General features: G+C 37.5%; 32 protein-coding genes, 21 tRNA genes and 2 rRNA genes (2 of these 55 running past the window's edge). 43 read left to right on the top strand and 12 right to left on the bottom strand.

Annotation, left to right across the window (positions count from 1 at the left end; translation table 11 throughout):
• The 28 genes from HUW50_RS03095 to HUW50_RS02960 all read left to right on the top strand — a co-directional run.
• Nucleotides 1–2487, top strand: a 23S ribosomal RNA gene (locus HUW50_RS03095) (it extends 445 nt beyond the left edge of the window).
• Between the two features lie 125 nt (nt 2488–2612).
• Nucleotides 2613–2728: ribosomal RNA gene (gene rrf, locus HUW50_RS03090) — 5S ribosomal RNA — on the top strand.
• Between the two features lie 29 nt (nt 2729–2757).
• A tRNA-Val gene (locus tag HUW50_RS03085) sits at nt 2758–2833 on the top strand.
• 15 nt (nt 2834–2848) lie between these two features.
• Nucleotides 2849–2924: transfer RNA gene (locus HUW50_RS03080), tRNA-Thr, on the top strand.
• Nucleotides 2925–3095: 171 nt separating this feature from the next.
• Nucleotides 3096–3171, top strand: a tRNA-Lys gene (locus HUW50_RS03075).
• Nucleotides 3172–3183: 12 nt separating this feature from the next.
• Nucleotides 3184–3266 (top strand) — tRNA-Leu (locus tag HUW50_RS03070).
• A 13-nt stretch (nt 3267–3279) separates the two neighbouring features.
• Nucleotides 3280–3351, top strand: a tRNA-Gly gene (locus HUW50_RS03065).
• Between the two features lie 10 nt (nt 3352–3361).
• Nucleotides 3362–3450: transfer RNA gene (locus HUW50_RS03060), tRNA-Leu, on the top strand.
• Nucleotides 3451–3460: 10 nt separating this feature from the next.
• A tRNA-Arg gene (locus tag HUW50_RS03055) sits at nt 3461–3537 on the top strand.
• 5 nt (nt 3538–3542) lie between these two features.
• A tRNA-Pro gene (locus tag HUW50_RS03050) sits at nt 3543–3619 on the top strand.
• A 16-nt stretch (nt 3620–3635) separates the two neighbouring features.
• Nucleotides 3636–3711, top strand: a tRNA-Ala gene (locus tag HUW50_RS03045).
• A 27-nt stretch (nt 3712–3738) separates the two neighbouring features.
• Nucleotides 3739–3815: transfer RNA gene (locus HUW50_RS03040), tRNA-Met, on the top strand.
• 4 nt (nt 3816–3819) lie between these two features.
• Nucleotides 3820–3896, top strand: a tRNA-Ile gene (locus HUW50_RS03035).
• Nucleotides 3897–3911: 15 nt separating this feature from the next.
• Nucleotides 3912–4004: transfer RNA gene (locus HUW50_RS03030), tRNA-Ser, on the top strand.
• Nucleotides 4005–4032: 28 nt separating this feature from the next.
• A tRNA-Met gene (locus HUW50_RS03025) sits at nt 4033–4109 on the top strand.
• 73 nt (nt 4110–4182) lie between these two features.
• Nucleotides 4183–4259 (top strand) — tRNA-Asp (locus tag HUW50_RS03020).
• 157 nt (nt 4260–4416) lie between these two features.
• Nucleotides 4417–4492 (top strand) — tRNA-Phe (locus HUW50_RS03015).
• Nucleotides 4493–4519: 27 nt separating this feature from the next.
• A tRNA-His gene (locus tag HUW50_RS03010) sits at nt 4520–4595 on the top strand.
• Between the two features lie 10 nt (nt 4596–4605).
• Nucleotides 4606–4679, top strand: a tRNA-Gly gene (locus tag HUW50_RS03005).
• 11 nt (nt 4680–4690) lie between these two features.
• Nucleotides 4691–4767 (top strand) — tRNA-Ile (locus HUW50_RS03000).
• Between the two features lie 14 nt (nt 4768–4781).
• Nucleotides 4782–4856 (top strand) — tRNA-Asn (locus HUW50_RS02995).
• 7 nt (nt 4857–4863) lie between these two features.
• Nucleotides 4864–4954: transfer RNA gene (locus HUW50_RS02990), tRNA-Ser, on the top strand.
• 19 nt (nt 4955–4973) lie between these two features.
• Nucleotides 4974–5045, top strand: a tRNA-Glu gene (locus HUW50_RS02985).
• Nucleotides 5046–5770: 725 nt separating this feature from the next.
• Nucleotides 5771–7732 carry a 1,4-alpha-glucan branching enzyme gene (gene glgB / locus HUW50_RS02980; protein WP_066326284.1) on the top strand — a complete coding sequence of 654 codons (1962 nt, stop codon included), beginning with the start codon at nt 5771–5773 and terminating at the stop codon, nt 7730–7732.
• Complete coding sequence (locus HUW50_RS02975) at nt 7689–8855, top strand: glucose-1-phosphate adenylyltransferase (protein ID WP_066326289.1); 1167 nt, start codon at nt 7689–7691, stop codon at nt 8853–8855. Before glgB ends, HUW50_RS02975 begins: the two co-directional genes overlap by 44 nt.
• A 193-nt stretch (nt 8856–9048) precedes the next feature.
• Nucleotides 9049–10065, top strand: coding sequence for a glucose-1-phosphate adenylyltransferase subunit GlgD (gene glgD / locus HUW50_RS02970; protein WP_311774050.1), 1017 nt, complete (start codon nt 9049–9051; stop codon nt 10063–10065).
• Nucleotides 10062–11522, top strand: a complete 1461-nt coding sequence (gene glgA / locus HUW50_RS02965; protein ID WP_066326292.1) for a glycogen synthase GlgA — start codon at nt 10062–10064, stop codon at nt 11520–11522. Before glgD ends, glgA begins: the two co-directional genes overlap by 4 nt.
• A complete protein-coding gene (locus tag HUW50_RS02960; protein WP_066326293.1) occupies nt 11497–13902 on the top strand; it encodes a glycogen/starch/alpha-glucan phosphorylase in 2406 nt (801 codons plus the stop codon). The genes glgA and HUW50_RS02960 overlap by 26 nt, the downstream gene beginning before the upstream one ends.
• Nucleotides 13903–14117: 215 nt before the next feature.
• Here the strand turns inward: HUW50_RS02960 and HUW50_RS02955 are convergent, their stop codons facing one another.
• From HUW50_RS02955 to HUW50_RS02940, 4 genes are all read right to left on the bottom strand, one after another.
• Nucleotides 14118–14909, bottom strand: a complete 792-nt coding sequence (locus tag HUW50_RS02955; protein ID WP_066326294.1) for a TIGR00266 family protein — start codon at nt 14907–14909, stop codon at nt 14118–14120.
• A 194-nt stretch (nt 14910–15103) separates the two neighbouring features.
• Entirely contained in the window at nt 15104–16075 is a 972-nt protein-coding gene (locus HUW50_RS02950) for a bile acid:sodium symporter family protein (RefSeq protein WP_066326300.1), read from the bottom strand.
• A 326-nt stretch (nt 16076–16401) separates the two neighbouring features.
• Entirely contained in the window at nt 16402–17157 is a 756-nt protein-coding gene (locus tag HUW50_RS02945) for a yteA family sporulation protein (protein WP_066326305.1), read from the bottom strand.
• Between the two features lie 118 nt (nt 17158–17275).
• Complete coding sequence (locus HUW50_RS02940) at nt 17276–18208, bottom strand: 1,4-dihydroxy-2-naphthoate polyprenyltransferase (protein ID WP_066326312.1); 933 nt, start codon at nt 18206–18208, stop codon at nt 17276–17278.
• A gap of 370 nt (nt 18209–18578) precedes the next feature.
• Between HUW50_RS02940 and HUW50_RS02935 the strand changes: the two genes are divergently transcribed.
• The 10 genes from HUW50_RS02935 to HUW50_RS02890 all read left to right on the top strand — a co-directional run bounded on the left by HUW50_RS02935 (nt 18579) and on the right by HUW50_RS02890 (nt 30740).
• Nucleotides 18579–19991: an isochorismate synthase gene (locus HUW50_RS02935; protein ID WP_066326318.1), complete on the top strand. Its 1413-nt coding sequence runs from the start codon at nt 18579–18581 to the stop codon at nt 19989–19991.
• Complete coding sequence (menD, locus tag HUW50_RS02930; protein WP_066326323.1) at nt 19984–21732, top strand: 2-succinyl-5-enolpyruvyl-6-hydroxy-3-cyclohexene-1-carboxylic-acid synthase; 1749 nt, start codon at nt 19984–19986, stop codon at nt 21730–21732. Before HUW50_RS02935 ends, menD begins: the two co-directional genes overlap by 8 nt.
• Nucleotides 21729–22544 carry a 2-succinyl-6-hydroxy-2,4-cyclohexadiene-1-carboxylate synthase gene (gene menH, locus HUW50_RS02925; protein ID WP_311774042.1) on the top strand — a complete coding sequence of 272 codons (816 nt, stop codon included), beginning with the start codon at nt 21729–21731 and terminating at the stop codon, nt 22542–22544. Before menD ends, menH begins: the two co-directional genes overlap by 4 nt.
• 11 nt (nt 22545–22555) lie before the next feature.
• Nucleotides 22556–23374 carry a 1,4-dihydroxy-2-naphthoyl-CoA synthase gene (gene menB / locus HUW50_RS02920; RefSeq protein WP_066326327.1) on the top strand — a complete coding sequence of 273 codons (819 nt, stop codon included), beginning with the start codon at nt 22556–22558 and terminating at the stop codon, nt 23372–23374.
• A 401-nt stretch (nt 23375–23775) separates the two neighbouring features.
• Complete coding sequence (locus HUW50_RS02915; protein ID WP_066326332.1) at nt 23776–25251, top strand: o-succinylbenzoate--CoA ligase; 1476 nt, start codon at nt 23776–23778, stop codon at nt 25249–25251.
• A gap of 9 nt (nt 25252–25260) precedes the next feature.
• Nucleotides 25261–26379 carry an o-succinylbenzoate synthase gene (gene menC, locus HUW50_RS02910; RefSeq protein ID WP_066326337.1) on the top strand — a complete coding sequence of 373 codons (1119 nt, stop codon included), beginning with the start codon at nt 25261–25263 and terminating at the stop codon, nt 26377–26379.
• Between the two features lie 425 nt (nt 26380–26804).
• Nucleotides 26805–27728 carry a metal ABC transporter solute-binding protein, Zn/Mn family gene (locus tag HUW50_RS02905; RefSeq protein WP_066326343.1) on the top strand — a complete coding sequence of 308 codons (924 nt, stop codon included), beginning with the start codon at nt 26805–26807 and terminating at the stop codon, nt 27726–27728.
• A 37-nt stretch (nt 27729–27765) separates the two neighbouring features.
• Entirely contained in the window at nt 27766–28515 is a 750-nt protein-coding gene (locus HUW50_RS02900) for a metal ABC transporter ATP-binding protein (protein ID WP_066326350.1), read from the top strand.
• A 16-nt stretch (nt 28516–28531) separates the two neighbouring features.
• Nucleotides 28532–29848: a metal ABC transporter permease gene (locus HUW50_RS02895; protein WP_066326353.1), complete on the top strand. Its 1317-nt coding sequence runs from the start codon at nt 28532–28534 to the stop codon at nt 29846–29848.
• On the top strand, nt 29838–30740 hold the full coding sequence (locus HUW50_RS02890; protein ID WP_066326358.1) for a metal ABC transporter permease: 903 nt from the start codon (nt 29838–29840) through the stop codon (nt 30738–30740). Before HUW50_RS02895 ends, HUW50_RS02890 begins: the two co-directional genes overlap by 11 nt.
• 40 nt (nt 30741–30780) lie before the next feature.
• On the opposite strand, the gene HUW50_RS02885 is transcribed toward HUW50_RS02890, so the two are convergent.
• From HUW50_RS02885 to HUW50_RS02865, 5 genes are all read right to left on the bottom strand, one after another.
• A complete protein-coding gene (locus HUW50_RS02885; protein ID WP_066326359.1) occupies nt 30781–30969 on the bottom strand; it encodes a hypothetical protein in 189 nt (62 codons plus the stop codon).
• 138 nt (nt 30970–31107) lie between these two features.
• Entirely contained in the window at nt 31108–31266 is a 159-nt protein-coding gene (locus HUW50_RS02880) for a DUF1540 domain-containing protein (RefSeq protein WP_066326360.1), read from the bottom strand.
• Between the two features lie 120 nt (nt 31267–31386).
• Nucleotides 31387–32427: a cytochrome d ubiquinol oxidase subunit II gene (locus HUW50_RS02875; protein WP_066326361.1), complete on the bottom strand. Its 1041-nt coding sequence runs from the start codon at nt 32425–32427 to the stop codon at nt 31387–31389.
• A 24-nt stretch (nt 32428–32451) separates the two neighbouring features.
• Nucleotides 32452–33807: a cytochrome ubiquinol oxidase subunit I gene (locus HUW50_RS02870; RefSeq protein WP_066326362.1), complete on the bottom strand. Its 1356-nt coding sequence runs from the start codon at nt 33805–33807 to the stop codon at nt 32452–32454.
• Nucleotides 33808–33951: 144 nt separating this feature from the next.
• The gene (locus HUW50_RS02865; protein WP_066326363.1) at nt 33952–34953 is read right to left on the bottom strand and encodes a metal ABC transporter solute-binding protein, Zn/Mn family; all 1002 of its coding nucleotides are present in this window, start codon (nt 34951–34953) and stop codon (nt 33952–33954) included.
• Between the two features lie 282 nt (nt 34954–35235).
• Between HUW50_RS02865 and HUW50_RS02860 the strand changes: the two genes are divergently transcribed.
• Nucleotides 35236–35799 carry a beta-class carbonic anhydrase gene (locus HUW50_RS02860; RefSeq protein WP_066326364.1) on the top strand — a complete coding sequence of 188 codons (564 nt, stop codon included), beginning with the start codon at nt 35236–35238 and terminating at the stop codon, nt 35797–35799.
• Nucleotides 35800–35951: 152 nt separating this feature from the next.
• Here HUW50_RS02860 and yidD read toward each other — a convergent pair whose 3' ends face one another.
• Nucleotides 35952–36176, bottom strand: coding sequence for a membrane protein insertion efficiency factor YidD (gene yidD / locus HUW50_RS02855; RefSeq protein ID WP_066326365.1), 225 nt, complete (start codon nt 36174–36176; stop codon nt 35952–35954).
• 207 nt (nt 36177–36383) lie between these two features.
• On the opposite strand from yidD, the gene HUW50_RS02850 reads away from it, so the two are divergent.
• Entirely contained in the window at nt 36384–36857 is a 474-nt protein-coding gene (locus tag HUW50_RS02850; RefSeq protein WP_066326366.1) for an S-ribosylhomocysteine lyase, read from the top strand.
• 40 nt (nt 36858–36897) lie between these two features.
• Here HUW50_RS02850 and folE2 read toward each other — a convergent pair whose 3' ends face one another.
• Nucleotides 36898–37806: a GTP cyclohydrolase FolE2 gene (folE2, locus tag HUW50_RS02845; RefSeq protein WP_066326367.1), complete on the bottom strand. Its 909-nt coding sequence runs from the start codon at nt 37804–37806 to the stop codon at nt 36898–36900.
• 476 nt (nt 37807–38282) lie between these two features.
• On the opposite strand from folE2, the gene HUW50_RS02840 reads away from it, so the two are divergent.
• Entirely contained in the window at nt 38283–39281 is a 999-nt protein-coding gene (locus HUW50_RS02840; RefSeq protein ID WP_066326368.1) for a permease, read from the top strand.
• Nucleotides 39282–39296: 15 nt separating this feature from the next.
• Complete coding sequence (locus HUW50_RS02835; RefSeq protein WP_066326369.1) at nt 39297–40265, top strand: TIGR03943 family putative permease subunit; 969 nt, start codon at nt 39297–39299, stop codon at nt 40263–40265.
• 59 nt (nt 40266–40324) lie between these two features.
• Here HUW50_RS02835 and ytzI read toward each other — a convergent pair whose 3' ends face one another.
• Nucleotides 40325–40486, bottom strand: a complete 162-nt coding sequence (gene ytzI / locus HUW50_RS02830) for a YtzI protein (protein ID WP_083964450.1) — start codon at nt 40484–40486, stop codon at nt 40325–40327.
• A 168-nt stretch (nt 40487–40654) separates the two neighbouring features.
• Here ytzI and HUW50_RS02825 point away from each other — a divergent pair, with 168 nt between their 5' ends.
• On the top strand, nt 40655–40786 hold the beginning of the coding sequence (locus HUW50_RS02825) for a Dps family protein (protein ID WP_066326370.1). 309 nt of this gene lie beyond the right edge of the window; the window shows 132 of its 441 coding nt (coding positions 1–132); the start codon lies at nt 40655–40657; its stop codon lies off the right edge, out of view.

Raw genomic sequence — 40786 nt, 5'->3', positions numbered from 1 at the left:
GAAGCAGGGAGGACCATCTCCCAAGGCTAAATACTCCCTAGTGACCGATAGTGAACCAGTACCGTGAGGGAAAGGTGAAAAGCACCCCGGAAGGGGAGTGAAATAGATCCTGAAACCGTGTGCCTACAAGTAGTCAAAGCCCGTTAATGGGTAATGGCGTGCCTTTTGTAGAATGAACCGGCGAGTTACGATCCCGTGCAAGGTTAAGTTGATGAGACGGAGCCGCAGCGAAAGCGAGTCTTAAGTAGGGCGAAAGAGTACGTGGTCGTAGACCCGAAACCAGGTGATCTACCCATGTCCAGGGTGAAGTTCAGGTAACACTGAATGGAGGCCCGAACCCACGCACGTTGAAAAGTGCGGGGATGAGGTGTGGGTAGCGGAGAAATTCCAATCGAACCTGGAGATAGCTGGTTCTCTCCGAAATAGCTTTAGGGCTAGCCTTGAATTTAGAGTCTTGGAGGTAGAGCACTGATTGGACTAGGGGCCCCCAACGGGTTACCGAATTCAGTCAAACTCCGAATGCCAAAGACTTATATTCAGGAGTCAGACTGCGAGTGATAAGATCCGTAGTCAAGAGGGAAACAGCCCAGACCACCAGCTAAGGTCCCAAAGTATACGTTAAGTGGAAAAGGATGTGGAGTTGCTTAGACAACCAGGATGTTGGCTTAGAAGCAGCCACCATTTAAAGAGTGCGTAATAGCTCACTGGTCGAGTGACTCTGCGCCGAAAATGTACCGGGGCTAAACGTATCACCGAAGCTGTGGACTGTTCTTTTAGAACAGTGGTAGGAGAGCGTTCTAAGGGCTGTGAAGCTAGACCGTAAGGACTAGTGGAGCGCTTAGAAGTGAGAATGCCGGTATGAGTAGCGAAAGAGGGGTGAGAATCCCCTCCACCGAATGCCTAAGGTTTCCTGAGGAAGGCTCGTCCGCTCAGGGTAAGTCGGGACCTAAGCCGAGGCCGAAAGGCGTAGGCGATGGACAACAGGTTGAAATTCCTGTACCACCTCCTCACCATTTGAGCAATGGGGGGACGCAGAAGGATAGGGTAAGCGCGCTGTTGGATATGCGCGTCCAAGCAGTTAGGCTGACAACGAGGCAAATCCCGTTGTCACATAAGGCTGAGCTGTGATGGCGAGGGAACTATAGTACCGAAGTTCCTGATTCCACACTGCCAAGAAAAGCCTCTAGCGAGGTGAGAGGTGCCCGTACCGCAAACCGACACAGGTAGGCGAGGAGAGAATCCTAAGGTGAGCGAGAGAACTCTCGTTAAGGAACTCGGCAAAATGACCCCGTAACTTCGGGAGAAGGGGTGCTTTTTAGGGTGAATAGCCCGGAAAAGCCGCAGTGAATAGGCCCAGGCGACTGTTTAGCAAAAACACAGGTCTCTGCGAAGCCGCAAGGCGAAGTATAGGGGCTGACGCCTGCCCGGTGCTGGAAGGTTAAGGGGAGAGGTTAGCGTAAGCGAAGCTTTGAACCGAAGCCCCAGTAAACGGCGGCCGTAACTATAACGGTCCTAAGGTAGCGAAATTCCTTGTCGGGTAAGTTCCGACCCGCACGAAAGGCGTAACGATCTGGGCACTGTCTCAACGAGAGACTCGGTGAAATTATAGTACCTGTGAAGATGCAGGTTACCCGCGACAGGACGGAAAGACCCCGTGGAGCTTTACTGTAGCCTGATATTGAATTTTGGTACAGCTTGTACAGGATAGGTAGGAGCCTGAGAAGCCGGAGCGCTAGCTTCGGTGGAGGCGTCGGTGGGATACTACCCTGGCTGTATTGAAATTCTAACCCACAGCCCTTATCGGGCTGGGAGACAGTGTCAGGTGGGCAGTTTGACTGGGGCGGTCGCCTCCTAAAATGTAACGGAGGCGCCCAAAGGTTCCCTCAGAATGGTTGGAAATCATTCGTAGAGTGTAAAGGCACAAGGGAGCTTGACTGCGAGACCTACAAGTCGAGCAGGGACGAAAGTCGGGCTTAGTGATCCGGTGGTTCCGCATGGAAGGGCCATCGCTCAACGGATAAAAGCTACCCCGGGGATAACAGGCTTATCTCCCCCAAGAGTCCACATCGACGGGGAGGTTTGGCACCTCGATGTCGGCTCATCGCATCCTGGGGCTGTAGTCGGTCCCAAGGGTTGGGCTGTTCGCCCATTAAAGCGGTACGCGAGCTGGGTTCAGAACGTCGTGAGACAGTTCGGTCCCTATCCGTCGTGGGCGTAGGAAATTTGAGAGGAGCTGTCCTTAGTACGAGAGGACCGGGATGGACGCACCGCTGGTGTACCAGTTGTCTTGCCAAAGGCATAGCTGGGTAGCTATGTGCGGAAGGGATAAGTGCTGAAAGCATCTAAGCATGAAGCCCCCCTCAAGATGAGATTTCCCATAGCGTAAGCTAGTAAGATCCCTGAAAGATGATCAGGTTGATAGGTCTGAGGTGGAAGCACGGTGACGTGTGGAGCTGACAGATACTAATCGATCGAGGACTTAACCTAATAAAAGCGTTAAATGAAGTGAATTGAATTGTGTATCGTTATCTAGTTTTGAAGGAATATATTTTTTTTGTAAAAAACACTTGAAATATTCTTTCAAAATAGTATAATAATTCTTGTCGTAATTGTCTGGTGGCGATAGCGAAGAGGTCACACCCGTTCCCATGCCGAACACGGAAGTTAAGCTCTTCAGCGCCGATGGTAGTTGGGGGTTTCCCCCTGTGAGAGTAGGACGTTGCCAGGCTGTTTCAAGAATTATATTGATCTTACAACGGAGGATTAGCTCAGCTGGGAGAGCATCTGCCTTACAAGCAGAGGGTCGGCGGTTCGATCCCGTCATCCTCCACCATTATAAACTTATTGTGCCGGTGTAGCTCAACTGGTAGAGCAACTGACTTGTAATCAGTAGGTTGGGGGTTCAAGTCCTCTTGCCGGCACCACTTAATACTACTCATTGAAAAATGAGCCATTATCTCAGTTGGTAGAGCACGATCGAATAAGCATCGAAGCGATACATCAGCGCACATATTGAGCTGCTACTTGTTTAAGCTTTCTGAAATATGGGCGTCATTACAAGAGCAAAACAACATTATACTACTCATTGAAAAAATGAGCCATTAGCTCAGTTGGTAGAGCATCTGACTTTTAATCAGAGGGTCGAAGGTTCGAGTCCTTCATGGCTCACCATTTACACACCTTGCGGGTGTGGCGGAATTGGCAGACGCGCTAGACTTAGGATCTAGTGTCCTTGTGACGTGGGGGTTCAAGTCCCTTCACCCGCATCAATTAAATATTGCGGAAGTAGTTCAGTGGTAGAACACCACCTTGCCAAGGTGGGGGTCGCGGGTTCGAATCCCGTCTTCCGCTCTTAGTAAGTGCCGGGGTGGCGGAACTGGCAGACGCACAGGACTTAAAATCCTGCGGTAGGTGACTACCGTACCGGTTCGATTCCGGTCCTCGGCACCACTTACATTATGCGCCCGTAGCTCAATTGGATAGAGCGTTTGACTACGGATCAAAAGGTTAGGGGTTCGACTCCTCTCGGGCGCGCCATATATCGGGAAGTAGCTCAGCTTGGTAGAGCACTTGGTTTGGGACCAAGGGGTCGCAGGTTCGAATCCTGTCTTCCCGACCATACTAAAACTTTCTTTGGGGCCTTAGCTCAGCTGGGAGAGCGCCTGCTTTGCACGCAGGAGGTCAGCGGTTCGATCCCGCTAGGCTCCACCATTTAGTTAAATAATAAATTTCCATTTTGGCGGTGTAGCTCAGCTGGCTAGAGCGTACGGTTCATACCCGTGAGGTCGTGGGTTCGACTCCCTCCGCCGCTACCAATTTGGACCTTTAGCTCAGCTGGTTAGAGCAGACGGCTCATAACCGTCCGGTCGTAGGTTCGAGTCCTACAAGGTCCACCATTTTCCATCATACACGGAGGAATACCCAAGTCCGGCTGAAGGGATCGGTCTTGAAAACCGACAGGGGCGTCAAAACCCGCGGGGGTTCGAATCCCCCTTCCTCCTCCATATTTTTTAAATTTTATATTTCTATTATCGCGGGGTGGAGCAGTCTGGTAGCTCGTCGGGCTCATAACCCGAAGGTCGCAGGTTCAAATCCTGTCCCCGCAACCAATTTCAGTTGACGATACTACGTTGCTCTTACTTCTTAGCGAGGAAACATAGGAGTGCTTTAGTGCAACCAAATGGTCCGGTAGTTCAGTTGGTTAGAATGCCTGCCTGTCACGCAGGAGGTCGCGGGTTCGAGTCCCGTCCGGACCGCCATTTTTAAAAAATCCCTTGTCTCAAGGAAAAGGGTTTCAATAAGCGAGAAGGTCGAGGAAGCGACTGAGCGAACACCGGAGCGTATGTAAATACGTGAGGATGTGAGTGATGGAGCTGACGAAGAGATTCGAAGCTTAGTGGAAGCCGTAAACTATATGGCTCGGTAGCTCAGTTGGTAGAGCAATGGACTGAAAATCCATGTGTCGGCGGTTCGATTCCGTCCCGAGCCACCATTTTTAAGATTAGACTTAGCTCATGTGGCGATTGTGGCGAAGTGGTTAACGCACCTGATTGTGGTTCAGGCATTCGTGGGTTCGATTCCCATCAGTCGCCCCATTTATATCTTGCGGGTGTAGTTTAGTGGTAAAACCTCAGCCTTCCAAGCTGATGATGAGGGTTCGATTCCCTTCACCCGCTCCAAAATTTAAAATGGGCCTATAGCTCAGCTGGTTAGAGCGCACGCCTGATAAGCGTGAGGTCGATGGTTCGAGTCCATTTAGGCCCACCATTTCATATTTTTATTCCGCAGTAGCTCAGTGGTAGAGCTATCGGCTGTTAACCGATCGGTCGTAGGTTCGAGTCCTACCTGCGGAGCCATATATATGGGGAAGTACTCAAGTGGCTGAAGAGGCGCCCCTGCTAAGGGTGTAGGTCGCGCGAGCGGCGCGAGGGTTCAAATCCCTCCTTCTCCGCCAGTTTATAAATATAGTTTAAGGCCCGTTGGTCAAGCGGTTAAGACACCGCCCTTTCACGGCGGTAACACGGGTTCGAATCCCGTACGGGTCATCAACAAAAAAACACTGCAAATTCGCAGTGTTTTTTTTGTTGGGATTTTTTTAAAACCGCTCCAAAAAGATCTTATTCCAAGTAGAGTGTAAAAAACCTTTGCTTTGTATTTTCTATTCTATTAGGTAGTGGTTTAAGCTTGATCAAATTAGGGTATGAATAAAAGAAACAAGCTTAAATGTTGACTTATCATTTGATAAACTATTATATTCAATTGTAGGTGCTCTATAAAAATTAAATCTACTTTTCTATGTAAATAAAATAGGGTCTGAAACGGAAAATTCATCTACTTTTTCGTATGCAAAAATTTGAATGATACGCACTTTCTTGATTTGTTTATTTCAATCTTAAGATTAAGCTTGCTTCAAAGTAACCCATCTACAATTAATTCGAAATTCCTTCTTTTTTTTCTTCAAAGAACTTTCAACAAAAACCAACAAAAAGTCGAATAAAATATTTTTCTGATATAATGTTCGGTATCTCAGCTTGTCCACAATTCTACTAATTTGAACGCTTTTCTTACCTTAAATTAAATTATTCCGATTTCATCAAACATACTTCATACTACTAGTGTTTTAGAGTCTTTTTCGCCGATTTATTAAAATTCCCTTTATTTTTTTCTATATTTTAAAAGTATAACATTTAAATATTAATTTCATTTCAATGTAGGTTTATGTCGGAAAAAAGAAGCGTTTACATAAAAGGGATCTACGAGTAAGTATTGAATGTTTAGCATAGAGATAATAAGAGAAAGGGTGACCTATGTGACTCTCATTTGTCCAACAGACTATGATATTCATTTATTTCATGAAGGACAGTCATTTGAAAGCTATGGGTTTTTAGGAGCTCATATACAGGAGCAAGATGGATTAATTGGTACAAATTTCTGTGTATGGGCACCAAAAGCAAAAGGAGTTAATGTTGTTGGTGATTTTAATGGTTGGTTTGGTCAAAATCATCAAATGGAGAAGATCAATGAGGAGGGGATTTGGAACATATTTATTCCTCATTTAGTAGCTGGAGAGATATACAAGTATGAAATCATTACAGCTTCTGGAGAGACTTTATTGAAAGCAGATCCATATGCCTTCTTTTCAGAGGTAAGGCCGAACACTGCATCCATTGTTCATGATTTATCAGGGTATGTGTGGAACGATCAAAAGTGGAAGAGAAAAAAGCGACAGAGACCACCATATGATCGACCAATGTCTATTTATGAAGTGCATTTAGGAACTTGGAAAGTAAAAGATGATGAAGAGTTGTATAGCTACAAGGAATTAGCAGAAGAACTAATACCTTATGTATTAGATCATGGTTTTACCCATATTGAATTACTTCCTATTATTGAACATCCATATGACCGTTCTTGGGGATATCAAGGAACGGGTTATTTTTCTGCTACAAGTCGTTTTGGTAAACCACAAGATCTAATGGAATTTATTGATACATGCCATCAAGAAAATATCGGTGTCATTATTGATTGGGTTCCAGGTCATTTTTGTAAGGATGAACATGGGCTATATATGTTTGATGGTCAACCAACTTACGAATACAAAAATTATAATGATCGTGAAAATTTGGATTGGGGAACAGCGAACTTCGATTTAGGTAAACCTGAGGTTCAAAGCTTTTTGATTTCAAATGCGATCTTTTGGATTGAGCATTTCCATGTAGATGGTTTCCGTGTTGATGCGGTTGCAAATATGCTTTACTGGCCAAATTCTAATGAGCTAGTAGAGAACCCATTTGCAGCAAGCTTTTTAAGAAAACTGAATGAAGCTGTCTTTGCAAAAGATCCAGATATCTTAATGATTGCTGAAGATTCAACTGATTGGCCAATGGTAACTGCTCCTACCTCGTCAGGTGGTCTAGGCTTTAACTACAAATGGAATATGGGTTGGATGAATGACATTCTTACCTATATGGAGGCTTCTCCAGAACATAGGAATGAACTCCACCATAAAGTAACATTCTCCCTATTATATGCTTTTTCAGAAAACTTCATTTTACCGTTTTCTCATGATGAGGTTGTGCATGGGAAAAAATCACTGTTAAATAAAATGCCAGGTGATTATTGGCAGAAGTTTGCTCAATTAAGGCTGCTTTATGGATATATGATTGCACACCCTGGAAAGAAACTACTTTTTATGGGTGGTGAGTTTGGCCAGTTTGATGAATGGAAGGATTTAGAACAGCTTGATTGGTTTTTAGAAGATTATGAGATGCATAATAAAATGCGTGTCTTTTTTAAAGAATTGCAACAAGTCTATCAAAAGCAAAAGCCATTGTATGAATTAGATCATGCAGAAGAAGGTTTTGAATGGATAGATGTTAACAACAGGGATCAAAGTATTTTCTCTTTTATACGTAAAAGTCAAAAAGAAAATGATCTTTTAGTAGTAATTTGTAATTTTAAACCAATTGTTTATCACGACTACAAAGTTGGGGTTCCAATCGATACAGAATATGTAGAGATTTTAAATAGTGATGCAGGTGAATATGGTGGATCAGATCAACTGAATAAAAAGAATTTGAAGGCATTAGAGGGTGAATATCATGGCAGACCATATCACCTTTCGATGACGATCCCACCATATGGAGTTGTTATTTTACGAACAGTTAAAAAAAGAGGGGAGAATAAAAATGGGAAGAAAAAAGTGCGTCGCAATGTTATTAGCAGGGGGTAAGGGTAGCAGATTAAGCTCCCTTACAAAAAATCTAGCGAAACCTGCTGTTCCCTTTGGGGGCAAATATCGAATCATTGATTTTACATTAAGTAATTGTACGAATTCTAGTATAGATACAGTAGGGGTACTTACACAGTATCAACCTCTTGTCTTAAACTCATATATTGGTATAGGCAGTGTATGGGACTTAGATCGTAAAAATGGCGGCGTAACAGTTCTTCCTCCTTATACAGAATCTTCTGAGATGAAATGGTATAAAGGGACAGCAAGTGCAATCTATCAAAATATTAATTACATCAAGCAATATGATCCTGAATATGTACTAATCTTATCAGGAGATCATATTTACAAAATGGATTATTCGAAGATGCTAGATTACCATATTGAAAAAAATGCTGATGCATCTATTTCAGTTATTGAAGTGCCTTGGGATGAAGCAAGTCGTTTTGGCATTATGAATACAAATGAACAGATGCAAGTTGTCGAATTTGATGAAAAACCTGCTAAACCGAAAAATAATTTAGCTTCTATGGGTATCTATATTTTTAAATGGTCAATATTGAAAGAATATCTTGAAATGGATGAGAGAAATCCATATTCAAGTCATGACTTTGGAAAAGATATTATTCCTTTATTACTAGATGAAAAACGCAATGTTGTAGCATATCCGTTCCAGGGATATTGGAAGGATGTAGGTACGGTTAAAAGTCTTTGGGAAGCGAATATGGATCTTTTAAACGATGAATCAAAACTGAATTTATTTGATCGTGATTGGAAGATCTATACTGTTAATTCCAATCACCCTCCTCAGTTTATCTCTGATGATGCACAAGTAACAGATTCATTTGTAAATGATGGCTGTGTCATTTTGGGCAATGTGAATCATTCTGTATTATTTCAAGGTGTAACAGTTGGAAAGAATACGGTTATTAAAAATTCTGTCTTAATGCCAGATGCTGTAATTGGTGAAAATGTTTATATAGAGAATGCAATTATCCCTAGTGGAATTGAAATTCCAAATGGTACAGTTATTTGCCCTGATGCAAATTCAGAGGAAATTCTCCTTGTAACAGAAGAGATTATTGAAGAACTTAACACACTTGTAGATAGCAAAAATATTTAATATAGAATTATTTAGGATCAGAGTTTCGAAGTTATAAAATTACTAACATAGTATGGAACAAGGTTGGTTGGGGTATTAGCTTGTCTTACCAATAGGGATACTGGATAAAATCAATAGGATCCTAAATGTGTAAGCTTGTTTGCTTGCTCCGGCCTCTTTTCCTAAAAAGGGGAGAATGGAATTGAATCAGAAAATGCTTGGTGTTATTGATGCAACAGCCTATAAACCGGAAATTGAAGATTTAACGGTACATCGTTCATTAGCAGCGGTTCCTTTTGCTAGTCGTTATCGATTAATTGATTTTGTCCTTTCAAATATGGTTAATTCTGAAATTGAAAGTGTTGCGATTTTTCCTAAATACCAGTATCGTTCATTAATGGACCATATTGGCTCAGGAAAACAATGGGATCTAAACCGTAAAAAGGATGGATTATTCTTTTTTCCGTCTCCTCACTTGCATAACGAGTACGATGAGTTTGGATCATTCCGTCAGTTTTCAGATCATATCGATTACTTTTTAAGAAGCACACAAGAATATGCTGTTATTACAAATAGCTATACTGTTTGTAATATTGATTATAAAAAAGTATTGTCATATCATTTGGAAAATGGCTGCGACATTACAGAAGTAAGAAAAGATGACAAGTCATTGCAAATGTATATCATGTCTACAAAGCTTCTTATAAATCTTATTGATGATAAAGAACAGACTGGTTCTAAGACTTTAGCAGATGTGATAATTGAAAATCGAAATAATTTAACAATCTGTCATTATGAATATAAAGGCTATGCTGCAGTTATCGATTCGATTAGTAGTTATTATAAGCATAGTATGGATATGCTTAACCCAACGGTCTGGAATGAAATTTTCTTGAATAACCGTCCAATTTTAACAAAGGCAAAAGATGAGCCTCCTACGAAATATGGAAAAACTGCTCTAGTTAAAAATTCATTAATTGCAAATGGTTGTAAAATCGAGGGGCATGTAGAAAATAGTATCATTTTTAGAGGGGTCCATATTGGAAAAGATACAGTCATTAAAAATAGTGTAATTATGCAAAAGTCACAAATTGGAGATGACTGTTTATTAGACAATGTAATCGCGGATAAAGATGTCAAGGTAGAAAAAGCGGCTGTAATTAAAGGGGCTGCATTATTACCATATATATTAAGAAAAAGAACGATTCAAGGAGCGTTGATGAACTCGTGAAAGTCTTATTTGCAGTTTCAGAATGTGTACCATTTGTGAAATCAGGTGGGTTAGCCGATGTAGCAGGTGCCTTACCAAAGGAATTAAAGAAACTTGGAATGGATGTTCGTGTTATTCTGCCTAAATATAGTTTAATAGCAGAAAAGTTTAGAGATAAAATGGAAAAAATAGAGGAGATTACCGTGCCTGTAGGTTGGAGGCAGCAATTTTGTGGAATCGAATCTTTAGAATATGATGGGATCACATACTACTTTCTTGATAATGAGTACTATTTTTATCGAGACTCACTTTACGGACATTATGATGATGCAGAAAGATTCTCTTTTTTCTGCAGAGGGGTTCTAGATTCATTGGAAGCAATTGACTTTCAACCTGATCTTATTCACTCACATGATTGGCATACAGGAATGATTAATTTCTTGCTGAAAGAGGAATATCAACAGCAACCATTCTATAAACATATCAAGAGTGTGTTTACCATTCATAATCTACAATTCCAAGGGATTTTTCCTTTTTCTGTTTTAGAAGATCTCCTGAACATGGAAGCTGAAAAGTTCTTTGGATTGGAATTCCATGGACATGTGAGCTTTATGAAGGGTGCAATTAATTCTGCTGATACCATTACAACGGTTAGTCCTACATATATGGAAGAGATTCAAACAGCTTATTATGGAGAAAGATTAGATGGTTTATTACGATCAAGGCAGGCATCTTTAGTAGGTATCCTAAATGGGATAGATGATGAATTATATAATCCAGAAACTGATCCAGTTATAGATGAACCTTATACTGTTGACACTCTTAGCAGAAAAGCTTTGAATAAAGCTGCCTTGCAGTCATCATTTGGACTTCCAGTAGAAGATGATATTCCACTAATATCGATGGTGACAAGGTTAACAAAGCAAAAGGGCTTTGATTTAGTGAAACGAGTTCTTGATGAAGTATTAAGCAAAGATGTTCAAATGATCGTTCTTGGAACTGGTGAAAAAGAATTTGAAGATTTCTTTAAACATATGGAATGGCTTTATCCTACTAAATTTAAAGCATACATAGGATTTGATGAAAGATTAGCACATCGCATCTACGCGGGCTCTGATCTTTTCTTAATGCCTTCAAAATTTGAACCATGTGGATTAGGGCAGCTCATTGCATTAAGGTATGGTACCCTTCCGATAGTGAGAGAAACCGGTGGATTGAACGATACAGTTTTGTCTTATCAAGAGGATACAGAGGAGGGGAACGGATTTTCATTCAGAAATTTCAATGCTCATGACATGTTAAATACCATTTATCGTGCTGTGGATATGTATCAACAGAAGGATGTATGGCAGGGAATTGTAGAAAATGCCATGAAACAAGATTATAGTTGGACACAATCTGCTTTGAAATATAACCAGCTATATGCTGATTTAATGACTAGGAGTGAAGAGCATGTTCTCCAACAAGGATCGGTTTAAGGAAAGCTTTCTAAAAAGATTAGAAAGCATGTGTGGCAAAGGATTTGAAGAGTCTACAAAGCGTGATCAATATCATACTTTAGGCAATATGGTAAGGGAATATATTAGTTCGAAATGGATTGAAACCAACGAGCTATACAGGTCGGAAAATAAAAAACAAGTTTATTATTTATCAATTGAATTTTTACTTGGACGTCTGCTTGGTCAGAATTTGCTAAATCTAGGTATTAAAGAGATTGTCGAGGAAGGACTAAGTGAGCTAAATATCACATTAAGTGAAATTGAAGATTGTGAGTCTGACCCAGCTTTAGGTAATGGTGGTCTTGGACGACTTGCAGCATGCTTCTTAGATTCCCTTGCGACGTTAAACCTACCTGGACATGGATATGGAATCCGCTATAAACATGGATTGTTTGACCAAAAAATAGTGGATGGTTATCAGGTAGAGCTTCCTGAGCAATGGCTTAGACACGGTAATGTTTGGGAGGTTCGAAAACCTGACGAAGCAGTTGAGGTTTCATTTTGGGGAAGAGTTGAAACAAGTTGTGATAACAATGTTCTCTCCTTTAAACAAGTTGGTGATCAAAAGGTTTTAGCTGTTCCTTATGATATGCCTGTTGTTGGTTTTCATGTCAATACAGTTAATACGCTAAGACTATGGAATGCTGAACCATCATCCTTTGGTCCAAATCACGATATCTTGTCGTATAAGCGTGAAACTGAAGCGATCACTGACTTTTTATATCCTGATGATACACATGATGAAGGGAAAATATTAAGATTAAAACAGCAATATTTTCTTGTTTCTTCAAGTATTCAAAGCATTTTAGCTTCCTATAAAAAGGAAAACTCAAATGTGAGAGAGCTCCATCATTCTGTTGCGATCCACATTAATGATACACACCCAGCTTTAGCTATTCCTGAATTGATGAGGATCTTAATGGATGTTGAAGGATTAACATGGGATGAAGCATGGGAAATTACAAGTCATACAGTATCTTATACAAATCATACCATTCTATCTGAAGCGTTAGAAAAGTGGCCAATTTATTTATTTAAACCACTTTTACCAAGAATTTATATGATTATTGAGGAGATCAACGAGCGCTTCTGTGCAGAGCTTTGGGATCGTTATCCAGGAGAGTGGCAACGTATAGAACATATGGCCATTATTGCACATGGATTAGTGAAAATGGCTCACCTCTCTATCGTTGGAAGCTGTAGCATTAATGGAGTTGCAAAAATTCATTCAGATATATTGAAAAACCGCGAAATGAAGCCATTTTATGAGTTATACCCTTGGAAATTTAATAACAAAACGAATGGCATTACTCATCGCAGGTGGTTATTAAAAGCAAATCCAGAGCTAACAGCAATAATAAAAGATGTTATTGGTGATGAATGGATAAAGCAACCAGAAAAGTTGATAGATTTAAAAAGACATATTTATCATCCTGCTTTAAAAGAGAGTTTTGCAGCTGTTAAGAGGAAAAGAAAAGAGATTCTTGCAAAAAAGATAGCTGAAAAGAATGGGATTATCGTAGATATTGATTCAATTTTTGACGTTCAAGTTAAGAGATTACATGCATATAAACGGCAATTATTAAATGTTTTACACATTTTGTATTTATATAATCGCATAAAAGAGGACGCGAATTATACGATCACACCTCGTACATTTATTTTTGGTGCCAAAGCGTCACCAACGTATTATTATGCAAAAAAAGTGATCAAATTAATTCACTCTTTAGCAGATAAAGTTAATAACGATCCAAGAGTCTCGAAGGTTATTAAAGTAGTCTTCATGGAAAATTATCGTGTTTCACTTGCCGAAGATATTTTTCCGGCTGCAGATGTGAGTGAGCAAATTTCAACGGCAAGCAAAGAGGCATCTGGAACAGGGAACATGAAGTTTATGATGAATGGAGCTCTAACGGTAGGAACTTTAGATGGAGCAAACATTGAAATCATGGAGGAAGTTGGACGTGATAATATCTTCACTTTTGGATTAACCGCCAGCGAGGTTCTAAAATATGAAGAAAACGGTCGTTATCGATCGATGGAATATTATCACCATGATTTAAGAATCCGCCAAGTTGTCGATCAATTAACAAATGGCTTTTTCTCAGAAGATGAAGGGGAATTCGAATCAATTAAAGATTCACTATTAGTTCAAAACGATCAGTACTTCGTTTTACGTGATTTTGCTTCATATATAGAAGTGCAAGAAAAAGTTGGAGTTGCCTATCAAAATACTGATAAATGGCTTGAACAAGCCTTAATCAATATTTCACACTCAGGCTTCTTTTCGAGTGATAGAACCATCCAACAATATGCCGATGATATATGGGAAATTGGACCTGTTGCTTTAAAAATGTAAAGAAAAAAATGGTGTGCCCACGATTGGGGTGCACCATTTTTGGTTCGTTTTAGGAAATGAAAAAGTTCTTGTATAGTAAATATGCGCTTTGACATCCAGCGCCTATCCCCTCTTAGGTCTACAGCCACTCATAAATTGAAGGTAAAAACACACCTTCTATTCATGAGTGGCTTATTTGCCTGAGGCTAGTCAAGGAGATTGCGCATTAGTTTTAATCAATCACCATCTAATAATCTACCTAAGCCACCAAGTAAGCTTCCTTCTCCACGACCTTCTCCGCCAGAGGATGGTGCACTAGCTATAACACGATCTGCCAAACGGCTAAATGGAAGTGTTTGGATCCATACAGTACCTGGTCCTTGAACAGTTGCAAAGAATAAACCCTCGCCACCGAAGAATGCTGTTTTTACTTTACCAACAAATTCAATATTATAATCTACATCTTTTGTTAAAGCGACAAGACATCCAGTATCAATGCGAAGCTTTTCTCCAGGCTGCAAATCTCTTCTAATAATTGTCCCACCAGCATGTAAAAATGCTAACCCGTCACCTTCAAGTTTTTGCATAATAAAGCCTTCGCCACCGAAAAATCCAGTCCCTAGTTTCCTCTGGAAGTCAATTCCAATCGAAACACCTTTAGCTGCACATAGGAAGGAATCCTTCTGACAGATTACTTTGCCTCCAAGTTCACTTAAGTCAACTGGTATGATTTTACCTGGATATGGAGCAGCAAAGGATACACGTTTCTTACCTGATCCTTTATTTGTGAATACGGTCATGAATAAGCTTTCACCAGTTATCACACGCTTGCCCGCGCCGACAAGTTTACCTAGAAAGCCCTTTTGGTTATTATCTCCGTCACCGAAGATTGTTTCCATATCAATGCCATCTTCCATCATCATCATACCACCAGCTTCAGCAACAACACTCTCTTTTGGATCTAATTCGATTTCAACACACTGCATATCGTCACCATGCAGTAAATAATCAATTTCATGTGCGTTCAACAGGATCCCCCCAATATGTAAATAACAGTTCAAAAGTAACTGTAACAGTTTCTATTTTACAGGTTTTTTACATTTCATAGAAGTCTCTTTTGGTTTCTTTAACGAATGTTTTTACCTTCAATCGCTAGTAAATTGCGAAATACAATATAGAAATCTATTTAAAACAAAAGAGAGCATCAAAGCTCTCTTTTATTTTAACCTTTATGAGATTTGTCACTAGCGTTGTCAGTACTAGTTTGAGAACCAGCCTTTTTCCCCCACCATGTAGCAAGAAGCGGCCCGGAAATATTATGCCAAACACTGAAGATTGCACTTGGTACTGCCGACAATGGGGAAAAATGGGCAACAGCTAAAGCTGCACCTAAACCCGAGTTCTGCATTCCTACCTCAATCGAGATTGCTTTTTGATCTGCAAAATTCAGCTTTAACAATTTCGCTAAAACGTACCCTAAAAGAAGTCCTAAAACATTGTGTAAAACAACAATTGAAAAAATTAAAAGTCCAGTTTCAGCAATTTTACCTGAATTAACAGCAACAACAGCTGCAGCCACTGCTACAATCCCCACAACTGAAATTAGTGGTAATACAGCAACACTTTTTTCAACCTGTTTACGGAATAATAATTTGACAACAATTCCTAAAATAATTGGTACTAACACAATCTGCACGATTGATAAAAATAACGAACCAGCAGAAACCGGTAACCATTTACTTGCGAACAACAATGTAAGTGCAGGTGTTAAAATTGGAGCTAATAAGGTCGAAACAGAAGTAACAGCAACAGACAATGCTGTGTTACCTTTCGCTAAAAATGTCATAACGTTTGAAGCAGTACCACCTGGGCAACAACCTACCAAAATGACACCTACAGCTACTTCTGGTTCTAATTGAAATAACGTAGCAAGACCAAATGCCAACAATGGCATGATCGTATATTGTGCTAACACTCCAACAATAACACTTTTTGGTGCTTGAAACACTGCTTTAAAATCCTGCAAAGATAAAGTTAAACCCATACCAAACATAATAATGCCTAATAAAAGTGCAATATGAGGGGCAATCCACGTAAAGCCTCCTGGGATAAAAAACGCTAAGATGGCAAAAACAATAACCCATACAGCAAATGTGTCGCCAGCTTTTTTACTTACCTTCTCTAAAAAATTCATGTAATCTCAACCTCCTTTGTAGAATTATATATTAGTATTCTGAAATTTCAATATTTATTTATAAAGAGGGAATTATTGCAAGTAATTTGTAAGGGGTTGTTACAGGTTTTATGAAAGGTTTGTAAAACAGAGGAGTAACGCCAATCTAGTCAGTGTCTCGTTAAATTCAGTTATCTTCTCGTCTAAGATCGGATTTATCTCGCTAAATTTAGCTTAAGTCCCGTCAAATTCGAGGGAAATTCCGTAAAAGTAGAAAAGTCACATTATTTGTATTTGGTCACCCATCCTGCAAATTAAAAAGACTCCTCAGATTGAGGAGCCTATAATCACACTTCTTCTTCCGTATAGGGATCTTTTTCATAACCAGGTAAATCACCAAAAATGGTCATCAATCCTTCTTCATCAAGCATATCTTCATACTGCTCATGCTGATTAGAAGGGTAGACAGTGATTTCTTTTCCCTCAATATCAGTACCTACAAAATTCTCGTAGTCCTCAACATAGCCATCGGGTTCTTCTGATTCCATATACATATCGTTGTAGTGATCTTTTGGATATGTTAAATCGGATGGCGTTTCAGATGAACCAAAGCTATTGACGATTTGATAGGCATCTTCGGCATCAAAAGCGACATTTTCATCTTGGTCATCATAGTTAAATTTTCCGAATGGAGGCATAAGGACACCTTCTTCAATCGGTCGATTATGAGAGACAACCTGTTCTGGTGCATGCTCCTTACACGTTGTAGCTGTTGGTATTGCATCAAGTCGATCTAACGGGATTTCCATTCCGCATACTTCACATTTGCCATAAGTTCCGTTATCAACAGCTTGGAGAGCACGGTCTATATCAGTTAATTCCTCTTCAGTATGTTCATTTAGTGCAATATCTTTTTCACGCTCATATAATTCGGTTGCTTCATCTGCTGGGTGGTTGTCATAGCTTGAGAGCTCACCAACTGATTCATGAGCATGTCCTTCTTCTAAACCATAATGTCCATTCATTTCAAAGCGTTGTTCAATCTCATCCTTCATTTTTAATAGCTGTGAACGGAAGGTCTCTACTTGTTGTGAACTTAGCATGCCATCCACGCTCCTTCCTTAAATATATTTCTACTACCTATTATGAGCAGTTAACATGAAATCATGATTGTAAATAATTACACAAAAAAACACGGCTTTTATCCGTGTTTTTCATGCATTACATATAATGACCTATAAATAAGCCAAGTGCTAACAAAAATCCAAATTGTACATTTGTTTGTGCTGTAGCCTTCATTGCGGGCATCATTTCTATTGGACGAACTTTCCCAATAAATTGCTTCACAGCTGATATAGCTTTTGGAATGCTTAAAAATACAATTAATGACCAAGAAGTAGCCACACCGCTAAAGACTAGGATTAAGGTGATGATATAGGAAGCAATAAACATGAGTGCAAGAAAGCAAATTGAGTTTTTTCTTCCTAATAATATAGCTAGTGTTTTTCGTCCATTTTCTTTATCACCATCTAAATCGCGAATATTGTTAGCAGTTAAAATTGCACCGACTAAAATCGCAATTGGAACAGAAAATAAAAAGATAGTAAATGATAAGGTTTCTGTTTGAATAAAATAGGCAATTAATATGATAACAGTACCCATAAAGAAACCAGCTACAAGTTCGCCAAAAGGTGTGTAGGCAATAGGAATAGGTCCTCCTGTATAAAAGTATCCTGTTGCCATACATATGATACCTATTAAAGCAATCCACCATGTAGACATTATGCAAATATAAATGCCAATAACTGTTGCGATCGAAAGGAAAATAATAGCTAAATTTAGAACTGTTTGCGCCTTGATCCCATTTCGAACGATGGCACCACCAATTCCAACAGATGATTCATTATCTAAACCACGTTTATAGTCAAAGTATTCATTAAACATATTTGTTGCAGCTTGAATTAGAATTGAAGCAATTAACATTGCAATGAATATTGAGAGCTTTATTGATCCTTCGTTCAAGGCTAACACGGTTCCAATTGTAACCGGGATAAATGCAGCAGATAATGTATGTGGGCGAAGAAGCTTCCACCATATTCTAAAGCCTTTGTCCTGATTTATAGAAGGAACTTGCGGCGTTGTCTGAGGTTGCATATGATTACTCCTTTTTTGAAAAATAAAAAAGTATAAGTTTTTACACTAATAGTTCATTTTAGTGCTAGGAGACTTCGGCATGTTCTAAGTTTGTCTTAAATTTTTATTTCAAAGTAACGACTCCCAAACAATAGTTTAGAAAAATAACATAGGGGTGTCAATCCTTTTCGGTACAACAATCCTAGCTTATTATTACCAGTAATACCTATAAAATGATTGTTCATTTCAATACGTTTTCATTTTAATCCTGAACGACAAGATATATAATAAGGATATATTACGATATTTTATAAGACGAATCCATTCTATTGACACACCTATTCTGTAGGTGTATCTTAATATAAGCATTTTTGGTGTCGGGGGGATAAGCTTGATAACAACTTTGGATCATACAATAAAAGAATATATACAACATGCATTGGAAGAGGCAAAGCAAACGAATCAATCGGTGATCGTTAGCCGTATTAAAGAAGTGGATGCAATTGACCCCCTCCATTTTTTTGCCTCAGGTGAAGAAATATATTTAGGAGAACGTTTCTTTTGGTCTACGCCAACTGCAGATTTTACAATGGTAGGTTTAGGAAACGAGTTTGTACTTGAAAATGAAAATCGCACACCTGAACGGTTTCAGAAAATTGAAAAAGAATGGAAGCGTTTTAATAAGAAGGTAATTGCAGACCATAAGAAACAAGTTGGGACAGGCCCTCTTTTATTTGGTGGTTTTTCTTTTGATCCAATGAAAGAAAAGGATGTGCTTTGGGAAGCATTTGCTGAAGCGAAATTTGTATTGCCAACGAATATGTTAACTGTTTTTAAAGACAAAACATATATCACAATAAATAAATTAATTACACCAATGGATAACTTGGACACTTGTATCAAACATTTCGAGCAGGTTGGTGAACAGGAATTTACCTTGTTTCCTTATCAAATAGATTGTGAAAAAGGTAACGAATTCGCCTCGATCGAATTAAAAACAACTGAATGGGTAGAAGCAGTTCAACGAGCAACGGCAGATATTCGAGCCAGTGAAATAGACAAGGTAGTGTTAGCAAGAGAAGTTCATTTAGAATTTACGGAAAAGATCGATCCATATCAAGTAGTAGGTCGTTTACAAAAAGAACAACCTACAAGCTTCATTTTTGAATTCGAGAATGGTCTTCAGCATTTTGTAGGTGCTACACCTGAGAGGTTAATTAAAAAGGAAGAAAATCAGGTTCTTTCGACATGTCTTGCTGGATCAATTAAAAGAGGGAAAACAAAAAGTGAAGATAAATTGCTTGGCAATGAGCTATTACATGATGATAAGAATTTAATCGAACACGATATTGTTGTGAAAATGATTAAAGATGCGTTTGAACATTGTTGCTTTGAAGTAAGTGCTCCTGAAGCTCCTGCTTTATTAAAAACAAATAATATCCAACATTTATATACACCTGTTAAAGGCTTTGCAAAGAATGGTCATACTTTGCTTTCAATGGTTGAAAGATTGCATCCCACTCCTGCATTAGGAGGATTTCCAAAAGAAAAAGCGATCGAAAAAATCCGAGAGCTAGAACCGATGCATAGAGGATGGTATGCTGCACCAGTTGGATGGATTGATCATGAAGACAATGGTGAATTTGTTGTTGCAATACGTTCGGGATTGATAGAAGGCAATCGAGCAGCCTTGTTTGCAGGGTGTGGTATTGTAGAGGAATCTGATCCAGAATCGGAATACTTCGAAACAAAAATGAAATTAAAGCCAATGTTGTCAGCGTTAGGAGGGGTAGAAAATGAATGAACTTGATTCATTTACACAGTATGTAGCAAGCTTTGTTGATGAATTAGTAAGCTCTGGTGTTGATAAGGTTGTTATTAGTCCGGGGTCACGCTCTACACCCTTAGCTATCTTAATGGCCGAGCATCCTAAGCTTACGTGTTACATTAATATTGATGAGAGATCAGCAGGCTTTTTTGCACTTGGGATCGCCAAGTCGCAAAAAAAGACTGTTGCCTTGCTTTGTACATCTGGTACTGCTGCTGCCAATTACTATCCAGCAATTGTAGAAGCACATTATGCTAGGGTTCCATTATTAATATTAACTGCAGACAGACCTCATGAATTAAGAGATGTTGGTGCACCTCAAGCAATCGACCAAATACATATGTATGGTAACTATCCGAAATGGTTTGTTGACCTTGCATTACCAGAAGAACAACCTAATATGCTCCGGTATGTAAGAACAGTGGCAGCGAGAGCAGTTGGAACATCAAAAACAAGTCCTGCTGGAGTCGTTCATTTAAACTTTCCATTTCGTGAGCCATTAATTCCTAATGTCAACATACCTAACTTGTGGAGTAAACTAGATACAAAAAGTACATATTTACATATATCACCGACAAATTCATTTTTACCAGAGGATGAAATGGATAAAATCGCGAATTTTTTTGAAGATAAAACCAATGGCTTAATAATTTGTGGTGAACATTATGATCAGGGGTTTGTTGAGAATGTTCAAAGCCTATCAGAGTATTTGAAGTTTCCTGTTATAGCGGATCCTTTATCACAATTGAGAGCTGGTGTGCATAATAAGCAGGGGATTATGGATAGCTATGACTCAATCTTGAAGGACAAAGAATTAGTAGAAAAGCTAAAGCCTGAAGTTGTCATACGCTTTGGTGCAATGCCTGTGTCAAAACCACTCATGCAAATGCTGAAAAATAATCCTGATATTATACAAATAGTCGTTGACCAGGGTGGTACCTACCGAGATCCAACGCTTAACGCTTCACACTTGGTAACATGTGATGAAACTGCTTTTTGTCAAAGTATGATCAGGAAAGTAAATAAAAAACAGGCTTCTCAGTTTTATCAATCCTGGATCCAATGTGATAAGTTATACTGGAAAATGATAAACCAATCATTAGAACAAATGACTGAGATGTTTGAAGGGAAAATTGTTCGAGAGCTACAGCAGTTTTTACCAGATCGCTGCACACTTTTTGTAGGAAATAGCATGCCAATTCGCGATGTTGATACATTTTTTGGAAATACTAACAAGGAAATTAAAATCATGGCAAATCGGGGAGCGAGTGGCATTGATGGGATCGTGTCGACAGCACTCGGAGCTAGTGTAAATGCTGAACAACCAACGTTTTTATTAATTGGTGATTTATCTTTTTATCATGATTTAAACGGGCTTTTAGCTGCGAAAATGAACAATCTCGATCTAACGATTCTTTTAGTTAATAATGATGGTGGCGGGATTTTCTCCTTTTTACCACAGTCTAATGAAGAAAAGCATTTTGAAACATTGTATGGAACAGCAATTGGTTTAGACTTTTCAAAAGTTGTTGACATGTATAATGGTTCATATCAAAAAGTCGAAAGCTGGAAAGAATTACATACATCTCTTCATTCAACCAAGTCCAGGAAGGGTCTAAAGGTCATTGAAATCCCAACTGATCGAAAAACTCGTGTCAAAGTTCATCGGGAATTGTTAGATCATGTTTCCCAGGAAATAAGAAAAGTGTTGAAATGATGAAAATTAGAGGCATACATTATCACGTAGATGTTTATTCTGAAGGGGAACCACTTGTCTTACTTCATGGTTTTACAGGATCTTCTCATAACTGGAAGTCAGTTATGAATGATTTAAGGAATTGCACCTTCATATTGATCGACATTATTGGCCATGGAAATACAGAAAGTCCTGAAGCTCCCTCTAGATATAAAATGGAGGAAGTTGTAAAGGACCTTGCAAGTATTTTAGACGAAATAAAGATCGAGAAAGCAAATTTTCTCGGTTATTCAATGGGTGGAAGGTTGGCTTTAGCTTTTGCAGCAACTTTTCCTAACAGAGTAAATAAATTAATTTTAGAGAGTAGTTCACCTGGTTTAAAATTTGTGGAAGAGCGAGAAAAGCGTAAACATGAAGATGAAAAGTTAGCAGGTGAAATTGTTAGAGATGGGATTGTCAAGTTTGTTGAAAGATGGGAAAACATTCCGCTATTTGCTACGCAGAAACGGTTACCGATACAGCAAAGGAATTCGATTAGGCAGCAAAGATTACAAAACTCAAATCTTGGCTTGGCAAATAGCTTAATTGGAATGGGAACAGGTGCTCAAGTTTCTTTGTGGGAAGAGCTTCCGAATATAAAGATTCCAGTTCTCCTCTTGTGTGGGGAATTAGATAAGAAGTTTTGTGATATAGCTAAAAATATGGACGAGCATCTTTCTATTTCAGTCGTAAAACAAATAAACGACGCTGGTCATGCAATACATGTGGAACAACCGCGAATTTTTGGTAAAATAGTAAATGAGTTTTTAAATACAGATCTGTCTGTTAACTAGGAGGATTAAAAATGGCAATTGAATGGGTTAGCGAACGTAAGTATGAAGAGATTATCTATCAAACATATAATGGTATTGCAAAAATCTCAATTAATCGTCCACACGTACATAATGCTTTTACGCCAAAAACAGTTATGGAATTAATTGATGCATTTGCATATGCCCGTGATGATGAAAACGTTGGAGTGATTATCTTAACGGGTGAAGGTGGAAAAGCATTTTGTTCAGGTGGAGACCAGAAAGTTAGAGGACATGGTGGATATGTTGGAGATGATCAAATTCCACGTCTAAATGTTCTCGATTTACAACGCTTAATCCGAGTAATTCCAAAGCCTGTTATTGCAATGGTAGCGGGATATGCAATCGGTGGAGGCCATGTATTACATATTGTTTGTGACTTAACAATTGCAGCAGACAATGCAGTATTTGGACAAACAGGTCCGAAAGTAGGAAGCTTTGATGCGGGTTATGGTTCAGGCTATCTTGCAAGAATCGTTGGTCACAAGAAAGCTCGAGAAATTTGGTTCCTATGCAGACAATACAATGCACAAGAAGCGTTGGATATGGGATTAGTTAACACTGTAGTTCCTCTTGATCAATTAGAAGCGGAAACAGTGCAATGGTGTGAAGAAATTTTAGAGAAGAGTCCAACAGCGATCCGTTTCTTAAAAGCAGCATTCAACGCTGATACTGATGGACTTGCTGGAATTCAACAATTTGCTGGTGATGCGACATTACTCTACTATACGACAGATGAGGCAAAAGAAGGTCGTGACGCATTTAAAGAAAAGCGTACACCAGACTTTAAGCAATTCCCGCGTTTCCCTTAATAAGCTAAATAATGTGTTTGACAGCTTGATGATTATTAGCTCATCAAGCTGTTTTTATTAAGGCAATTATCAAGACGTCTAGACCTTTTAGTCTTAAGATTAGGCTCTTTTCTAAAAGATTGTTGTTTTTTAACAAAACTGATTAAGTTGATTGGAACGGATATGCGAGACTCCTGTGGGAGTAGCGGGACAGATGAGACCCCGCAGGCGCTTCGCGCTGAGGAGGCTCATCGCCCGCCCCACGGAAAGCGAGCATCCTCTCGCTGCAATCAACCAACCCAATACTATTTTAAAAGCAACAAAGTTTGCGAAAACAGCCTAAGATTATTATGAAGAAACTTTCTTTTTTATCAATGATTAAACAGTGACTTTACGCATTACTTATATTTGGTGGTGGGAAAATGAATCAATTCATGCCTAATTGGTTAAAACAACGTGCAGAGCTGACACCTGATCGACTCGCAATAAAAACAGACAAAGAAATGCTTTCTTTTCAGCAACTTCATACTAGGGTAAAACAACGTGCACATCTATTATCATTATCTGGTGTTGAGTCAGGTCATCATACTGCAATCTTAATGAAAAATAGTATTGAAATGGTTGAAACAATCTATGCGGTAATGTCTATAGGTGCAGTGGCTGTTATGTTAAACACTCGTCTTTCAGATCATGAATTAGAATGGCAGGTTCTCGATGTAGAGGCAGTTCATATCATTAGTAACCAGGAATATCTGGGTAAAATAAATGGTCTTAAGGACAAGAAAAATATCATTGTAAGCGAACAGATTCATCAAGTAAATGATGAAGTTCAAAGTTTCATAAATGTTGATGGAGAGTATACTCCTGAACAAGTTGCCACAATTATGTATACTTCTGGAACTACAGGAAATCCGAAAGGCGTCATGCAAACATTCGGAAATCACTGGTCAAGTGCAATCGGTTCTGCTTTAAATTTAGGGTTGCAGTCTAATGATCGCTGGCTGTTGGCAGTTCCACTTTTTCATATTAGTGGCTTATCAATTTTAATGCGTAGTGTAATTTATGGAATGGGGATTATCTTACTTGAACGTTTTGACGCTAATAAAATGAATGATGCCATTATTCAGGATAAAGTTACAATTGTTTCAGTTGTTACTACGATGCTCCAACAGATGCTTGAAAAACTAGACAAACAGCAATATCCTGATTCATTTCGTTGTATGCTTGCAGGTGGTGGTCCGGTCCCAAAAAGCTTACTTGAGGAATGCCAAACCCGGCAAATTCCGGTTTATCAAACATATGGAATGACAGAAACCTCTTCACAAGTGGTCACTTTGACTCCTGAGCATAGTATGAAAAAGTTGGGATCGGCTGGTAAGCCGTTATTTTCGTGTCAGATAAAAATTGTGAAGGACGGAAAAGAATGCCTAGCAAATGAAGAGGGAGAAATCCTAGTTAAAGGTCCCAACATAACAAAAGGCTATTGGAAGAGAACAAAAGCAACTGAAGAAGCTATTCAGGATGGCTGGCTACATACTGGAGACCAAGGATACAAAGATGATGATGGCTTTTTATTTGTACTTGACCGCCGTTCAGATTTAATCATTTCTGGTGGAGAAAATGTTTATCCTGCAGAAATTGAAGCAACCTTGCTATCACATCCTAAGATTAGGGATGCAGGGATAGTCGGTGTTGAAGATGAAAAATGGGGACAGACCCCATATGCATTTGTTGTTTTACATGAAGAGCTATCTAAAATAGAGCTTGTAGAATACTGCAAAGAGCGTTTAGCAGCTTATAAAGTACCAAAAGATTTTAAGGTAATTGAAGAACTTCCAAGAAATGCATCAAATAAACTACTCCGTAGAGAATTAAAAGATTGGCTAAATAAGGGATGAAGCGATTAAATGATAAAAATTAAAACAGTCACGTTACATCATATCACTCAAACTTTAAAAACTCCTTTTACCTCTAGCATTGGCCATGTTACCGATCGAGAGAGTATTCTAGTTGAAGTGACAGATCTTGAGGGGATAAGTGGATGGGGAGAAGTTGTAGCATTCTCTACTCCTTGGTATACGGAAGAAACAATCTCTACAGCTTTTCATCTTTTAAAAGATATATTAGTACCGTTACTAATGAATCAACCCATTTCACATCCAGATCAACTTAACCACATATTTCACAATGTAAAGCGTAATTATATGGCAAAAGCTTCACTTGAAGGTGCGATCTGGGATTTATATGCGAAAAAACAAGGTGTATCTTTAGCCTTTGCATTGGGCGGTGAAAAGTCTGAAATTGAATGTGGAGTGGTTGTTGGCATATCCTCGATTTCTAAAATGACTGAGCAAATTAGCCAGTATGTAGAGGAAGGGTATAAGCGTTTTAAAGTGAAGATTTCTCCTGATCAGGATATTGAGTTAATTGAGGGCATTAGGAAAAAATTTCCGAAGTTGCCTTTAATGGCTGATGCGAATTCTTCCTATTCATTAAATGATACCGACAGACTAAAAGAGTTAGATCAATTCGGGTTACTGATGATTGAACAGCCACTTGCTGCAGATGATATTATCGATCATGCGAAGCTCCAACAAAAGCTAACAACCCGTATATGTTTGGATGAGAGCATTGTGACAAGTGAGGATGCTAGAAAAGCAATCGAACTTGGGAGCTGTAGAGTCATAAATATTAAGCCAGGGCGTGTCGGTGGCTTGACAGAATCAAAAAAAATACATGATCTTTGTAAAGCAAACGATATTCCGGTATGGTGCGGCGGTATGCTTGAAACTAGCATATCTCGTGCGCATAATATTGCACTTGCCTCACTTGCAAACTTTTCAATCCCTGGGGATATCTCTTCATCTTCAAGGTACTGGGAGGAGGATCTCGTTTACCCAGAAATTAAAGCTGTAAATGGGAAAATAACAGTACCTAGGGCTGAAGGAATAGGCTTTCATATGCAAATGGATATCGTGAAAAAATATCGGAACTCAGTAACGGTTATTAAAAATTCTTATATTTAGTTTGAAAAATTGATTAAATTAAAAGTCTATTTTCAACTGTGAAAATTTATATATTAGTTCAAACGAAAGATTAAAATGCAATTTCTTCAGGTGGTTAAAAGTCATATATAACAGTATACTTTTACTGAAAGGAAAACTTTCAATATGAAGAACAAGTTTCACTTTCTGCTCAGTATGTAATCCAGCCGTTTAGGCTGGATCTTTTTTTTGTCGATATAAAGATGTTGACAATGATGAATATATACATTAATTTTGTACTAAGGAAACTTTTTTAGTTATATAAACAAAATATGCAATAAACTAAAATAATGGCACATATACTAAAATAGGTACATAAATTATTTCAATTACAATAGTTGAAAAAATTTTTTACTATAAAAGTTGCCTTAGGGAAACATCTTCAAAACAGAATGGAGGAGAAAAGGATGAAAAAGAGGTTTGTAAGTATAGTAGCATTAGCAGCAATTTGCTTATTAGCAGCATGCGGTAATGACAAAACAAATGGTGAAACTAAAGACAAAGTTCAAGTGACAACTACAACAGGTCAAGTTGCTGATGCTGTGAAGAGCGTCGGTGCTGATAAAGTAGAGGTTGTTTCTTTAATGGGCCCTGGTGTTGATCCTCATCTTTATCAAGCTTCCCAGGGGGACATTCAAAAGTTAAATAAAGCAGACATCATTTTTTATAGTGGGCTTCATTTAGAAGGTAAAATGGGTGAAATTTTTGAAAAGATGGATGATGATAAACCAACTGTGGCAGTTGCAGATTCCATACCAGAAAGTAAGTTGTTAAGTGCAGATGGTTCAACATCACATGATCCACATGTATGGTTCGATATTCAAGCTTGGCTCTATGTCGTTGATTCAATAGAACAAGAGCTTACAAAACTTTCACCAGAGAATGAAAAATTGTTTAAAGAAAATGCATCAGCTTACAAAAAAGAGCTAGAAGAAATGGATCAATATGCAAAAGAACAAATTGAAATGATTCCAGAAGAAAGTCGAGTACTTGTCACTGCTCATGATGCTTTTAAATATTTTGGTCATGCATATGGACTTGAAGTTATGGGGTTACAGGGATTAAGTACAGATTCAGAATATGGATTAAAAGATGTTCAAGAACTAGTTAACACATTAGTAAAACGCAACATTAAGGCTGTATTTATTGAGAGTAGTATTTCTGAAAGGTCAATTAATGCAGTTGTCGAAGGTGCTATGAAGCAAAACCATCAAGTTGTCATCGGTGGGGAGCTATTCTCAGATGCAATGGGTGACGAAGGAACTGATGAGGGAACATATATCGGTATGTTTAAGCACAATGTTGATACAATTGTTTCATCTTTAAAATAAGGAAATGAGAAAGAAAAATTAAGGGTGGTGTTCTAGAATGATTCCTGTTCAAGTAGAGAATTTAACGATCGCTTATCACCACAAGCCTGTCTTGCAGGAGGTAAGTTTTGAAGTTCCTGAGGGTAAGTTGATTGGTATTATTGGACCCAATGGTGCAGGGAAATCAACCTTAATCAAGGGTGTATTAGGATTAATCCCAACTGCCTCAGGTGAAGTTTCGATATATGGAAAAACATATAATAAGCAACGTAAACTTGTAGGCTATGTTCCCCAACGTGGTTCTGTTGATTGGGACTTCCCAACAAATGCTTTAGATGTTGTGTTAATGGGGAGATATGGTCATATAGGTTGGTTTAAACGACCTCGTAAAAAAGATCTAGTGTTTGCGAAGGAATGTCTTGATAAGGTAGGAATGCTGGAGTATGGAAATCGCCAAATTAGTGAGTTATCAGGTGGGCAACAGCAGCGTGTTTTCTTAGCAAGAGCTCTTGCACAAGATGCAGATGTGTATTTTATGGATGAACCATTTGTTGGGGTTGATGCTGCGACGGAGAAAGCGATTATTGCTTTGCTAAACGAGCTGAAGGCAAAAGGTAAGACAGTTCTAGTCGTTCATCATGATTTACAAACCGTTAAGGAGTATTTTGATTGGGTTTTGCTTTTAAATATGAGAAAGATTGCCTTCGGACCGACGAAAGAGATTTTTACGATCGAGAATTTACAAAAAACGTACGGCGGGAAACTTACGTTTTTACAAGATCAATCTGTGTTGATAGAGGAGACATGAGAGGGGTGAAGTAAAAATGCTTGAAGCCATTCTTTTACAACTTCAAAATCCAAATACACAATGGGTATTAATTGGTACAATGCTTCTTGGAATTGCAAGTGGTGTAGTTGGAAGCTTTACCTTGTTAAGAAAGCAAAGCTTAATCGGTGATGCGATGGCACATTCAGCATTACCAGGGGTTTGTATCGCATTTCTTTTGTATGGATCGAAATCATTAATTTGGTTTTTAATTGGAGCTGCAATTGCGAGTTTAGTTTCATCCTTTTTCATACAATTGATTATTAATCACTCTCGAATAAAAGAAGATTCAGCTTTAGGAATCATTATTTCCGTTTTCTTTGGTTTTGGGATTGTTCTTTTAACATATATTCAGCACAATGGAGCGGGAAATCAAAGTGGATTGGATGACTTTATTTTTGGGCAGGCAGCCTCCATGGTAGCTGCTGATGTTCGGTTAATTTCGATCATTGCCTTTGTTTTGATTATAATTACTGCCGTATTTTATAAAGAGTTTAAATTATTAACCTTTGATCCTCAGTTTGCAAAAGGGATTGGAATTCCTGCAAAATTTTTTAATAGTTTGTTGCTTTTACTAATTGTTTGCTCAGTCGTCATAGGACTACAAACTGTTGGGGTTGTTTTAATGGCTGCTATGCTTATCACACCTGCAATTAGTGCGAGGTATTGGACAAATAAGCTTAGCTACATGATTATTATTTCAGGTTTCATAGGAGGGCTTTCTGGTGTTACAGGGACTTTGCTTAGTACGGTCACAGAGGGTATGGCAACAGGCCCACTTATTATCATTTCAGCAACCTTAATGTTCCTATTGTCGCTCGTCTTTGCTCCGAGACGAGGATTACTTGCAAAGGCACTGAAACAACTTTCCTTACGAAAGAAAACAGCAGTTGAACAAATGTTATTGAGCTTTTATGATCTTACTGAAAGTGGGAATTGTCAAGGAATAACGGATAAACAGCTTCTTCAAAAGAGAAAAGTGTCAAATAGGCTTTATTTATACGCGCGTGATGTCTTACAAAAGAAAGAGTATATTACTAAATTTTTTGATGGGAAATGGTTGTTAACAGATAAAGGGATTGAAGCTGGCTATGAGCTTGTTTTGAAACAACGATTATTCGAAATGTATTTAATGCACGAGATGGAGTTTGCTTACTTAAAGCTTAAAACGAAGGATGACTTAAATTTAAGTTCTATTTCTATGGAAGCAAAGAATCAGCTCATAACTTTATTAACAATACACGATCGAACACCATTATTAATGCCAAAATCATCTAGTGCTGAGGATAGGAGGGTGATGATTAATGACATATGATGCTTGGATCATTGTAACAGGATCATTAGTTGCCATTACTTGTGCGATGATTGGATGTTTTTTAGTGTTACGTAAAATGGCAATGTTAGCGGATGCGATTTCTCATACAGTATTGTTAGGAATTGTCGGTGGTTTTTTAATTACTCGTAGTTTAGAGGGACCTTCATTATTAATTGGTGCAGTTGTAGTTGGACTTTTAACAGCATTACTTGTGCAAGTGCTAAGTGGTAAGGGAGTTCAAGCAGATGCAGCAATAGGTGTTGTTTTTACGTCACTTTTTGCAGTTGGTGTTATCCTCTTATCGGTGTTTGCAGGCAACATCCATTTAGATGTTGATCATGCTTTAATGGGAGAAATTACGTTTATTCCTTGGGATACGTTAGAGTGGAATGGGATGGAGTTAGGACCAAAAGCAGTTTGGCTTTTATCCTTTGTTTTTCTAGTGAATTTACTAATCATTGTTCTCTTTTATAAAGAATTTAAGATAAGCTCCTTTGACCCGGAGATGGCTGTGGCAATTGGAATCCCTGTTTTATTCATTCATTATTTACAAATGGGGATGCTCTCAATTACTACAGTTGCTTCATTTGACAGTGTAGGCGCGATATTGGTTGTTGCGATGTTAATTGTTCCTGCATCAACTGCTTATTTGTTAACAGATAAGCTGCTTAATATGTTATTTATAAGTGCTGGGATCGGCGTGGTTTCTGCAATAAGTGGTTATTACATGGCTACTTTATTAAATGTTTCAATAGCTGGTGCAATGGCAACCTCTACAGGAATATTGTTTGGATTTACATTTTTATTCTCACCAAAGCATGGTTTACTTGCAAAAAAACGAGCACAGCAAAAGCTTTCTAAAATAAGTAGTGGCAAAGGTTTAAGTAGTTAAATTTAAGGCTGACATAATAAAAATGTCAGCCTATTTGAAGTTACTCCATCAAACCATACTCAATGGCACTATCAGCCACAAGTCCATCCACATCATGGGGAAGGTCATCTAATGATCCAAATTCGTAATCCCATAAGTTTGTAAAGGAATTGACGTACATTGGAAATGAGTCAGCACTCGAATTTTTCACATCGCTACGAAACGAATTAAGTAAGCTTTCCTTCAACATGATTACCCCCTTAGGATTTCTATAGATAGTTTGTGAAAAACAAGAAAAAATATGTAACTTTTTGAATAAAAATGAAAATCATTATCAATAATAAAAAGGGATGAACGAGTAGTTGCAGCTACTCGTTCAAGGTTGAGCTTAAGCATCAGTTGGTTCGAACGTTTTGCAATCAGTTTCTTTGCTGCTGCTAGCTTGCTCCCCTGTATGACTAACAACATAGATTGCATCAGCTTTACACTTGTTGCCTTTTCCCCAATAATTACAGTTATTCACTTCGCATAATACATCTTGTGCCATTTTCAAAACCTCCTTACTAAAAAAATGAGTTACATCATTAGTCTGCCATTTTCTACGTGTTTCATACCCTTTTATGTGTTGAAAGCAAGATGAAAAACGTCGCGATATGCGACGTTGAATTTAAGATTCATTTTGCTTCATATAACGTTTATCCTTCATAAACAGCTTCCAAAAGTAAACAAACCCTGGAAATAGAATGAGGAATCCGACAATGTAAGTAATAAATAATGCTCTAAATGTATTTGGATGAGTAAATCCAGATTGAATTGTTACATCCGGATAAATCATGTAGGGTAAATGTGCTCTGCCATAAGCAAAGCTTGCAAGTAAGTATTGGATTGTCACTGCAATAACAGCTAACCTTGGTCGACCAATACGGTGGTTATGTTTAGCAGATGGTAAAAATAATGCTGCTCCCGCAATAAAAAATGAAACAACTGAACCAATTAGATAAGGCATATACTCTAACATATTTGTATAAAGCCAATTCGCTTCATTTTTTAATGTTAGCATAATGAATAGTGCCATGATCAAAGAAATTGGACCTAGAATGAGTGCATCACGTCGATAAACTCGGTATGCTTCTAATTCATCGGCAACATTTGAATAATCTGCAAGTAATAAAGAGGATAAGAAAAGGGTGCTACTTACTGCAAATCCGATAAAGGCATATGTATTCGGACTAGTTAACAAGGCATCAAATTTTAATTGATGAACATCGTTGATAACTTCAATATAACCACCATGAGTAATTGGAAGAACGAGCATCAATAAAGCGGGTATAATAAAGCCTGAAATTCCAGAAACATATGTTAAAGCTTTTTCATAATCCTTTGCTACATGGGAGAATACTAAAAATCCACTTCGTAACGCAAGTAAAATTAAAATAAAGCTTCCAGGCAAAAGTAAAACCGTCCCAAGAATAAATGTTGCTCCAGGGAAAAAACTAACGAGCGCAATGACGATTGCTACGATAAAAACATTGGTTACCTCCCAAGTTGGTGAGAGATAACGATTTGCGATATTTGTTGCATTTGTTTTTTCTTTATTAATATAAATCATTGACCAGAAACCCGCACCAAAATCCATTGTTGCCATTACGGCATAAATAAAAACAAAGCCCCATAATACCGTAATGGCCAGTAATGAATCTGTTGTCATATTGATTCACACCTTCACTTTAGATTAATAAATACTCATACTTCCATTAGGAGGTAAATCACCATCAAGTTCGTTTTCAACAGGATGTCTTTTAAAGTAATATTTAAGGACAAGTAAAACGGCCACCCCTAAAATTACATAAATCAATGTAAATAGGATAAATAACACACCAATTTGGGTTGACCCTGTAACAACATCGGCTGTTTTTAAAATTCGGTAAATAACCCATGGCTGTCTTCCGGTACATGCAAAAATCCAGCCAAACTCAATTGAAAGAAGTGATAGTGGTCCTGCGATTACAAAGGCAAACATAATAGGCTTTGGAAAATGGGGTTTTTTCAAAATTTTATTCCAAAAAAATCCAATCATTGATAAAAAGATTAAAAAGCTTCCGATTAATACCATTCCATTAAAAAGGGTGTGGACAAATAAGGGAGGCCAATATTCTTCAGGGAAATCATTCAATCCAATTACTTTTGTCTCGAAGCTATTACCTGCTAAAAAGCTAAGGGCCCAGGGTATTTCAATTGCGTATTTAATTTCCTGCGTTTCTTTATCAGTAAAGCCACCGATTGCAAGTGGTGCATAATCTTGTGTTTCGAATAATCCTTCTGCAGCTGCAAGCTTCTCAGGCTGATATTCATGTAGCATTTGTGCAGATTCATGTCCATTTAATGCAGTTAAAAGTGAAAAAATCCCTCCGATAGCAAGGCTTAGCATAAGAGCTTTACGGTGGAAGCTGAATACTCGTTGATTTTTTCTGTTTTTTAGCATTTTAAACGCTGAAATTGTACAGATGATAAAGGCACCAGTCATATATGCTGAGACGGCAACATGTGCAGCAGAAATAAAGAAGCTGGGGTTAAAGAATGCAGCCCAAGGATCAACATCAATAATTTCACCATTTTCAATCCGAAAACCAGCGGGAGTACCTTCAAAGGCATGGACATTCGTAATTAATACAGCTGACGCACTAGCACCTAATAACACAAGTGATACACTTAAAATCCTCATCTTTGGAGAAATTCGATCAGCAGCATACACATAAATCGACATAAACAAGGCTTCTATAAAAAACGCATAGATTTCGATTTGAAAGGGTAAAGCCATTACTTTCCCGATAACTTCCATAAAGCCAGGCCATAATAATGCAAGTTGAACACCAGCAATTGTTCCAGTAGGTATAGCTACACCGAGTAAAACCGCTTGACCCTTTGTCCATCGCTTCGCCATTATTGCATAGTCATTATCTTTCGTTTTTTGATAAAGAAGCTCTGCACACAAGATCATTAACGGTAGGCCAACACCTAATGTGGCAAAAATGATGTGAAAGCCCATAGTGGTCCCAAATAGTGAACGTGCCAATACTAAATCATCCATCAAGATCCGCCTTTCTATTCCTTACCTATGTTTACACACATAGTGTCCACTATTTTCTAGATAATATTCTTTCTTCCTATTTTGGTAAAGGTAGGAATGTGAGGGTAATAAAAAAAGTGAGCGAATTTCGCTCACCAGTTTTCATTATTTACTTGAGAGTGCCTTTTTCAATGTTTCTAGGTTTTTCTTCATGATACTAAAATAATCTTCATTATTTTTAATATCTTCATCTGTCACTGTCTCTAGGTTGCTTAATGTTAACGCTTCGGCACCGATTTGCGCTTGAACAATATCTGTAACATTACTGCTAACATTTGATTCAAAGATAACATAGTTGATGTCATGCTCTGTCGCTGTCTCAATAATACTTTGTAATTCTTTTTGTGAAGGCTCCTCAGTTGGAGAAAGTCCTAGTACACTAATTTGTTTAATGCCATATCTCTTTTCCCAGTAGCCATATGCAGCATGTGAAACGAGGATTTCCTTTTTATCTGATTGATTAACTACATCTGTAAATGACTTATCTAAGTCTTCTAATTGTGATTTTAATTGTTGGAAATTTTCTTCAAATGTTTCTTTACCTTCAGGGTGTAATTCAACGAGCGCATTTTTAATATTTTCAGCTAATGTAATAGATAGAATCGGATCAATCCAAACGTGAGGATCATTATCACTATGAGCATGTTCTTCTTCATGAGTATCTTCTTCATGAGCATGTTCTTCCTCTTCATGTTCGTGAGTAGCTTCTTCTTCTGTATGAGCTAAAAGATCAATTCCCTCTCCAGCATTTATAAAGGCAACATTTTCTTGTGCTAATGATTCTTCAATTTGTTCTGTAAAGCTCTCAATTCCAACACCTGAATAAATAAAGCCATCAGATTTAGCGATATCAACCATTAATTTAGACGTAGGTTCGTATGTATGGGCATCCGCTCCAGGTGGTAAAATGCCTTCCACTTCTACTAAATCTCCGCCAATTTTCTTTGTAAAATCCTCTAAAGGATAGATTGTTGTGTAGATTTTCAACTTGTTAGAATCATTTGATTCATCGTTTGTAGATGGTGTGGAAGCATTGCCACCATTACAGGCTACTAGTGATACAGCTATTAATAAAATAATACTTATAAGTAATGATTGTTTTTTCATTTTCTTGCTCCTTTCAATAAATCAGCATGATTACGATTAAGCCTTTTTTATTATATCTTAATCATTCCGTTTTGAGAACATGTTTTTTAATATGTTGTTCAAGAAACATACATAGTATTAGCCAGATGTTGATTTGGATTACATCATTTTTTGTTATGGTTTAATGCGCATTTAGTAAGTTAATAAATAGTAATTGTTACGATTTATATAATAGTATATAAATAGTGAAAAAACAAGAATTATGATATATTTAGATAAATCAAAAAAAGTGGAGGGCTATTTATGAGAATCGTTGATGAAATTTTAGTTCACAATGAAAAGTTTGTGGCTAACAAAGAATTTGAACAGTTTGAGACAACAAAATTTCCAGAGAAGAAACTGGTAATCCTATCCTGTATGGATACTAGATTAGTTGAGCTTTTACCAAAGGCAATGAACATTAGAAATGGTGATGTGAAACATGTTAAAAGCGCTGGAGCGATTGTTGCCCATCCATTTGGGAGTATTATGAGAAGTATTTTGGTTGCTGTATATGAATTAAATGCTGATGAAATTTGTGTTATTGGCCACCATGATTGTGGGATGAGTAAATTAAATGCTAATTCTTTTCTAGGACATGCAGTTGAAAGAGGAATTTCAGAAGAAACAATAGAGACACTGAAATATTCAGGGATTGATTTAGATCGCTGGCTAAAAGGTTTTGATAAAGTAGAGGATAGTGTTCGAGATAGTGTAGAGCGCATTAAAAATCATCCACTTCTAGCAGAAAATATACCAGTTCACGGTTTAGTTATTGACCCTGCAACAGGAAAATTAGATGTGGTTGTTAATGGGTATGAAGACTAAAATGTATTCTATATATCATTTGGGAGAATAAATGTTTACGATTTTAAAGCAGTGGATTTCATAATAGAAATCACACTGCTTTTTTTCTGATATTTTAAAGGGTAAACAGTATATAATATTTCCTGATAAAGGAAGGAGTACTGATGTTTTTTCTATTTCTCGCTTTTTTCCGGAACAGGATCAACACCACCTGGATGAAAAGGATGGCATTTTAAAATCCGTTTTACTGTTAAATAACTTCCTTTGATCACACCGAAACGGCGATATGCTTCTAACCCATAATGTGAGCAGGTTGGATAAAAACGACATGTTGGAGGTGTAATTGGTGAAATAAATTTCTGATAAAACCGTATTATTGCTATAAATAAATGCTTCATCTTAGCTTCATAGTCTCCTAATCCTTCTTTTCTTTTAGTATACGTTTTTTTGTGTGAATGCCAAGTTTTTGATCTGAAAACTTGAGCTTAAGTGAATTATCCCTAGTTGTATTCTTAATTAAGACAAACTACCTTGATTAAAATGAATACGAATTTTGAGTTAATATGTTACAATGATAAAAGAATTTTACTTTAGGAGTGAAGAGAATGCCTTCAGTTGAAAGCTTTGAATTAGATCATAATGCAGTAAAAGCACCATATGTTCGTCATTGTGGTGTTCATAAGGTTGGTAGTGATGGAGAAGTAAATAAGTTCGATATTCGTTTTTGTCAGCCAAATAAACAAGCGATGAAACCTGATACAATTCATACACTTGAGCATTTATTAGCATTTAATATCCGTGAGCATGCTGAAAAGTATAATCATTTTGATATTATTGATATTTCTCCAATGGGTTGTCAAACTGGTTATTATTTAGTTGTAAGTGGGAACCCAGAAGTAACTGAAATTATTGATTTATTAGAAGATACGCTTAAATCAGCTGTTGAAATAACAGAGATTCCTGCTGCTAATGAAACACAATGTGGCCAAGCAAAGCTTCATGACTTAGAAGGGGCTAAACGTTTAATGCGTTTTTGGCTTGAGCAAGATAAAGAAGAATTAGCAAAGGTATTTGGATAATAAAAAAAATCGGTATCCCTTTTTTGGGGACACCGATTTTTTAATCTTTACGATAACTTAAACTAGCGATGGCATCATGTAAATGAATAGATTCTTCGTTGCGGCATTCAACTGTAAATGCTTGGACAAAATCCAATTCATATAAATCAGCAGCGACTAGCCTTACCATATCTTCAACAAATCGTGGGTTTTCATAGGCTGTCTCTGTTACCATCTTTTCATCAGGACGTTTTAGTACAGGATGAATCATCGCACTTGCATTTGATTCTGCAGCGTTTAATAACACTGCTTTCCAGTCTTTTTCCTCATTGTAATCTTCGGTGAACTCCACATTCATGGTTACATAACCACGTTGATTATGTGCACTATATTCACTTATTTCTTTAGAACATGGACAAAGGGTTGTAACAGCACACGTTAACGACGCAGAACTAGTAAATCCAACATCTTTAACATAGGAAACGGTAATTGTTGCCTCTGCATGATTTAAACCAATTAATTCAGAGCTTGGTCCTTTTCTTTCGTAAAACCATGGGAATTTAATTTCAATGCTTGCATCTTTTTGTTTAAGACGTTCAGCAAGTTCTTTTGTGAAATCAAACAAACTTTTAATAGAAGGGGTGAACCCTCCATTTTGACGATATTTTTCAAGTTGTTCCGTAAATCGACTCATATTCGTTCCTTTTGAATCATGGGAGATTTTACTCGTCATTTTAAAACTAGCAATCGTCGTTTGCTGTTTTGGGTTTAGGTCTGATTTTAACATAATAGGATGTTTTACATTGCTAATTCCTACTGAGTCTATAGTAAAAAGGAAGTCCATTTTAGCATTTTGTAAATCTGGCATATGTTCCTTTTCAGTAGGTTTAAGTTTTAAACCTGGTTCAACAGAGCCAAATAGCTTATGGCGTTCCTTTTTCGGTGGCAAGTTTATCTTTCTTGTCATCATGATCTCCTCTCACTTACTCGATATTGAGAGTATACTGTATGAAGATAGGTTACATCAATGATTATATCTTGTAAATTGTCGAAGCTTGTAAGAATTTTTATTATTTTACCAATCCATTGAATTTAATAAGACTTGCCCCTTTGATAAACTATTAATTTGAAAGAGGCAAATCGATTTTTCTTAATAGAAACAGACAGATTTATTAATTAATCTATTTCCAAATCTATCTTAATTACAAGGAAGAATAATATATTAATTCATGTATATCCGTTTTCAAGTCAATTAAGCAACAAACCTCAAAAGGATACCAGTATCTTGGCATAGTGAGTGGTTAAACCTAGTTTTTCCTACAAAACAATGTGTAAAACAATAGGTGAAAGAAGTTTATCGCACGAAAATATTAAAAGCTGTCATAATCTCTTAAATAAACTAGTATACTATAGTACATAATGAATAAAAGGATAGGAGTTTAAAAGATGAATAAACCCATATTACCTTTAGTTCGAGAGGTTTTTGCTTTAGGGTTAATAGGATTGTTTTTCTATTTATTTTTGTTTGTAGATTTCCATGACATATCTTTCAACGTACCTTCTGAATTATTGACAGTGAATACAATGTTCTTAAGCATATTATTAGAGGCAATTCCATTTATCTTATTAGGTGTATTTATTTCAGCCTTGATTCAAACATTTGTGTCAGAAGATTTTATTAAACGTGTGTTACCAAAGAATGCTATTGTCGCTCTATTACCTGCAGCTTTATTGGGTGCTATCTTTCCGATTTGTGAATGTGCAATTGTACCAATTGTGAGACGCTTAATGAAAAAGGGTATGCCACTACATCTCGGCGTTGTTTTCTTGGTTGGAGCTCCTATATTAAATCCTGTCGTGTTTGCTTCTACCTTTTATGCATTTGGGACAGAACAGCATATCGCATATGCGAGAATGGGACTAGCATTCATTCTTTCCATTGTGATCGGGTTTATTATTTATCTTGTCTTTAAAAATAAAGACCAATTGAAGATAAAACAAGAGATTATAGTTAATCATTCTCATGGAAGTGAGAGTGTTGGAAAGTTAAAATCAACGTTATATCATGCCAGTGATGAGTTTTTTGAAATGGGTAAGTTTTTAATTTTAGGTGCTTTTATTTCGAGTCTTTTTCAAACATTTCTTGACCGTACCCTATTAACAGAGATTGGCTCAAATGATATCCTTTCTCCTGCGATTATGATGGCATTTGGTTACATACTCTCTTTATGCTCGGAAGCTGATGCTTTTGTTGCAGCATCCTTCAGTGGTTCGTTTACAACAGGATCACTTTTAGCATTTTTAGTATATGGGCCGATGCTTGATTTAAAGAATACGATTATGTTGTTTGCGTTTTTTAAAGCAAAGTTTGTCGCTGCATTTATCGTAATCGTGACGGTTGTTGTCTATCTTTCAATATTAGTTTACCAGCAGTTTTTCCTGTAGAAGGGGGGATAAGACATGGAAAAGCATAACGATCATAATCGTTTTCATCTCTATTTACGCGGGATTATTTTAGTCGGTTTTACAATGTTAATGTTGAAACTTGTATTGACAGGAAACATGACCAACTTTATTGCTCCGAAAATGCTGCCTTTCATCTATTTTGCGATGGTTGTTTTCTTATTGCTAGGAGTCATGCAAATCTGGAGAAGTGGATCGAAAAAAGAAGCAGAACTTGCTTGTAATTGCGGGGGCAATCATTCAACATCACAATTTCCATTTCGCTCATTTTTCATATATTTAGTATTTATTATACCCATAATCACTGGTTTTTTGTTCCCAGAGGTTGTATTAGATAGCTCAGTTGCGGCAAAACGTGGGTTTAAATCAATGACTGCAGACGAAGAGCAGTCTGCAGAGAATAAGGGTGGATCAACTGAAAAAGCTGAAGCCTATTTAAATGATCCAGAAGCATATATGGAAGAATTGGACGAGCGGGTCGGTGACAAGGTTGCAGAATCTTCAAATCTTCCAGATGTACCTCTTGAACACCCTGAAGGATTTGAGCTACAAACACCACCTGAGGATTATTATGAATATTTAGAAAGTGAAATGCTAAAAAAGGATACCATTAAACTTACTGAAGAAAATTATATTGCAATGACGTCAATTCTTGATGAAAACCCAAAAAAATTTGTTGGTAAAACAGTAGAAATCATGGGCTTTGTTTATCGAGAGGATAATTTCGAAGAAGATCAATTTGTTATCGCAAGATTTGGTCTTTCGTGTTGTGTAGCCGATGCATCAGTTTATGGAACACTAGCAACATTTCATGAAGCGAAACAATATGGTGATGATCAATGGATCAAAATAAAAGGGACATTGGATACAATCAAATATCAAGATTGGACACTACCCTATGTTAAGGTAACGACAGTTGAAACAGTTGAACAGCCTGATGAGCCTTATGTGTATGAAAGTTATTAAAAGGAAATATAGTTTAAATGAAAAAAGCACGGAAGACGTGCTTTTTTCTATTTATCTCATTAGGTATTCTTTTCAGTATCATTTTCGTTTGTTGGTAGTTCATCAGGTTTTTTAATAGGATCAACTGTATGCTTATATTGATAAGCTTTACTAGTTGTTAATACACTTAGTAAAAGAACAACAATGACAATAATAATACAAATGATAAAGATTGTTTTCATGTATACTCCTCCAGTGCTTCTAAAAAGAACAATCGAACAGTTTTTAGTGTGCTTTTATTTTAACATGAAGAATATTAACGTTTAAGAAAAAGATAGTCAGATAAAATAAAATGTTTTGGTGAAAGCTATATAGGGAAATGAACGTATATGATAAAAGGAGGAGTTTTAATGTCAGAAAAATTGATAAGTACAGTAAATAAACAAGTAGCAAACTGGACAGTACTTTACGTGAAACTACATAATTACCACTGGTTTGTAAAAGGTGAGAATTTCTTTACACTTCATGAAAAGTTTGAAGAG

The organism is Metabacillus sp. KUDC1714, assembly GCF_014217835.1.
GTDB lineage: Bacteria > Bacillota > Bacilli > Bacillales > Bacillaceae > Metabacillus > Metabacillus rhizosphaerae.
This window is presented reverse-complemented; position numbering and strand designations above follow the sequence as displayed.

Bases quoted from the DNA above. Each gene is read 5' to 3' on its own strand.
- glgD (WP_311774050.1), top strand. From the start codon at position 9,049: ATGCTTGGTGTTATTGATGCAACAGCCTATAAACCGGAAATTGAAGAT.
- HUW50_RS02885 (WP_066326359.1), bottom strand. From the start codon at position 30,969: ATGTTGAAGGAAAGCTTACTTAATTCGTTTCGTAGCGATGTGAAAAAT.
- HUW50_RS02905 (WP_066326343.1), top strand. From the start codon at position 26,805: ATGAAAAAGAGGTTTGTAAGTATAGTAGCATTAGCAGCAATTTGCTTA.
- yidD (WP_066326365.1), bottom strand. From the start codon at position 36,176: ATGAAGCATTTATTTATAGCAATAATACGGTTTTATCAGAAATTTATT.
- HUW50_RS02890 (WP_066326358.1), top strand. From the start codon at position 29,838: ATGACATATGATGCTTGGATCATTGTAACAGGATCATTAGTTGCCATT.
- menC (WP_066326337.1), top strand. From the start codon at position 25,261: ATGATAAAAATTAAAACAGTCACGTTACATCATATCACTCAAACTTTA.
- HUW50_RS02915 (WP_066326332.1), top strand. From the start codon at position 23,776: ATGAATCAATTCATGCCTAATTGGTTAAAACAACGTGCAGAGCTGACA.
- HUW50_RS02895 (WP_066326353.1), top strand. From the start codon at position 28,532: ATGCTTGAAGCCATTCTTTTACAACTTCAAAATCCAAATACACAATGG.
- HUW50_RS02940 (WP_066326312.1), bottom strand. From the start codon at position 18,208: ATGCAACCTCAGACAACGCCGCAAGTTCCTTCTATAAATCAGGACAAA.
- menH (WP_311774042.1), top strand. From the start codon at position 21,729: ATGATGAAAATTAGAGGCATACATTATCACGTAGATGTTTATTCTGAA.
- HUW50_RS02865 (WP_066326363.1), bottom strand. From the start codon at position 34,953: ATGAAAAAACAATCATTACTTATAAGTATTATTTTATTAATAGCTGTA.
- menB (WP_066326327.1), top strand. From the start codon at position 22,556: ATGGCAATTGAATGGGTTAGCGAACGTAAGTATGAAGAGATTATCTAT.
- HUW50_RS02945 (WP_066326305.1), bottom strand. From the start codon at position 17,157: ATGCTAAGTTCACAACAAGTAGAGACCTTCCGTTCACAGCTATTAAAA.
- HUW50_RS02950 (WP_066326300.1), bottom strand. From the start codon at position 16,075: ATGAATTTTTTAGAGAAGGTAAGTAAAAAAGCTGGCGACACATTTGCT.
- HUW50_RS02960 (WP_066326293.1), top strand. From the start codon at position 11,497: ATGTTCTCCAACAAGGATCGGTTTAAGGAAAGCTTTCTAAAAAGATTA.
- ytzI (WP_083964450.1), bottom strand. From the start codon at position 40,486: ATGAAAACAATCTTTATCATTTGTATTATTATTGTCATTGTTGTTCTT.
- glgB (WP_066326284.1), top strand. From the start codon at position 5,771: ATGTTTAGCATAGAGATAATAAGAGAAAGGGTGACCTATGTGACTCTC.
- HUW50_RS02835 (WP_066326369.1), top strand. From the start codon at position 39,297: ATGGAAAAGCATAACGATCATAATCGTTTTCATCTCTATTTACGCGGG.
- folE2 (WP_066326367.1), bottom strand. From the start codon at position 37,806: ATGATGACAAGAAAGATAAACTTGCCACCGAAAAAGGAACGCCATAAG.
- HUW50_RS02870 (WP_066326362.1), bottom strand. From the start codon at position 33,807: ATGGATGATTTAGTATTGGCACGTTCACTATTTGGGACCACTATGGGC.
- HUW50_RS02875 (WP_066326361.1), bottom strand. From the start codon at position 32,427: ATGACAACAGATTCATTACTGGCCATTACGGTATTATGGGGCTTTGTT.
- HUW50_RS02860 (WP_066326364.1), top strand. From the start codon at position 35,236: ATGAGAATCGTTGATGAAATTTTAGTTCACAATGAAAAGTTTGTGGCT.
- HUW50_RS02850 (WP_066326366.1), top strand. From the start codon at position 36,384: ATGCCTTCAGTTGAAAGCTTTGAATTAGATCATAATGCAGTAAAAGCA.
- menD (WP_066326323.1), top strand. From the start codon at position 19,984: ATGAATGAACTTGATTCATTTACACAGTATGTAGCAAGCTTTGTTGAT.
- HUW50_RS02900 (WP_066326350.1), top strand. From the start codon at position 27,766: ATGATTCCTGTTCAAGTAGAGAATTTAACGATCGCTTATCACCACAAG.
- HUW50_RS02840 (WP_066326368.1), top strand. From the start codon at position 38,283: ATGAATAAACCCATATTACCTTTAGTTCGAGAGGTTTTTGCTTTAGGG.
- HUW50_RS02975 (WP_066326289.1), top strand. From the start codon at position 7,689: ATGGGAAGAAAAAAGTGCGTCGCAATGTTATTAGCAGGGGGTAAGGGT.
- HUW50_RS02880 (WP_066326360.1), bottom strand. From the start codon at position 31,266: ATGGCACAAGATGTATTATGCGAAGTGAATAACTGTAATTATTGGGGA.